The 41,612-nt window shown below is 67.9% G+C and carries 39 protein-coding genes, 4 tRNA genes and 1 pseudogene; 18 read left to right on the plus strand and 26 right to left on the minus strand.

All coding sequences use genetic code 11. From position 1 onward, the window contains the following. From ACK42S_RS01120 to trpE, 18 genes and pseudogenes are all read right to left on the minus strand, one after another. A pseudogene (locus ACK42S_RS01120) lies at positions 1 to 1,268 on the minus strand (DNA-directed RNA polymerase subunit beta'); the annotation flags it as partial. Positions 1,269 to 1,288: 20 nt separating this feature from the next. Further along, entirely contained in the window at positions 1,289 to 5,410 is a 4,122-nt protein-coding gene (rpoB, locus tag ACK42S_RS01125) for a DNA-directed RNA polymerase subunit beta (protein WP_409702392.1), read from the minus strand. Between the two features lie 300 nt (positions 5,411 to 5,710). Next, positions 5,711 to 6,088 carry a 50S ribosomal protein L7/L12 gene (gene rplL / locus ACK42S_RS01130; protein ID WP_409702393.1) on the minus strand — a complete coding sequence of 126 codons (378 nt, stop codon included), beginning with the start codon at positions 6,086 to 6,088 and terminating at the stop codon, positions 5,711 to 5,713. 41 nt (positions 6,089 to 6,129) lie between these two features. Continuing rightward, a complete protein-coding gene (gene rplJ / locus ACK42S_RS01135; RefSeq protein WP_409702395.1) occupies positions 6,130 to 6,630 on the minus strand; it encodes a 50S ribosomal protein L10 in 501 nt (166 codons plus the stop codon). Positions 6,631 to 6,912: 282 nt separating this feature from the next. Beyond that, positions 6,913 to 7,620 (minus strand): 50S ribosomal protein L1, encoded by a 708-nt coding sequence (rplA, locus tag ACK42S_RS01140; RefSeq protein ID WP_409702397.1) that lies wholly within the window; start codon positions 7,618 to 7,620, stop codon positions 6,913 to 6,915. Positions 7,621 to 7,622: 2 nt separating this feature from the next. After that, positions 7,623 to 8,054 (minus strand): 50S ribosomal protein L11, encoded by a 432-nt coding sequence (gene rplK / locus ACK42S_RS01145; RefSeq protein WP_409702399.1) that lies wholly within the window; start codon positions 8,052 to 8,054, stop codon positions 7,623 to 7,625. 162 nt (positions 8,055 to 8,216) lie between these two features. After that, positions 8,217 to 8,774 carry a transcription termination/antitermination protein NusG gene (nusG, locus tag ACK42S_RS01150; RefSeq protein ID WP_409702401.1) on the minus strand — a complete coding sequence of 186 codons (558 nt, stop codon included), beginning with the start codon at positions 8,772 to 8,774 and terminating at the stop codon, positions 8,217 to 8,219. A 10-nt stretch (positions 8,775 to 8,784) separates the two neighbouring features. Next, complete coding sequence (secE, locus tag ACK42S_RS01155; protein WP_409702403.1) at positions 8,785 to 9,168, minus strand: preprotein translocase subunit SecE; 384 nt, start codon at positions 9,166 to 9,168, stop codon at positions 8,785 to 8,787. A gap of 154 nt (positions 9,169 to 9,322) precedes the next feature. Beyond that, positions 9,323 to 9,398 (minus strand) — tRNA-Trp (locus tag ACK42S_RS01160). 13 nt (positions 9,399 to 9,411) lie between these two features. Continuing rightward, on the minus strand, positions 9,412 to 10,602 hold the full coding sequence (gene tuf / locus ACK42S_RS01165; protein WP_409702405.1) for an elongation factor Tu: 1,191 nt from the start codon (positions 10,600 to 10,602) through the stop codon (positions 9,412 to 9,414). A 48-nt stretch (positions 10,603 to 10,650) separates the two neighbouring features. After that, a tRNA-Thr gene (locus ACK42S_RS01170) sits at positions 10,651 to 10,725 on the minus strand. 57 nt (positions 10,726 to 10,782) lie between these two features. Then, positions 10,783 to 10,856: transfer RNA gene (locus tag ACK42S_RS01175), tRNA-Gly, on the minus strand. 78 nt (positions 10,857 to 10,934) lie between these two features. Further along, positions 10,935 to 11,020, minus strand: a tRNA-Tyr gene (locus ACK42S_RS01180). Positions 11,021 to 11,086: 66 nt separating this feature from the next. Continuing rightward, the gene (locus ACK42S_RS01185; RefSeq protein ID WP_409702466.1) at positions 11,087 to 11,776 is read right to left on the minus strand and encodes a uracil-DNA glycosylase; all 690 of its coding nucleotides are present in this window, start codon (positions 11,774 to 11,776) and stop codon (positions 11,087 to 11,089) included. 47 nt (positions 11,777 to 11,823) lie between these two features. Then, positions 11,824 to 12,612 carry an indole-3-glycerol phosphate synthase TrpC gene (trpC, locus tag ACK42S_RS01190; RefSeq protein WP_409702407.1) on the minus strand — a complete coding sequence of 263 codons (789 nt, stop codon included), beginning with the start codon at positions 12,610 to 12,612 and terminating at the stop codon, positions 11,824 to 11,826. Position 12,613: 1 nt separating this feature from the next. Next, positions 12,614 to 13,651 carry an anthranilate phosphoribosyltransferase gene (gene trpD / locus ACK42S_RS01195; RefSeq protein ID WP_409702409.1) on the minus strand — a complete coding sequence of 346 codons (1,038 nt, stop codon included), beginning with the start codon at positions 13,649 to 13,651 and terminating at the stop codon, positions 12,614 to 12,616. 10 nt (positions 13,652 to 13,661) lie between these two features. Then, positions 13,662 to 14,243: an anthranilate synthase component II gene (locus tag ACK42S_RS01200; RefSeq protein WP_409702411.1), complete on the minus strand. Its 582-nt coding sequence runs from the start codon at positions 14,241 to 14,243 to the stop codon at positions 13,662 to 13,664. A 17-nt stretch (positions 14,244 to 14,260) separates the two neighbouring features. Then, complete coding sequence (trpE, locus tag ACK42S_RS01205) at positions 14,261 to 15,745, minus strand: anthranilate synthase component I (protein WP_409702413.1); 1,485 nt, start codon at positions 15,743 to 15,745, stop codon at positions 14,261 to 14,263. Between the two features lie 393 nt (positions 15,746 to 16,138). Between trpE and ACK42S_RS01210 the strand changes: the two genes are divergently transcribed. Next, positions 16,139 to 16,843 (plus strand): chalcone isomerase family protein, encoded by a 705-nt coding sequence (locus ACK42S_RS01210; RefSeq protein WP_409702415.1) that lies wholly within the window; start codon positions 16,139 to 16,141, stop codon positions 16,841 to 16,843. Here the strand turns inward: ACK42S_RS01210 and gph are convergent. Next, positions 16,840 to 17,523, minus strand: a complete 684-nt coding sequence (gph, locus tag ACK42S_RS01215) for a phosphoglycolate phosphatase (protein WP_409702416.1) — start codon at positions 17,521 to 17,523, stop codon at positions 16,840 to 16,842. The two genes, ACK42S_RS01210 and gph, sit on opposite strands and share 4 nt — an antisense overlap. Positions 17,524 to 17,612: 89 nt before the next feature. Here gph and ACK42S_RS01220 point away from each other — a divergent pair, with 89 nt between their 5' ends. Then, positions 17,613 to 18,593 carry a hypothetical protein gene (locus tag ACK42S_RS01220; protein WP_409702418.1) on the plus strand — a complete coding sequence of 327 codons (981 nt, stop codon included), beginning with the start codon at positions 17,613 to 17,615 and terminating at the stop codon, positions 18,591 to 18,593. Here the strand turns inward: ACK42S_RS01220 and rpe are convergent. Then, complete coding sequence (gene rpe, locus ACK42S_RS01225) at positions 18,548 to 19,225, minus strand: ribulose-phosphate 3-epimerase (RefSeq protein WP_409702420.1); 678 nt, start codon at positions 19,223 to 19,225, stop codon at positions 18,548 to 18,550. The genes ACK42S_RS01220 and rpe overlap by 46 nt on opposite strands. Positions 19,226 to 19,301: 76 nt before the next feature. Between rpe and apaG the strand changes: the two genes are divergently transcribed. After that, positions 19,302 to 19,679 carry a Co2+/Mg2+ efflux protein ApaG gene (gene apaG / locus ACK42S_RS01230; protein WP_409702422.1) on the plus strand — a complete coding sequence of 126 codons (378 nt, stop codon included), beginning with the start codon at positions 19,302 to 19,304 and terminating at the stop codon, positions 19,677 to 19,679. An 8-nt stretch (positions 19,680 to 19,687) separates the two neighbouring features. Continuing rightward, a complete protein-coding gene (locus tag ACK42S_RS01235) occupies positions 19,688 to 21,772 on the plus strand; it encodes a site-specific recombinase (RefSeq protein ID WP_409702424.1) in 2,085 nt (694 codons plus the stop codon). A gap of 9 nt (positions 21,773 to 21,781) precedes the next feature. Here ACK42S_RS01235 and ACK42S_RS01240 read toward each other — a convergent pair whose 3' ends face one another. Beyond that, positions 21,782 to 21,907, minus strand: coding sequence for a hypothetical protein (locus tag ACK42S_RS01240; protein WP_409702426.1), 126 nt, complete (start codon positions 21,905 to 21,907; stop codon positions 21,782 to 21,784). Between the two features lie 124 nt (positions 21,908 to 22,031). Here ACK42S_RS01240 and ACK42S_RS01245 point away from each other — a divergent pair, with 124 nt between their 5' ends. The 3 genes from ACK42S_RS01245 to ACK42S_RS01255 all read left to right on the plus strand — a co-directional run bounded on the left by ACK42S_RS01245 (position 22,032) and on the right by ACK42S_RS01255 (position 24,880). Beyond that, complete coding sequence (locus tag ACK42S_RS01245) at positions 22,032 to 23,129, plus strand: murein transglycosylase A (protein WP_409702428.1); 1,098 nt, start codon at positions 22,032 to 22,034, stop codon at positions 23,127 to 23,129. A gap of 139 nt (positions 23,130 to 23,268) precedes the next feature. Further along, positions 23,269 to 23,847 (plus strand): hypothetical protein, encoded by a 579-nt coding sequence (locus ACK42S_RS01250; RefSeq protein ID WP_409702430.1) that lies wholly within the window; start codon positions 23,269 to 23,271, stop codon positions 23,845 to 23,847. A 22-nt stretch (positions 23,848 to 23,869) separates the two neighbouring features. Next, entirely contained in the window at positions 23,870 to 24,880 is a 1,011-nt protein-coding gene (locus ACK42S_RS01255; RefSeq protein WP_409702432.1) for a DUF6515 family protein, read from the plus strand. A 16-nt stretch (positions 24,881 to 24,896) separates the two neighbouring features. Here ACK42S_RS01255 and ACK42S_RS01260 read toward each other — a convergent pair whose 3' ends face one another. Next, complete coding sequence (locus ACK42S_RS01260) at positions 24,897 to 25,457, minus strand: Lrp/AsnC family transcriptional regulator (RefSeq protein ID WP_409702434.1); 561 nt, start codon at positions 25,455 to 25,457, stop codon at positions 24,897 to 24,899. 181 nt (positions 25,458 to 25,638) lie between these two features. On the opposite strand from ACK42S_RS01260, the gene ACK42S_RS01265 reads away from it, so the two are divergent. The 3 genes from ACK42S_RS01265 to ACK42S_RS01275 all read left to right on the plus strand — a co-directional run bounded on the left by ACK42S_RS01265 (position 25,639) and on the right by ACK42S_RS01275 (position 31,069). Then, positions 25,639 to 29,220: an indolepyruvate ferredoxin oxidoreductase family protein gene (locus tag ACK42S_RS01265; protein WP_409702436.1), complete on the plus strand. Its 3,582-nt coding sequence runs from the start codon at positions 25,639 to 25,641 to the stop codon at positions 29,218 to 29,220. Positions 29,221 to 29,385: 165 nt separating this feature from the next. Beyond that, positions 29,386 to 30,114, plus strand: coding sequence for a DUF4397 domain-containing protein (locus ACK42S_RS01270; protein ID WP_409702438.1), 729 nt, complete (start codon positions 29,386 to 29,388; stop codon positions 30,112 to 30,114). A 70-nt stretch (positions 30,115 to 30,184) separates the two neighbouring features. Then, positions 30,185 to 31,069 (plus strand): DUF4743 domain-containing protein, encoded by an 885-nt coding sequence (locus tag ACK42S_RS01275; protein ID WP_409702440.1) that lies wholly within the window; start codon positions 30,185 to 30,187, stop codon positions 31,067 to 31,069. A gap of 20 nt (positions 31,070 to 31,089) precedes the next feature. On the opposite strand, the gene ACK42S_RS01280 is transcribed toward ACK42S_RS01275, so the two are convergent. Then, positions 31,090 to 32,205 carry a phospholipase A gene (locus tag ACK42S_RS01280; RefSeq protein ID WP_409702442.1) on the minus strand — a complete coding sequence of 372 codons (1,116 nt, stop codon included), beginning with the start codon at positions 32,203 to 32,205 and terminating at the stop codon, positions 31,090 to 31,092. Between the two features lie 175 nt (positions 32,206 to 32,380). Between ACK42S_RS01280 and ACK42S_RS01285 the strand changes: the two genes are divergently transcribed. From ACK42S_RS01285 to ACK42S_RS01295, 3 genes are read left to right on the plus strand one after another with little or no spacing between them, the layout of a single operon-like run. After that, positions 32,381 to 32,932 (plus strand): cytochrome b, encoded by a 552-nt coding sequence (locus tag ACK42S_RS01285; protein WP_409702444.1) that lies wholly within the window; start codon positions 32,381 to 32,383, stop codon positions 32,930 to 32,932. A gap of 22 nt (positions 32,933 to 32,954) precedes the next feature. Next, on the plus strand, positions 32,955 to 33,521 hold the full coding sequence (locus ACK42S_RS01290) for a YceI family protein (protein WP_409702446.1): 567 nt from the start codon (positions 32,955 to 32,957) through the stop codon (positions 33,519 to 33,521). Between the two features lie 48 nt (positions 33,522 to 33,569). Then, on the plus strand, positions 33,570 to 34,145 hold the full coding sequence (locus ACK42S_RS01295; RefSeq protein WP_409702448.1) for a YceI family protein: 576 nt from the start codon (positions 33,570 to 33,572) through the stop codon (positions 34,143 to 34,145). Positions 34,146 to 34,214: 69 nt separating this feature from the next. Here the strand turns inward: ACK42S_RS01295 and ACK42S_RS01300 are convergent, their stop codons facing one another. Then, positions 34,215 to 34,424: a hypothetical protein gene (locus ACK42S_RS01300; RefSeq protein ID WP_409702450.1), complete on the minus strand. Its 210-nt coding sequence runs from the start codon at positions 34,422 to 34,424 to the stop codon at positions 34,215 to 34,217. A gap of 122 nt (positions 34,425 to 34,546) precedes the next feature. On the opposite strand from ACK42S_RS01300, the gene ACK42S_RS01305 reads away from it, so the two are divergent. Genes ACK42S_RS01305 through ACK42S_RS01320 form a run of 4 tightly spaced genes read left to right on the plus strand, consistent with a single transcriptional unit; the run spans position 34,547 to position 38,062 of the window. Further along, positions 34,547 to 35,455, plus strand: coding sequence for a LysR family transcriptional regulator (locus tag ACK42S_RS01305; RefSeq protein WP_409702452.1), 909 nt, complete (start codon positions 34,547 to 34,549; stop codon positions 35,453 to 35,455). Between the two features lie 38 nt (positions 35,456 to 35,493). Then, on the plus strand, positions 35,494 to 36,276 hold the full coding sequence (gene modA, locus ACK42S_RS01310; protein WP_409702454.1) for a molybdate ABC transporter substrate-binding protein: 783 nt from the start codon (positions 35,494 to 35,496) through the stop codon (positions 36,274 to 36,276). Continuing rightward, positions 36,276 to 36,941, plus strand: coding sequence for a molybdate ABC transporter permease subunit (gene modB, locus ACK42S_RS01315; protein WP_409702456.1), 666 nt, complete (start codon positions 36,276 to 36,278; stop codon positions 36,939 to 36,941). The genes modA and modB overlap by 1 nt, the downstream gene beginning before the upstream one ends. Further along, a complete protein-coding gene (locus ACK42S_RS01320; RefSeq protein WP_409702458.1) occupies positions 36,938 to 38,062 on the plus strand; it encodes an ABC transporter ATP-binding protein in 1,125 nt (374 codons plus the stop codon). Before modB ends, ACK42S_RS01320 begins: the two co-directional genes overlap by 4 nt. A gap of 4 nt (positions 38,063 to 38,066) precedes the next feature. Here ACK42S_RS01320 and ACK42S_RS01325 read toward each other — a convergent pair whose 3' ends face one another. After that, on the minus strand, positions 38,067 to 39,476 hold the full coding sequence (locus ACK42S_RS01325; RefSeq protein ID WP_409702460.1) for a DUF1275 family protein: 1,410 nt from the start codon (positions 39,474 to 39,476) through the stop codon (positions 38,067 to 38,069). 41 nt (positions 39,477 to 39,517) lie between these two features. Next, positions 39,518 to 41,116 (minus strand): phosphoethanolamine transferase, encoded by a 1,599-nt coding sequence (locus tag ACK42S_RS01330; protein WP_409702462.1) that lies wholly within the window; start codon positions 41,114 to 41,116, stop codon positions 39,518 to 39,520. 179 nt (positions 41,117 to 41,295) lie between these two features. Here ACK42S_RS01330 and ACK42S_RS01335 point away from each other — a divergent pair. After that, a partial coding sequence (locus ACK42S_RS01335; RefSeq protein WP_409702464.1) for a response regulator occupies positions 41,296 to 41,612 on the plus strand: 317 nt, incomplete at its 3' end.

Here is a 41,612-nt window from a genome sequence, read left to right on the forward strand (position 1 = left end):
CGGTTGAGCAGGACGTGGTGTTCCTTGATCACCTCTTCCAAGATGTCCCACACCACCGGCGTGCCGGCTTCGACTTCCTTCTTGGCGGCCTTGATCGTGGTGGCGATGCCCATCGCCTCCAGCTTGGAGAAGATGAAGGGCTTGAACAGTTCCAGAGCCATCAGCTTGGGCAGGCCGCACTGGTGCAGCTTGAGCGTCGGGCCCACGGTGATGACCGAACGGCCGGAGTAGTCGACGCGCTTGCCCAGCAGGTTCTGGCGGAAGCGCCCCCCCTTGCCCTTGATCATGTCGGCCAGCGACTTCAGTGCACGCTTGTTCGCGCCGGTCATCGCCTTGCCGCGGCGGCCGTTGTCCAGCAACGAATCCACGGCCTCTTGCAGCATGCGCTTTTCGTTGCGCACGATGATCTCGGGCGCCTTGAGCTCGAGCAGCCGCGCCAGGCGGTTGTTGCGGTTGATGACGCGACGGTACAGATCGTTGAGGTCGGAGGTCGCAAAGCGGCCGCCGTCCAGCGGGACCAGAGGGCGCAGATCCGGCGGCAGCACCGGCAGCACATCCATGATCATCCACTGCGGCTTGATGCCCGACTTCTTGAACGCCTCGAGCACCTTCAAGCGCTTGGAGTTCTTCTTGATCTTGAGCTCGGAGCCCGTCATGTCGTTGCGGATCTTCTCGATCTCGACATCCAGGTCCATGTCCTCGAGCAGCTTCTTGATGCCCTCGGCGCCCATCATCGCGACGAACTCGTCGCCGTACTCCTTGCGTTTGGCGTCATAGTCGTCCTCGGACATGATGCTGTACTTCTTCAGCGGAGTCATGCCGGGGTCGACGACCACGTAGGCCTCGAAGTACAGCACACGCTCGATGTCGCGCAGCGTCATGTCCAGCACCAGGCCCAGACGCGACGGCAGGCTCTTGAGGAACCAGATGTGCGCACAGGGCGCGGCCAGGTCGATGTGGCCCATGCGCTCGCGGCGCACCTTGGTCTGGGTCACCTCAACGCCGCACTTCTCGCAGATCACGCCGCGGTGCTTCAGGCGCTTGTACTTTCCGCACAGGCACTCGTAGTCCTTGATCGGGCCGAAGATCTTCGCGCAGAACAGGCCGTCACGCTCGGGCTTGAAGGTGCGGTAGTTGATGGTCTCGGGCTTCTTCACCTCGCCGAAGGACCACGAACGGATCTTCTCGGGCGAGGCCAGCCCGATGCGGATCGCGTCGAAGTGTTCGTCGGGCGTGAACTGCTTGAACAGGTCCAGCAAACCTTTCATGAGGTTCTCCTATTCCTTCTTTAGTTGCGCTCGAGCTCGATGTCGATACCCAGCGAACGAATTTCCTTGACGAGCACGTTGAAGGACTCGGGCATGCCGGCGTCGATCGCGTGTTCACCCTTGACGATGTTCTCGTAGACCTTGGTGCGGCCGTTCACGTCGTCGGACTTGACGGTCAGCATCTCCTGCAGCACGTAGGACGCGCCATAGGCCTCCAGCGCCCAGACTTCCATCTCGCCAAAGCGCTGGCCGCCGAACTGCGCCTTGCCGCCCAGCGGCTGCTGGGTGACCAGGCTGTACGGGCCGGTCGAGCGGGCGTGCATCTTGTCGTCCACCAGGTGGTGCAGCTTGAGCACGTGCATGTAGCCCACGGTGACCGGACGCTCGAAGGCATCGCCCGTGCGGCCGTCGTAGAGCGTGGCCTGGGTGCGCGTGGACGTCAGCCCCTTCTTGGCCGCGATGTCGTCCGGGTAGGCGAGCTGCAGCATCGCGCGGATCTCCTCCTCGGTCGCGCCGTCGAAAACCGGCGTCGCGAAGGGCACGCCCTGCGACAGGTTGTGCGCCATCTCGAGGATCTCGTCGTCGCTGAGTTGGCTGAGATCCTCGGTGCGGCCACCGGACTTGTTGTAGAGCTCGTCGAGGAACTTGCGCAGTTCGGCCACGCGGGCTTCGCGTTGCAACATGTCGCCGATACGCTGACCGATGCCTTTGGCGGCCCAGCCCAGGTGCACTTCCAGCACCTGCCCCACGTTCATGCGCGAAGGCACGCCCAGAGGGTTGAGCACGATGTCGGCGGGCGTGCCGTCGGCCATGTAGGGCATGTCCTCGACCGGCACGATCTTGGAGACCACCCCCTTGTTGCCGTGGCGGCCGGCCATCTTGTCGCCGGGCTGCAGGCGGCGCTTGACGGCCAGGTACACCTTCACCATCTTGAGCACACCCGCGGGCAACTCGTCGCCCTGCGTGAGTTTCTTGCGCTTCTCTTCGAAGGCCAGGTCGAAGCTGTGGCGGGTCTGTTCGAGCGAGTTCTTGATCGACTCGAGCTGGTTGGCCACGTCTTCGTCGGCCGGCCGGATGTCGAACCAGTGGTACTTCTCGACCTCGGCGAGATAGTCCTTGGTGATCGTCGTGCCCTTGGCCAGCTTCTTCGGACCGCCGTTGGCAGTTTTGCCCACCAGCAGCTTCTCGATCCGGTCGAAGGCGTCGGCCTCGACGATGCGCAACTGGTCGTTGAGGTCCAGGCGGAAGCGCTTGAGTTCGTCGTCGATGATCTGCTGGGCACGCTTGTCACGCTGGATGCCTTCGCGGGTGAAGACCTGCACGTCGATGACGGTGCCAGCCGTGCCCTGATCCACGCGCAGCGAGGTGTCCTTCACGTCGGAGGCCTTCTCGCCGAAGATGGCACGCAGCAGCTTTTCCTCCGGCGTCAGCGTGGTTTCGCCCTTGGGGGTGACCTTGCCGACCAGCACGTCGCCGGCCTGCACCTCGGCGCCGATGTAGACGATGCCAGATTCGTCCAGGCGCGAGAGCTGGTGCTCGGACAGGTTCGGGATGTCGCGGGTGATCTCCTCCGGGCCCAGCTTGGTGTCGCGGGCCATCACCACCAGTTCCTCGATGTGGATCGAGGTGTAGCGGTCGTCGGCGACGACACGCTCGCTGATGAGGATGGAGTCCTCGAAGTTGTAGCCGTTCCAGGGCATGAAGGCCACCAGCATGTTCTGGCCCAGGGCCAGTTCGCCGATGTCGGTGGAGGCGCCATCGGCAATGATGTCGCCAGCTTGCACCTGATCCCCGCGCCGCACGATGGGGCGCTGGTGGATGTTGGTGTTCTGGTTGGAGCGCTGGTACTTGATGAGGTTGTAGATGTCCACGCCGACTTCGCCGACCACCGTCTCCTCGTCGTTGACGCGGATCACGATGCGGTTGGTATCGACATAGTCCACCACGCCGCCACGGCGGGCGGCCACGACGGTGCCCGAGTCCTTGGCGGCCACACGCTCGACACCCGTGCCCACGAAGGCCTTCTCGGGACGCAGCACCGGCACGGCTTGGCGCTGCATGTTCGCACCCATCAGCGCCCGGTTCGCGTCATCGTGCTCCAGGAAGGGCACGAGCGAGGCCGCCACGGACACGATCTGGGTCGGCGCCACGTCCATGTACTGAATACGCTCAGGCGAGGTCAGCACCGACTCGCCGTGCTCGCGCGCGGACACCAGCTCGTCGATGAGGCGGCCGTCCTTGTCCAGCGTCGCGTTGGCCTGGGCGATGACGTACTTGCCTTCCTGGATGGCCGACAGGTACTCGATCTCGTTGGTGACCTTGCCATCGACCACCCGGCGATACGGCGTCTCGAGGAAGCCGTACTCGTTCAGGCGCGCGTACAGGGCCAGCGAGTTGATCAGGCCGATGTTCGGGCCTTCCGGTGTCTCGATCGGGCACACGCGGCCGTAGTGCGTCGGGTGCACGTCGCGCACCTCGAAGCCGGCACGCTCGCGGGTCAGACCGCCCGGGCCAAGGGCCGAGACGCGGCGCTTGTGCGTGATCTCCGACAGCGGATTGGTCTGGTCCATGAACTGCGAGAGCTGGCTCGCCCCGAAGAACTCCTTCAGTGCCGCGGAGATCGGCTTGGAGTTGATCAGGTCGTGCGGCATCAGGGACTCGGTCTCGGCCTGGCCCAGGCGCTCCTTGACGGCCTTCTCGATGCGGGCCAGGCCCGAACGGTACTGGTTCTCGGCCAGCTCGCCCACGCAGCGCACGCGGCGGTTGCCCAGGTGGTCGATGTCGTCGACTTCGCCGCGTCCGTTGCGCAGATCCACCAGGATCTTCACGACGTCGAGGATGTCCTCGTTGGACAGCGTCATCGCGCCTTCGGCCGTGTCGCGGCCCACCCGGGCGTTGAACTTCATGCGGCCCACGCGCGACAGGTCGTAGGTGTCGGGGTTGTAGAACAGCCGGTTGAACAGGGCCTGGACGGCATCCTCCGTCGGGGGCTCGCCGGGGCGCATCATGCGGTAGATCGCCACACGGGCGGCCAGCTCGTCGGCGGTCTCGTCGATGGCCAGGGTCTGGCTGATGTAGCCCCCCTGGTCGAGCTCATTGGTGTACAGGCACTGGATGTCCTTGATGCCCGCGGCACGCAGCTTCTTCAGCAGCGATTCGGTCAGCTCGTCATTGGCCTTGGCGATGATCTCGCCGGTCTCGGGGTCGATCTGGTTCTTCGCCAGCACACGGCCGACGAGGAAATCCTCGGGCACGGTGATGAACTGCGTGCCCGACTGCTCCAGCACACGGGTGTGGCGCGCGGTGATGCGCTTGTCCTTCTCGACGACGACATTGCCCGACTTGTCGGTGATGTCGAAACGGGCCACCTCGCCCTTCAGGCGCTCGGCCACGAACTCCATCTGGGCGCCCGAGTCCATCAGGCGGAAGTTGTCGAACACGAAGAAGTGGGCGAGGATCTGCTCGGGCGTCAGGCCGATGGCCTTGAGCAGGATCGTGACCGGCATCTTGCGGCGGCGGTCGACGCGGAAGTACAGAATGTCCTTCGGGTCGAATTCGAAATCGAGCCAGGAGCCGCGGTAGGGGATGATGCGCGCGGAAAACAGCAGCTTGCCGCTGGAGTGGGTCTTGCCCTTGTCGTGCTCGAAGAACACGCCGGGCGAGCGGTGGAGCTGGGAGACGATCACGCGCTCGGTGCCGTTGACGATGAAGGAGCCGTAGTCCGTCATGAGCGGCACTTCGCCCATGTAGACCTCCTGCTCCTTGATCTCCTTGACCGTCTTGGCCTGCGGGCTCTCGCGGTCATAGATGATCATCTGCAGCTTCGCGCGCACGGCCGCCGCGTAGGTCAGGCCCCGCTGTTGGCATTCGCGCACGTCGAACGGAGGCTTGGCGATGTTGTACTCGATGAACTTCATCTCCACGAACCCGTTGTGCGACACGATCGGGAACGCGGAGAGGAAGGCAGCCTGCAGCCCCTCGGGCTTGCGCTGGGCGGGCGGTACGTCCTTTTGCAGGAAGGCGACGTAGGAGTCCTTCTGCATCGTCAGGAGGTAGGGAACATCGAGCACGCTTTCGCGTTTGCCGAAGCTTTTGCGAATGCGCTTGCGCTCGGTGTAGCTGTAGGTTTTTGCTTGCGCCATAAACACTCCGTGTCGAAGACCACCGTCTGGCCGTTGACGGCGTTTCGTTCGGCGACTGGCTATCCAGACCTTGCGTCTGAAGCTTGGTGGCTGGCCACTACCAGCCGCTGGCGGACAACCCCGGCATTGCACCGCGGCCCGACCAAAGCCGTGCTCCTGCAGTCGGATCAGAGAACACTTGGAAAGAGGCTTGGCATCGTGCCTTCAAACCCCTTTCCAGGTGCTCTCCAGGGGCATCCCCCGGAAAGCGCAAAAGGCTGGGGGCCCCAACAGGCTCCCAGCCCCCGCGGTCGCGCCCGATTACTTGAGCTCGACCTTGGCGCCGGCTTCTTCCAGCTTCTTCTTGGCGGCCTCGGCGTCGGCCTTGGCGATGCCTTCCTTGACGGGCTTCGGAGCGCCGTCCACCAGGTCTTTGGCTTCCTTCAGGCCCAGGCCGGTGATCTCGCGCACGGCCTTGATGACCGACACCTTGTTGGCGCCGGCATCGGCCAGCACCACGGTGAACTCGGTCTTCTCTTCGGCCGCAGCCGCGGCGGCGCCGCCGCCGGCAGCCGCCGGAGCCGCCATCGCGGCGGCGGACACGCCGAACTTCTCCTCGATGGCCTTCACCAGGTCATTGAGTTCCATGACGGACATGGTGTCCAGGGCGGCCAGGAAAGCGTCTTTGTCGAATGCCATGATAGGTTTCCTAAATCTTGAAAAAGGTTGAAGAGGGGACGTCAGGCGGCTGCGGCCTCACCGCGCTTCTCGGCCAGCGCGGCCAGGACGCGCGCGGTACGGGCCACCGGCGACATGAGCAGGCCCGCCAGCTGCGACAGCAGGACTTCCTTGCTCGGGATGGACGCCAGGGCCTTGATGCCCTCGCTGTCCAGCGCCTTGCCGTTGTACGCACCGGCCTTCAGGACCAGCTTGTCGTTGCCCTTGGCAAAATCGGCCAGGATCTTGGCCGCCGCCACGGCGTCTTCCGAAAAACCGTAGATCAGCGGACCGACCATGTGGTCACCGACCACCTCGAAGGACGTGCCGGCCACGGCACGGCGCGCAAGGGTGTTCTTCAGCACGTGAAGGTACACCCCCTTTTCGCGCGCCTGCCTGCGCAGCGCGTCCATCTGGGCGACGGTGAGTCCACGGTACTCGGCCAGCGCCAGCGTCTGTGACTTGGCCGCCTGGGCCGCCACTTCCGCCACGACGGTTGCTTTCTCGTTGCGATTGAGACTCAAGGTCTGCTCCTCACATCACGCATCCGTGTCGCCACGGATGCACCCGGGTTCAGCGACCTGCGTTCAGGAAACCGGACGGTTCTTGCGAATCCGTCCCACATCCGTTCAGCGGGACCGCCATCTGCGTTGGCTTCGGCTGCGGCCTTCGCGGCCCTCGCCTCGATTAAGCAGCCCTTGCGGGCTGCGCCAACGGTCTTTGATAGCCCACCTGCGTCCGGGGACACAGGTGGCCCACCAATGCTTCGGTGCCGCGCTTCGACCGGGCGCGGCACCACGTTCACATCAGGCGTTCGGCGCCGTGGTGATCGAGGCGGCGTCCACACGCACGCCCACACCCATCGTCGACGACACGGCCACCTTGCGCAGGTAGACGCCCTTGCTGGAGGCCGGCTTGGCCTTGTTCAGGGCCTCGAGCAGCGCGGCCAGGTTGCCCTTGAGCTTGTCGGTATCGAACGAACGGCGACCGATCGTGCCGTGCACGATGCCGGCCTTGTCGACGCGGAACTGCACCTGACCGGCCTTGGCGTTCTTCACCGCGGTGGCCACATCGGGCGTCACGGTGCCGACCTTGGGGTTGGGCATCAGACCGCGCGGACCCAGGATCTGGCCGAGGGTACCGACCACACGCATCGTGTCCGGCGAGGCGATCACGACGTCGAAATTGATGTTGCCGGCTTTGATCTGTTCGGCCAGGTCTTCCATGCCGACCACATCGGCGCCGGCGGCCTTGGCCTCTTCAGCCTTGGCACCCTGCGCGAACACGGCCACGCGCTTGGTCTTGCCGGTGCCGTTGGGCAGCACGACGGCACCACGCACCACCTGGTCAGACTTCTTGGCATCCACGCCCAGTTGCACGGCCACGTCGATGGACTCATCGAACTTGGCGGTGGCGCACGCCTTGACGATCTGGAGGGCCTCGTCGATCGGGTACAGCTTGGTGCTGTCCACCTTGCCCTGCAGGGCCTTTTGACGCTTCGTGAGCTTGGCCATGTTCAGACTCCTTCCACCGACACGCCCATGGAGCGGGCCGAACCTGCAATCGTCTTGACCGCGGCGTCGAGGTCGGCGGCCGTCAGGTCCTTGAGCTTGGTCTTGGCGATCTCCTCGAGCTGGGCGCGGGTGATCTTGCCCACCTTCTCGACGTGCGGACGGCTGGAGCCCTTGTCGAGCTTGAGTGCCTTCTTGATCAGCACGGTCGCCGGCGGGGTCTTGATGACGAAGGTGAAGGACTTGTCTGCAAACGCGGTGATCACCACCGGCAGCATCAGACCGGGCTCCATGCCCTGGGTCTGGGCGTTGAACGCCTTGCAGAACTCCATGATGTTCAGGCCGCGCTGACCCAGCGCCGGACCCACCGGAGGCGAAGGATTGGCTTTGCCTGCCGGGATTTGCAGCTTGATGAAGCCGACAATCTTCTTGGCCATGATTTCTCCAGTCACACCTCCTGCGGCCACGCGGGAGGTGTTGAGTACAAACGCCAGGGACCGCGGCTTGCGCCTTCCCCTGGCTCCTCGTCACGGTGTCACGTCACCGTCAGCAACGGGCCGGGTTCGCTGCACGACAGTGCGGCGGGCCCCGGCCAGGCCTCAAACCTTTTCCACCTGATGGAAATCGAGCTCCACCGGCGTGGCGCGGCCGAAGATGGTGACCGACACGCGCACTTTGGACTTGTCGTAGTTGACTTCCTCGATGGCGCCATTGAAGTCGGTGAAGGGGCCTTCCTTGACGCGCACGATCTCACCCACCTCCCACTCAACCTTGGGTCGGGGCTTCTCGAAGCCTTCCTGCATCTGGTTGACGATCTTCATGACTTCGTCTTCCGAGATGGGCACCGGACGGTTCTTGGCGCCGCCGACGAAGCCAGTCACCTTCGAGGTGTGCTTCACCAGATGCCAGGTGTCGTCGTCCATCACCATTTCCACCAGCACGTAGCCGGGGAAGAAGCGGCGCTCGGTCACGGCCTTCTTGCCGTTCTTGACCTCGACCACCTCTTCGGTGGGCACCAGGATGCGGCCGAACTTGTCTTGCATGCCGGCGCGGTCGATGCGCTCGCGCAGATTGCGCTCCACGGCCTTCTCCATGCCCGAGTAGGCATGGACCACGTACCAGCGTTTGACCGGGCCTTCGTTTGCGGTTGTCGTCACGTCAGTCACCTCAACCCCTCCAGCCCAGGATCAGGTCGTACAGGACCCACTCCAGCGTCTTGTCGGTCAGCCACAGGAACAGCGCCATCACCACCACGAAGGCGAAGACGTAGCCGGTCATCTGCAGCGCCTCCTTGCGGCTGGGCCAGACGACCTTGCGCACCTCGCGGGCGGCCTCGCGGCCGAAGCCGATGAGCTGCCTGCCCGGCTCGGAGGTGAAGAACACCACGACGGCCACCAGCAGCAGCCCCAGCAGCGCGAGCACACGCACCCAGGCGTCCTGCTGGCCCAGCAGGTAGTAGGCCGCCACGGCACCCAGCACCAGCAGGGCAGCCACGGCCAGTTTGGCCTTGTCAGCCCCGGTGGAGACGGTTTCGACTTGAGCTTGGGTCATTTGTCTTGTCTACAACGCGGCAGGCACTCTCAGGAGGCCCACCACCTATCAGCAGCAAAGCCCGCCGGGCTCATCGGGCCCTTTCGGGCCCCGCCTGCGGGCTGCTGGGCGACCAGACCGGTCTTGGCAATCGCGTGGATTCACCTCGAGGATCTGGCAGGGGCAGAGGGAATCGAACCCCCAACCTTCGGTTTTGGAGACCGACGCTCTGCCAATTGAGCTATGCCCCTAGAACACCTTTCCTTACTCGATGATCTTGGCCACGACGCCGGCGCCGACGGTGCGGCCGCCTTCGCGGATGGCAAAGCGCAGACCCTCTTCCATGGCGATCGGTGCGATCAGCTTGACCGTGATCGACACGTTGTCGCCCGGCATCACCATCTCCTTGTCCTTGGGCAGCTCAATGGCGCCCGTCACATCGGTGGTGCGGAAGTAAAACTGCGGACGGTAGTTGTTGAAGAACGGCGTGTGGCGCCCGCCCTCTTCCTTGCTCAGCACGTACACCTCGGCCGTGAAGTGCGTGTGCGGCGTGATCGAGCCCGGCTTGGCCAGCACCTGGCCGCGCTCGACTTCCTCCCGCTTGGTGCCGCGCAGCAAAATCCCCACGTTGTCGCCCGCCTGGCCCTGGTCGAGCAGCTTGCGGAACATCTCCACGCCCGTGCAGGTCGTCTTGGCCGTCGGACGGATGCCCACGATCTCGATTTCGTCACCCACCTTGATGACGCCGCGCTCCACACGACCGGTCACCACCGTGCCCCGCCCAGAGATCGAGAACACGTCTTCCACCGGCATCAGGAACGTGCCGTCCACCGCACGCTCGGGCGTGGGAATGTAGGTGTCCAGCGCCTCGGCCAGCTTCATGATGGCCTGCTCGCCCAGCTCGCCCTTGTCGCCTTCGAGCGCCAGCTTGGCCGAACCCTTCACGATGGGCGTGTCGTCCCCAGGAAACTCGTACTTGGACAGCAGCTCGCGAACCTCCATCTCGACGAGCTCCAGCAGCTCGGCGTCGTCGACCATGTCGCACTTGTTCAGGAACACGATGATGTACGGCACCCCCACCTGACGGGCCAGCAAAATGTGCTCGCGCGTCTGCGGCATCGGGCCGTCAGCGGCCGACACCACCAAAATCGCACCGTCCATCTGCGCCGCACCCGTGATCATGTTCTTCACGTAGTCCGCATGCCCCGGGCAGTCCACGTGCGCATAGTGACGGTTGGCCGTCTCGTACTCCACGTGCGCCGTGTTGATCGTGATCCCGCGCGCCTTCTCCTCCGGCGCCGCATCAATCTGATCGTACGCCTTGGCCTCGCCGCCATACTTCGACGCCAGAATCGTCGTGATCGCCGCCGTCAGCGTCGTCTTGCCATGGTCCACGTGACCAATCGTCCCCACGTTCACGTGCGGCTTGGTCCGCTCAAACTTGCCTTTTGCCATTTTTCGGATCTCCTGACGGCGCAATGCCGGGTTGGACGATGAGAGGGGTGGTGCCCATGACGCGGATCGAACGCGTGACCTCTCCCTTACCAAGGGAGTGCTCTACCACTGAGCCACATGGGCATCGACACGGGTTTGGGCGCTCGGGCGCGTCACCCAAACCCGTGCCGACGGTCCTGCTGGAGCGGGAGACGGGAATCGAACCCGCGTCATTAGCTTGGAAGGCTAAGGTTCTACCATTGAACTACTCCCGCAAAGGAGTCGCTTCCCATCACCGACTCGTCACGCCCGCGCGCCAGCAAGCCCGCACGGACGCCTTCCATCGTTTCGCCTGGTGGAGGGGGCTGGATTCGAACCAGCGTAGGCGTAAGCCAACAGATTTACAGTCTGCCCCCTTTAGCCACTCGGGCACCCCTCCGCGGCGAACCACAGATTATATGTTGAGTTTTCGTCGCTGCCAATGCCCCCCGGGATCCCATGCCGCTCACCAGGCGATCTCGCCGTGCCCGCGCGCGGCCAGCCAGGCGTTGGCCCGGCTGAAGTGGCGGCAGCCCAGGAACGGCTCGGGCGGGCGACGCGCCGACAGCGGCGACGGGTGGTTGCAGGCCAAGACGGCATGACGGTGCGCATCGATCAGGACCCGCTTGGCCTGCGCGCTGCCCCCCCAGAGCAGGAACACGCAACCCGGCGAGCGCTCCGAGACGATGCGGATCAAGGCATCGGTGAGAACCTCCCAGCCGCGGCCAGCGTGGCTGCCCGGACGGCCCTCTTCGACGGTGAGGACGGTGTTGAGCAGCAGCACCCCCTGCGCCGCCCAGCGGCCCAGGTCACCGCTGGCAGGCGATGGTCGCCCCGTATCGTCGTTGACCTCCTGATAGATGTTGCGCAGGCTCGGGGGCAGGCGCTGCCCTTCGGGCACCGAGAAGGCCAGGCCCTGGGCCTGTCCGGGCCGGTGGTAGGGGTCCTGGCCGAGGATGAGCACGCGCACCGCCTGCGGCCCCCCATCCTCCAGGGCGCGGAAGACGCGGGCGGGATAGACCCGCGAGCCGGCGCGCACGCGCTCGTCGACGAAGTCGATGAGCGCGCGCCCGGTCTCACTGGCGCGGAAGGTCTCGGTCACGGCCCGCCAGCCTGCCCCGACGCGGTCGAAGCAGGCGTCCAGTGGCTCGCGCAGACGGTTGTCGGCCTCGCCCGCCGGGGCGAAGAGCTCGGCCTGGGCGCTCACGCGAACAGGGCCGCCAGGGCCTGGCCGGGATCGTCGGCACGCATGAAGGCTTCGCCAACGAGGAAGGCATGCACGCCCGCCTCGCGCATGCGCCGCACGTCGGCGCGCGTGAGGATGCCCGATTCGGTGACCAGCAGGCGGTCGGACGGCACCGCGGGCAGCAGGCCCAGCGTGGTGTCCAGGCGGACCTCGAAGCTGCGCAGGTCGCGGTTGTTGATGCCCACCAGCGGGGTCTTCAGGCGCAAGGCCCGCTCGAGTTCGGCACCGTCGTGCACCTCCACCAGCACCGCCATGCCCAGACCGAGCGCCACGGCCTCGAGGTCGGCCATCTGCGCATCGTCCAGGCAGGCGGCGATCAGCAGGATGCAATCGGCTCCCCAGGCACGGGCCTCGACGACCTGGTATTCGTCGATCATGAAGTCCTTGCGCAGCACCGGCAGCGTGCAGGCGGCCCGGGCCTCGTGCAGGTATTGCGGCGCCCCCTGGAAGAAGCGCTCATCGGTGAGCACCGACAGGCAGGCCGCGCCGTGGCGGGCGTAGCTGGCGGCGATCTCGGCGGGCACGAAGTGCTCGCGCAGCACGCCCTTGCTGGGGCTGGCCTTCTTGACCTCGGCAATCACGCCGGCGCCGCCGGCGGCAATGCGTTGACGCAGGGCGCCGACGAAGTCGCGCTGGCCGCCGAGTGCCTCGGCCTGTCGGCGCGGGCTGGGCGGGTCGCGCGCGCAACGGGCGGCAGCCACCTCCTCGCGCTTGACCTCGACGATGCGGTGCAGGATGTCGCTCATCTCAACCCTTCCCGCCCAGTTTCTGGGTGACGGCGACGAACTGGCTGAGCTTGGCCAGGGCCTTGCCCGAGGCCACGGCCTCGCGGGCCAGGCGCACGCCCTCGGTGATGGACGGGGCGACGTTGGCGCAGTACAGCGCCCCCGCAGCATTGAGCAGCACGATGTCACGCACCGGGCCGTCCTCGTTGGCCAGCGCACGCTGGATGCATTGCACCGACTCCTCCTTGCTGGCCACACGCAGCACGCGGGCGTCGTAGACCGGCAGGCCGAAGTCGGCCGGGTGGACGGTGTACTCGCGCACTTCGCCATCCTTGAGCTCACCGACCATCGTCTCGCCCGACAGCGAGATCTCGTCCATGCCGTTCATGCCGTAGACGATCATCACGTGCTCGGCGCCCAGGCGCTGCAGCACGCGCACCTGGATGCCCACCAGGTCGGGGTGGAAAACGCCCATGAGCTGGTGGGGGGCGCCGGCCGGGTTGGTGAGCGGCCCCAGGATGTTGAAGAGGGTGCGCACGCCCAGCTCCTTGCGCACCGGCGCGGCGTGCTTCATCGAGCCGTGGTGGTTGGGGGCGAACATGAAGCCGATGCCGGTCTCGGCCAGGCAGGTGGCCACCTGCTCGGGCGTCAGCATGATGTTGGCCCCCAGGGCCTCGAGCACGTCGGCACTGCCGGTGCTGGACGAGACCGCCCGCCCGCCGTGTTTGGCCACGCGCGCACCGGCGGCTGCGGCCACGATCATCGCGGCGGTGGAGATGTTGAAGGTGTGGGCCGCATCGCCGCCGGTGCCGCACAGGTCGACGAGATGGGTCTTGTCAGGCACCGGCACCGGCGTGGCGAACTCGCGCATGACCTGGGCGGCGGCGGCGATCTCGCCGATGGTTTCTTTCTTGACGCGCAGGCCGATGGCCAAGGCGGCAATCATCACCGGCGACATCTCGCCGCTCATGATGCGCCGCATCAGCGCGAGCATCTCGTCGTGGAAGATCTCGCGATGCTCGATGACACGGGTCAGGGCCTCGGTGTTGGTGATGGGCATCGGTGCCTCCTCAGTGCAAGTTCAGGAAGTTCTTCAGCATCGCGTGGCCGTGCTCGCTGAGGATGGACTCCGGGTGGAACTGCACCCCCTCCAGCGGCGTGCGGGTGCCGGCCAGGGCGGTGTGGCGCACGCCCATGATCTCGCCATCGTCGGTGGTGGCGGTGATCTCCAGCTCGGCCGGCAAGGTCTCGCGCTCGATGGCCAGCGAGTGGTAGCGCACCACGCTGAACTGGCGGGGCAGGCCGGTGTAGACGCCCCGTCCGTCGGTGGTGATGGTGCTGAGCTTGCCATGCATCTGCACCTGGGCGCGCACGATGCGCCCGCCCAGGGCCGCGCCGATGCTCTGGTGACCCAGGCACACGCCCAGGATGGGCAGCTGCCCCATGAAATGGCGGATGGCCTCGATGCAGATGCCGGCCTCGGCCGGCGAGCACGGGCCGGGCGAGAGCACGAGGTGGTCGGGCTTGAGGCCTGCGATGCCTTCGAGCGTGATCTCGTCGTTGCGGAAGACGCGCACCTCCTCGCCCAGTTCGCCGAAGTACTGCACAAGGTTGTAGGTGAAGGAGTCGTAGTTGTCGATCATCAGCAGCATGGTCGTCTCCTTCGCGCTCAGAAGCCTTCTTCCACCAGCTCGGCCGCGCGGATCAGGGCACGGGCCTTCACCTCGGTCTCGCGCCATTCCATCTCGGGCACCGAATCGGCCACCACGCCGGCCGCGGCCTGCACGTACAGGGTGTTGTCTTTGACAATGCCGGTGCGGATGGCGATGGCCACGTCCATGTCCCCCGCGAAGCTGAGGTAGCCGCAGGCGCCACCGTAGATGCCGCGCTGGACCGGCTCGAGTTCGTCGATGATCTCCATCGCGCGGATCTTGGGCGCCCCGGTGAGGGTGCCGGCGGGGAAGCTGGCGCGCAGGACGTCGAGGTTGGTCATGCCCGGCTTGAGCAGGCCTTCGACGTTGCTGACGATGTGCATCACATGGGAGTAGCGCTCGACGACGAAGGCCTCGGTCACCTTGACGCTGCCGGTCTGGGCGATGCGGCCGATGTCGTTGCGCGCCAGGTCGATGAGCATGAGATGCTCGGCGCGCTCCTTGGGGTCGGCCAGCAGCTCCTCTTCCAGCGCCTTGTCCTGCTCGGGCGTGGCGCCGCGCGGGCGGGTGCCGGCGATCGGCCGGATGGTGATCTTCTCGCCCTCGGGCGCATGCTCGTGGCGCACGAGGATCTCGGGCGAGGCGCCCACGATCTGGAAGTCGCCCATGTCGTAGAAATACATGTAGGGCGAGGGGTTGAGCGAGCGCAGCGCGCGGTACAGCGACAGTGGCGACTCGGTGTAGCGCTTCTTCAGCCGCTGGCCGATCTGCACCTGCATCATGTCGCCGGCGGCGATGTATTCCTTGGCCTTGAGCACCGCGGCCAGGTAGTCGTCCTTGGCGAATTCGCGTTCCACCGGGTGCGAGACGCCGCGGCGCACCGGCGGCGCGGTGACGCTGTACTTGAGCTTGTCGGTGAGTTCGGCCAGGCGGCGCTTGGCCCGGAAATAGGCCTCGGGCTCACGCGGGTCGGCATAGACGATGAGGTAGAGCCGGCCCGAGAGGTTGTCGATGACGGCCAGTTCCTCGGTCTGCAGCAGAAAGATGTCGGGCGTGCCGATCCCGCCGTCCTTGCGCCCCCTGGCGAGCCGAGGCTCGATGTAGCGCACGGTGTCATAGCCGAAGTAGCCCGCCAGCCCGCCGCAAAAGCGCGGCAGCCCGGGGCGCAGCGCCACCTTGAAGCGCGACTGGTACTGCGCAATGAAATCCAGCGGGTTGCCCTCGTGGCGCTCGACGATCTGGCCGTCGGTGTAGACCTCGGTGACCGGGCCGGTGCTGCGCAGCCAGGTGCGCGCGGGCAGGCCGATGAAGGAGTAGCGCCCGAAGCGCTCGCCGCCGACGACGGACTCCAGCAGGAAACTGTGGCGGCCCTGGCCGCTGCCGTAGGCGAGCTTCAGGTACAACGAGAGTGGGGTTTCGAGGTCGGCAAACGCCTCGGCGATGAGCGGAATGCGGTTGTAGCCTTGCTGGGACAGGCTCTTGAATTCGAGTTCGGTGATCACGGGGCCCTCCTGGGCACGGGGGCACCTTGAAAAGGCACCACGGGCCGTGCGGGTGGTCTCTGGGCGGAATCCCCGATCAGAGGATTCCTCGGGCGCCGGGCCCGCACGGGCGGTGACACGGGCGCCAGGCCCGGCCGCGGTGCGGGGATGCGGCAAACTAAACCGGCAAACGCGGGCGACGCCAGGGCCAGGCTCCCCGGTCGTTCTGACCCCTGGTTAGTTTGCGAGAAAGAAACATGCGTTGCAGTGTAGCAGGCCGCTCCCGCCGGGCCAACCGACCCCACCAATAACGAACGTTCGTGCGTTTTTCCCGATGCATTCGTCTCGGGGATCGTGCACCATCGCAGGCCACGGCCAGTGGTGTGGCCGGTTCGTCGAGGAGAGCAGTTCACCATGCGCTTGCACACCCGTCCGGCCGGCGCCCGCCGCCCGGCCCTTCCCCCCGTGTCCCGTCGGCTTGCGTGGGCCCTGGCCTTGGTGGCGTGCCCGGCCTGGGTCCAGGCCCAGGGCGCCCCCGGCGTGCCCCCAGCGGCCGCCACCGCAGCCGCCCCTCGGTCGACGGTGGACGTGCTGGGCACGAAGTTCGACAGCGAGATCACGCTGGCCGGCCAGCGCCTGCAACTCAACGGCGCGGGCGTGCGGTTCCGGGCGGTGTTTCGCGTCTACGCGGCGGGGCTGTACCTCACCCAGAAGGCACAAACGCCCCAGGCCGTGCTGACGGCGCCCGGCCCGAAGCGGCTGAACATCGTGATGCTGCGTGACATCGACGCCAACGAACTGGGCAAGCTCTTCACGCGAGGGATGGAAAAGAACGCCTCGCGCGAGGATTTCGTCAAATCCATCCCGGGCACGATCAAGATGGGCGAGATCTTCGCCATGAAGAAACGACTGGCCAGCGGTGAATCCTTCCAGGTGGACTGGATTCCGGGCCAGGGCACGACCATCCTGATCAATGGCAAGCCCGCAGCCGAGCCGATCAAGGAGCCGGAGTTCTACAGCTCGTTGATGAAGATCTGGCTGGGGCAGGAGCCGGCCGACGCCAACCTGAAGGACGCCCTGCTCGGCAAGATGCCGCCCGGCAACGAGACCGGCACCTAGGGCCAGCGGGCCAGCCAGCTCTCGAGCTGGTCGAGCCGGTCGAGGTGCGCCAGTGCCGGCACGGCGCGGACGTCCTCGCCGTGGTTGTAGCCATAGGTGACCAGCACCACCGGGCAACCTGCAGCGTGAGCCGCCTGGGCGTCGTTGCTCGAGTCCCCGATCATCAGCGTGCGCGACGGTTCGCTGCGCAGGGCCTCGCAGGTGCGCAGCAGGGGCAGCGGATCGGGCTTCTTGCGCTCGAAGGCGTCGCCGCCGAAAACCTGCTCGAAGTATCCGGCCAGGCCCTTGCGCACCAGCAGGGGCTGGGCGAAGGCCGTGGGCTTGTTCGTGAGACAGGCCAGCCGTAGGCCGCGCGCGCGCAACCAGGCCAGCCCCTGCATCACCCCCGGGAAGACCTGCGCCTGTTCGCCGTTGACGGCCAGGTAGTGCGCCTGGTAGCGGGCCCAGGCCGCCTCGTAGAGGGCGGGATCGGCTCCGACATGCGCCAGCGTGCTGCGCAGCAGATGCTCCGAGCCCTTGCCGACCGTGCGTTCGACGAAGCCACGGCCGACGCGGGGCAGGCCCAGGTCGTCCAGGCAACGGTTGAGGGCGACGACGAAGTCGCCCAGGGTGTCGACCATCGTGCCGTCGAGGTCGACGATGGCGGCGTGCAGTGGCAGCGAGGGAAACATCGGATCCATGGACTGCGGCAGTGGGTGCGCAGTATCGCCCGCAACGCTCAGGCTCTCTCCCATTAAGCTTGCGCCATTTTTGCTGAGAGTCGGAAAACATGGCCAACGCATCCACAGGCTGGCAGCGTCACGTCGCCCGTTGGCGGCGATCCCTGAGCAAGCCCTGGCGCCACAAGCTGGCGTCGGTGGCCCATGGCTTACGACGGCTGGCGGCCCCCGCCCTGATGCACTGGCGCTGGCAGAGCGGGCGCCGCCACCCGCCCCGCCCGCATGGCCTGAAGGGAGAGCTGGTTCTCAGCCTGACCTCGTTTCCCGGGCGCTTTGCGTTGCTGCACCTCACCCTGATGAGCCTGCTGCGTCAGACGGTGAGACCGGACCGCGTGGTGCTGTGGGTGGATGAGAAGTACGCCGACCTCGTGCCGGCCAAGGTGCGCTCACTCGAGGCGCACGGCCTGAGCATCCGGACCTGGCCGGACGACATCAAGAGCTACATGAAGATCGTCCCCACCCTGGCCTGCTGGCCCGAGGCCACCGTGGTGACGGCCGATGACGACATCCACTACTGGCCAACCTGGCTGGAGGAGCTGCTTGCCGCATCCGCGCATGCTCCGGACAGCGTGGTGTGCCACCGCGCTCACCGGGTCACGCACGATGAGACGGGGCGCATGCGTCCGTACCGGGAGTGGCGCTGGGGCGTGGACGGGCCGGCCCGGGGCAACGACCTGTTCTTCACGGGGGTGGGCGGCGTGCTCTATCCTGCCGGAGCGTTGACACGCTGCGCGGTGGAGGGCGACCGCTACAAGCAGCTCGCACCCCACGGCGACGACATCTGGCTGAACTGGATGACCCGCCTGCAGGGTTGGGGCGTGGCCACGACCGGACGGGGCCGCCGTCTGGTGGCCTGGTTGGGCGGCCAGCGCTCGGGGCTGTACCGCCACAACGTGCGTGGCCAAGGCAATGACGAGGCGCTGCAGCGCATGGCCGACGTCTATGGCGACGCGCTGTTCCGGCCATCGGCCGCATCGGCGCCCGATCAGGCCGACAGCCGCGCGCGCATCGCGTCGATGACCGCCTTGTAGTCGGGCTGGCCGAAGATCGCACTGCCGGCCACGAAGGTGTCGGCCCCGGCATCGGCCACCTGGCGGATGTTGTCGACCTTGATGCCGCCATCCACTTCCAAGCGGATGTCGCGCCCGCTGGCATCGATCAGCTTGCGCACCTGCTCGATCTTGCGCAGCGCCGACGGGATGAAGCTCTGCCCGCCAAAGCCGGGGTTGACGCTCATGATGAGCACGAGATCGACCTTGTCGAGCACCCATTCCAGCACGTCGATCGGTGAGGCCGGGTTGAACACCAGGCCGGCCCGGCAGCCTTCAGCCTTGATGAGCTGCAAGGTGCGGTCGACGTGGGCGCTGGCTTCGGGGTGGAAGCTGATCAGGTCGGCGCCGGCCCGGGCGAAGGCCTGGGCCAGCGCATCGACCGGCTGGACCATCAGGTGCACGTCGATCGGCACGGGCCGGCCGTCGGGTGTCTTCGCATGCGGCTTGAGCGCCTGGCAGACCATGGGGCCGACGGTCAGGTTGGGGACATAGTGGTTGTCCATCACGTCGAAGTGGATCCAGTCGGCGCCAGCGGCGATGACATGGCGCACTTCCTCGCCCAAGCGGGCAAAGTCGGCGGACAGGATGGATGGGGCGATGCGGTAGGTCATGGGGCACTCCAAGGCAGCCGGATTGTAGAAGTCCGGTCCGTGTCGGGGTGGGCGCGGGGTTGCTACCATCGGGCGCATGAGCGCCTATGAATTCAGCGTGGAGGTCCAGCCGCGCTACCTGCCGGATCAGTCCGACCCCGAGCAGGGGGTGTATGCCTTCGCGTACACGGTCACCATCCGCAACACGGGCCGCGTGGCGGCGCAACTGATCTCACGGCACTGGATCATCACCGACGCCAACGGCCGCGTCGAGGAGGTCAAGGGGCTGGGCGTGGTGGGCCACCAGCCCCTGCTCAAGCCGGGCGAGGGTTTCGAGTACACGAGCTGGACCCGCCTGGCCACGCCCCGCGGCACCATGGGCGGCAGCTATTTCTGCGTGGCCGAGGACGGCGAACGCTTCGAGGCGCCGATCCCGGCCTTCTCACTGGCCGCCCAGCGCCACAACCTGCACTGACCGCGCGCATGCCCGGCCTGTTCGATGCCCGGCCCGTCGCCGCGTGGGACCTGAATTCCCTGCTCGCCGCCCTGGACCCGCGCTCGCAGCGGGCCGAGCGCAACCTCTGGCTGGTGCGCCTGGCCGAGTGGTTGCGCCATGCCCGCGTGGCACCGAAGCCGTCCGACGACGGCGCCCAGCCGGGCCCGGTGGATGCTCCCCGGGCCACGCCCCGTCCGGTGCTCAAGCTGCGCCATCTGCTCAACCTGCTGGACCGCGAACCCGAATACCGGGCCAGGTTGGTGGAGCTGCTGGCTCGCACGCTCATGGACATGGACGCCACCTTGCTGCTGGCCGACTTCGGTTTTGCCTCACAGATGGCCTTCTTCAGCGAGCTGCTGGAGCGCATCCAGCGCAAGCTGCTGCCGGGCACGCCGGACACGGACGATCTGTCAGAGCTGTTCCAGTTGATGTTCTGCGACGCCGACGACGCCCGGTGGCTGCAGGCCATCGACGATGACACGCTGGAGCGGCTGGCCGCGCTGCTGCGCGAGGCCGTGGCCGCCAGCCGTCATCCCAGGGCCGCCGAGAGCTGGCGCACGGCGCTGCTGGATGCGACGGTCTTCTGCCTGACGCAGGCGCGCGCGCTGGCCTTCTCGGCCGACATCCGCAGCCGCCTGGGCGGGCCGGCCCGTGCTCTGGCGCCCTTCCATCAACTGCTGCGCGCCTTCCAGGCCGTGCGCCACGAACTGGAGGCTGCGCAGCGGCGCGAGGAGGCCTTGGGGCCGGCGCTGCGCTACTTCCACACCTTGCTCGACGCCTGCCGGCACGACGCCGCCACGGTGTACGACGCGCTGGAGGACACCGGCATCTCGGTGAACATCGTCTTTGCCGTGCAGCAGCTTCAAGCCCGGCTGGACCGCGCCGGTCAGTTGCTGGACTGCCTGCTCAGCGACACCCCGGCGCGCGCCGTGCGTGACCTCGTGGTGCAACTGGCCGAGACCGCCCGACGCCGGCGCAGCGTGCGTGCGCTGATGGCACGCAACTACTCGCTGCTGGCGCGCAAGATGGCCGAGCGCAACGCGGAAACGGGCGAGCACTACATCACCCGCGACCGCCGCGAGTACCTGCGGATGTTCTGGCGCGCGGCCGGCGGCGGCGCGGTCACAACGATCACCGTCTTCCTGAAGTTCCTGATCGGCCTGCTGGGCTTCTCGGGCTTCTTTGCGGGCTTTGCCGCCGGCCTGAACTACGCGGCCAGCTTCGTGGTCATCCAGCTCGCGCATTTCACGCTGGCCACCAAACAGCCGGCGATGACGGCGCCGGCGATGGCCCACAAGCTGGGCGACCTGGGCAACGATGCGGCGGTGGAGGACTTCGTCGACGAGGTGAGCCACCTCATCCGCACCCAGGTGGCCGGCATCCTTGGCAATGTGAGCGTGGTGCTGCCCTGCGCGCTGGTGGTGCAGTGGCTGTGGGGCCTGGTTTTCGGCGCGCCGCTGATCGGTGCGGACAAGGCGCAGTACGCGGTCGATTCGCTCAGCGCCCTGGGTTGGACCCCGGTCTATGCGGCCGGCACGGGGGTGCTGCTGTTCGCCTCCAGCCTGATCGCCGGCTGGGCCGAGAACTGGTTCGTACTGCACCGGCTGGGCAGTGCGCTGCGCTGGAACCCGGGCATCGTGGCCCGGCTGGGGGCGAACCGCGCGGCGCGCTGGTCGACCTGGCTGCAGGCCAACATCTCGGGCCTGGCGGGCAATGTCTCGCTGGGCATGATGCTGGGACTGGTGCCGGCAGTGGCCGGCTTCTTCGGCATCGGCTTCGATGTGCGCCACGTGACCCTGGCCAGCGGCCAGCTCGGCGTGGCGCTGGGCGCGATCGGCTGGGACCTGCTGTCCACCCCGGGGTTCTGGCTGGCGGTGGTGGGCATCGTGTTGACCGGCCTGCTCAACGTCACGGTCAGCTTCGTGCTGGCCTTCCGCCTGGCGCTGCGCGCGCGCAACATCCGCCTGAAGGACCGGGGCCGCATCCATGCCGCGGTGCGAGCGCGGCTGCGCCGGCGCCCCCTGAGCTTCCTGTGGCCTCCCCGTGAACCGGCCGCCGCCGCCACGGTCTGACCGCTAAGGTCAGCGGGGCGGGACCTCAGTGTCATCGGTGCGCTCGCCCTTGCGGCGGCCCGAGAACATCGTCCACCACACGATGAGGATCAACAACACCAGGGCGCCCAGCGCCTCCAGCACAATCAACCACATGTCCTTGTCCTGTCCTGTCAGGCCCGACGCTCGGGCGCACGGAGCCCGGCCGCTGCCCCCTCGGGGGGCGGGGCTTGCCCCCACGGCGTCGTGGCGCCTGGCCGCGGCCGCTGCCATTCTAGGGATGCTGGCGGCGTGCGGCACCGCGCCGCCCCGAAGCGTTCCCTCCGAGCCGCCGGCACCGGCCGCCCCCATCATCGAGCAGCCCAAGTCCCGCTGGGTTCCCGTGGGCTGGGACGCCCTGCCCGGCTGGGCCGATGACCAGATCGTGCTGGCCTGGCCCGCCCTGCTGCGCAGTTGCACCCGCCCCGCCACGGGCTGGGAGGCAGCCTGTGCCCGCGCCCAGGCCCTGAGTGACCCCAACGAGGCGGCCGTGCGGGCCTGGCTGCAGCGGCATCTGCAGCCCTACCGCGTGGAGCCGCTGGACGGCTCTTCCGCCGACGGGCTGCTGACGGCCTACTACGAACCCCTGATCGAGGCCCGCCGCCTGCCCGATGCCCGTTTCCGGGTGCCGCTGTACCGTGCACCGGCCGACCTGGCCCAGCGCCGCCCCTACTGGACGCGCGCGCAGCTCGAAACCCTGCCGGCGGCGAAGTCCGCGCTCAAGGGCCTGGAGATCGCCTACGTGGCCGACCCGCTGGATGCCCTGATCCTGCACATCCAGGGCTCGGGGCGGCTGCAGCTCACCGAGGCCGACGGCCGGCAGCGCCTGGTGCGCGTGGCCTTTGCCGGCCACAACGATCACCCGTACCGCTCGGTGGGGCGCTGGCTGGTGGAACAGGGCGTGTTCACGCTGGAGCAGGCGTCGTGGCCGGCCATCAAGGAGTGGGCGCGCACCAACCCGCGACGCGTGATGGAGATGCTGCACGCCAATCCGCGCTACGTCTTCTTCCGCGAAGAGCCCCTGCCCGATCCCAGCATCGGCCCGGTGGGCGCCCAGGGGGTACCGCTCACGCCGGGCCGCTCGATCGCGGTGGACCGCGGCTCCATTCCCTACGGCACGCCGGTGTGGATTGCCAGCACCGAGCCGCCGCCGCAGCCCGGCGGCGAGCCGCGCCCGCTGCAGCGGCTCATGGTGGCGCAGGACACGGGCGGCGCCATCGTGGGCGCTGTGCGGGGTGATTTCTTCTGGGGCTGGGGCGACGGCGCCGAGGGGCTGGCCGGACGGATGAAGCAGCCGCTCAAGATGTGGGTGCTGTGGCCACGCCGGGCGGCACCCTAGCCCCCGGGGCCGGCCCTGTCGGCGCGAGCGACCGCCCGGGCGTTGAAGGGGCAGGTGGGCCCGCGCCAGCAGCGGGGGCTTTACAAACGTTCACTCACACGATGCACGGCAGACGCACGACACTTGCACGATGCTGTCCATGATGGCCACTCCTGACTCCTGCCCGCGGACCTTGCTGCGGCGCGCCGGCCCGGTGTGGGCGGCCGTGCTGGCGGCGGCCCTGGCCGCCTGCGCCACGCCTCAGGCCGTGCCCGTGCATCGCCCGGCGCCGGTGGCAGTGAACCAGCCGCTTTACTTCTATCCCACCCGAGGTCAGGACGAACGCAGCCAGCACCGCGACCGCTACGAGTGTTACCGCTGGGCGTCCGAACAGACCCGCAGCGACCCGGGCATGACCCCGCTGCGCCACGTCGGCGCGCCGCCGCCCGCCGTGTACTACGACCCCCAGCCCGGACGTGACACCGCGCTGGGCGCGGCCGCGGGCGCCCTCGTCGGCGGGATGACGGCCTCGTCCCCGCGCCATGCCGGCGAGGCGGCCGCCGTGGGCCTGGTGCTGGGGGCGATCATCGGCGCCGTGTCCGACCAGGCGCGTGCCGAGGAAGCCCAGCGGCTCAACGCGCAGGCCGCCGCCATGCTTGCGCCGCCGGCCCCGGCCCCCCATGACGTCCGCCGCGCGATGGCCGCCTGCATGAGCGGCCGGGGCTATGCGGTGCGCTGACCCCTTCCACCCGGAGGCCACCATGCCGACCCTGCCCGCCCCCCTGCGCCGCCCCCTGCCCTGGCTGCTGGCCGCCTTGATGGCATCAGCCCCCGACGCCTGGGCCCAGGACGGCTGGCGGCCCAAGGACGGCCGCAGCCCCGAGCGCGAGCGGCAGCACCCCCTGGCCCGGGCGGTCGAGCAGCACCAGCCCCCCCACGCTCAGCGCGGCCGTGACGAACCGCCTCCGGGCCACTGGCGCCAGGCCGGCGGCGGCTGGCAGGGCGGCCCCCGGGTGGGCGAGCGTTACGGCGAAGGGCAACGCCCGCCCCGCGTGGGCGAGTCGCGCTTGTCGGGCGACGGGCCCGCGCAGGACCGCGGCGGCGAACGCCCGGCCCGTTTGCGCGACGGTGGGCGCGACGACGGCTGGCAGCCCCGGCCCGACCGGCACCGCGACGGGGATCGGGACCGGGACGACGGGCGCCGCTGGCACAGCGAGCACTCCTATCACTCGGGTGGCGCCGGCTGGCAGCCGCTGCCGCAAGGACGCCCGCCGCGCCCGGGCCACGTCGTCCACCACCTGCCCGCGGCGAGCCACCACACCGTCTACCTCGGCACGCCCTACTGGTTCTACCAGGGCGCCTGGTACAGCCGCAGCGGCAGCGCCTACGTGGTGGTGCGCCCGCCGGTGGGCCTGTACCTGAGCACCCTGCCGTACTACCACCGCGTGGTCTATTGGGGCCCCACGGTGTATTACGTGCTCGATGGCGTGTACTACGCCCCGGTGGCCTCGGGGGGGTACCAGGTGGTGGAGCCGCCGCAGGCCGCCGGCGAGCGCTTCGACCATCCCATCGCCTATCCTGCCCGCAACCAAAGCGCCCAGCAGCAGGCCGACGACCAGTTCCAGTGTCATGAGTGGGCGGTGTCGCTGAGCCACTTCGACCCCAGTCTGCTGGGCACCGGTCAGCCGATGAACGACAGCCCGACGCTGCGCGACAACTACCGACGCGCCTGGTCGGCCTGCATGGAAGGTCGCGGCTACACGGTGCGCTGAAGGCCCAGGCCCCGGCTCAGCGTCGGCCGCGCACCAGGTGGTTCAGCGGCAGCGCCCGGCTGGACTTCACCTCGCCCAGCGAGAAGCTGGTGTGCAGGTCCTTCACGTTGGGCAGGCGAAACAGCGTGTCCATCGCCCAGCGCGAGTAGGCCTCCAGGTCGGTGGCCATGACCTGCAGCTCGAAGGTGCCCGTGCCCGAGATGTAGTGGCACGAGATCACCTCGGGCAGGGCGCGGATCGCATCCTCCAGCGCCTGCGTGGCGCCTGCGTTGTTGCGCTCGGCATCCACACGCACGAAGGCCAGCACGCCCAGGCCGATCTTGTGCCGGTCGATTTCGGCCCGGTAGCCCTTGATGTAGCCCTGCTCCTCCAGCCACTTCACGCGCCGCCAGCACGGCGTGGGCGACAGGCCGATGCGCGCGGCCAGCTCGGCATTGCTCAGGCGCGCGTCTTGCTGCAGCTCGGCCAGGATGGCCACGTCGTAACGGTCCAGACCCTCGTGGGTCTCGGCCCGGCTTGGCGGCTCGGCAGCCGGAGACCCTCGGGTTTTCCCTGATTCTGGGTGTTTTGAGGGCACTTGTTTCTCGAAATTGACATCGAAGAGTCAATTATTCCTTGAAAGCCGGCTGAGCGGGCAAAGAAAGGAAAGACTTGTCGGCCGAGGCTTTCTACACTGTGAGGCATTCCCTGGGCCTGCGGGCGGGCCACAAGCGCGCTGGCGGGCCGGCCACCCCAGGACCACCACGAGGAGTCCCGCGATGAACGCCCCCCTGCCCGACGCCATCCGCAAGGCGCTCGAATCCGTCACCCTGGACGACAAATACACGCTCGAGCACGGCCGCGCCTTCATGAGCGGCATCCAGGCCCTGGTGCGCCTGCCGATGCTGCAACGCGAACGCGATGCCCGAGCCGGCCTGAACACCGCCGGCTTCATCAGCGGCTACCGCGGCTCGCCGCTGGGCGGCTACGACCAGGCCCTGTGGGCCGCCAAGAAGCACCTGGCCGCTCACCACATCGTCTTCCAGCCCGGCGTGAACGAGGAACTGGCGGCCACCGCGGTGTGGGGCACCCAGCAGCTCGACCTCTACCCCGAGCACAAGAGGTACGACGGCGTCTTCGGCATCTGGTACGGCAAGGGCCCGGGCGTGGACCGCTGCCTGGACGTGTTCAAGCACGCCAACATGGCCGGCACGGCCCGCCACGGCGGCGTGATCGCGATCGCCGGCGACGACCACATTGCCAAGAGCTCGACCGCCGCCCACCAGAGCGACCATGTGTTCAAGGCCGTGGGCTTCCCGGTGTTCTTCCCCACCAGCGTGCAGGAGATCCTCGATCTGGGGCTGCATGCCTTTGCGATGAGCCGCTTCGCCGGCGTGTGGTCCGGCATGAAGACGATCCAGGAGATCGTGGAGTCGGCCGCCAGCGTGGACATCGACCCCGATCGCGTGCGCATTGCACTGCCCGAGGACTTCGTCATGCCCGAGGGCGGTGTGCACATCCGCTGGCCCGATGCGCCGCTGGAGCAGGAGGCCCGGCTGATGAACTACAAGTGGTATGCCGCGCTGGCCTATGTCCGTGCCAACCGGCTCAACCACACCGTGATCGACTCCCCCCATGCCCGGCTGGGCCTGATCGCCTCGGGCAAGGCCTATAACGACACCCGTCAGGCGTTGCATGACCTGGGCCTGAGCGACGAGCTGTGCCGTGCCATCGGCATCCGGCTGCACAAGGTCACCGTGGTGTGGCCGCTGGAAGCCACCATCACGCGCGAGTTCGCCACGGGCCTGGACGAAATCCTCGTCATCGAGGAAAAGCGCCAGGTCATCGAGTACCAGCTCAAGGAAGAGCTCTACAACTGGCGCGAGGACGTGCGCCCCAACGTGCTGGGCAAGTTCAACGAGCCCGAGGGCGATCACTCCGGCGGCGAATGGTCGATGCCCAACCCGGCTTCGAACTGGCTGCTGCGCGCCCAGGCCGACCTGAACCCCGCACTGATCGCCAAGGCCATCGCGCAGCGCCTGGACAAGACTGGCCTGATGCAGCGTCTGAGTGCCGACCAGCAGGCCCATGTGCGCGCGCGCATCGCGCTCATCGAAGCCAAGGAACGCAGCGAGCAGACCCTGGTGGCCGCCACCGACCGGCTGCCGTGGTTCTGCAGCGGCTGCCCGCACAACACCAGCACGCGCGTGCCCGAGGGCTCGCGCGCGGTGGCCGGCATCGGCTGCCACTACATGACGGTGTGGATGGACCGCAGCACCTCCACCTTCACGCAAATGGGCGGTGAGGGCGTGCCCTGGGTGGGGCAGGCCCCCTTCACGAAGGAGCGGCACATCTTCGCCAACCTGGGCGACGGGACCTACTTCCACAGCGGCCTGCTGGCGATCCGCCAGAGCATCGCCGCCGGCGTGAACATCACCTACAAGATCCTCTACAACGACGCGGTGGCCATGACCGGCGGCCAGCGCGTGGGTGAACGCCCCGAGGGTCACTCGGTGATGCAGATCATGCAAAGCCTCGTGGCCGAAGGCGTGGCCAAGCTCGTGATCGTCACCGACGAGCCCGAGAAGTACCGCGGCGCACCACTGCTGCCGGGCGTGACGGTGCACCACCGCGATGAGCTCGACCGCCTCCAGCGCGAGTTCCGCGAGATCCCGGGCTGCACGGCCATCATCTACGACCAGACCTGCGCCACCGAAAAGCGCCGCCGCCGCAAGCGCGGCACGATGGCCGAGCCGGCCCGGCGCGTGGTGATCAACGAGCTGGTGTGCGAAGGCTGCGGTGACTGCTCCGAGCAGAGCAACTGCCTGAGCGTGGAGCCGGTGGACACCGAGTTCGGCCGCAAGCGCCGCATCAACCAGAGCACCTGCAACAAGGACTTCTCCTGCGTGAAAGGCTTTTGCCCGAGCTTCGTGACCGTCGAGGGCGGTCAGCTGCGATCGGCCCGCAAGGACTCGATGCGGCCCGATCCGTCGCGCCTGAGCGCCCTGCCCGAGCCGACGCTGCCGCCGGCCGAGACGGCCTACGGGATCATCGTGGCCGGCGTGGGCGGCACCGGCGTCATCACGATCGGCCAGTTGCTGGGCATGGCCGCCCATCTGGAGGGCAAGGGCGTGGTCACGCAAGACGCCGCGGGCCTGGCCCAGAAGGGTGGCAGCACCTGGAGCCACATCCAGATCGCCAACCGGCCCGAGGCCATCCTGACCACCAAGGTGGGCACGGCCGAGGCCGACCTCGTCATCGGCTGCGACCCCATCGTGACGGCCACCAAGACCACGCTGGCGGCCATGCGCGAGGGCCGCACCCGCGTGGCGCTGAACGTGCACGGCACACCCACTGCGGCCTTCGTGCACGACCCGAACTGGCAATTCCCCGCCGGCACCTGCGACACCGCCATCGCCCAGGCCGTGGGCGAGGCCCACGTGGGCCGGCTGGACGCCGAACAGCTCGCCGTGCGGCTGCTGGGCGACTCGATCTACACCAACCCGATGATGCTGGGCTATGCCTGGCAGAAGGGCTGGATCCCGCTGACGCATGCCGCGCTGATGCGCGCCATCGAGCTCAACGGCGTGCAGATCGAGAACAACAAGGCCGCCTTCGAATGGGGCCGCCATGCCGCGCACGACCTGGCTGCGGTGATGGCCCTGGCCCAGCCCGCCGGCCAGGTGGTGCAGTTCATCCGCAAAAGCGCCACCAGCCTGGATGAGATCGTGCAGCGGCGGGTGGACTTCCTCACCGGCTACCAGAACACAGCCTATGCCAAGCAGTACCAGGCCTTCGTCGAGCGGGTGCGCACGGCCGAAGCCCGGCTGGGCAGCACCAAGCTGACCGAGGCCGTGGCCCGCTACCTCTTCAAGCTGATGGCCTACAAGGACGAGTACGAGGTCGCCCGCCTGCACAGCGACAAGACCTTCCTCGCGCGGATCGCCCAGCAGTTCGAGGGCGAGTACCGCCTGCGCTACCACCTCGCCCCGCCCTTGCTGGCCAAGCGCAACGAGCGCGGCGAACTGGTCAAGCAGCCGTTTGGCCCCTGGATGCTCAAGGCCTTCGGCCTGCTGGCGCGCCTCAAGGGCCTGCGCGGCACGCCCTTCGACCCCTTCGGCCGCACCGAAGAGCGCAAGATGGAGCGCGCGCTGATCGGCCGCTACAAGGACACGGTCGAAGAGCTGCTGGCCGGACTGAACGCGGGCAACCTGGCGCTGGCCGTCGAGATCGCGCGCCTGCCCGAGCAGATCCGCGGCTACGGCCATGTGAAAGAACGCCACCTGCAGACGGTGCTGCCCCGGTGGGATGCGCTGATGACCCAGTGGCGTGGCGGCGGCGCCGTCTCCAAGGCCGCCTGAAGCCTCGGCCCGGCGGGGCGGACAGCCCCCGCCGGCCGCTCGCCAGCCTCGTCACGATTCGTTGCAGTTGTCCGACGAGCGGCCTCCCGGACGCCTGCCCCAGCGATGTCGGAGGCAGGCCCTTGCGGCATCATTCACATCTTCAATTTCAAGGACGATGTGACGATGAACGCAGGACGGATCTCGCGGCGTCAGGCCTTGCGGCTGGGCACGGCGGCGTTGGTGGTGGGTGCAGGCAGCGGCTTGGCGGGCTGCGGCGGTGGTCAGGAGGGCCAGGACGCTCCTCAACTGCGCTTCGTGAACGCCACGGTGGACTACTCGCCCGCCGACTTCTGGGTCGATGGCTTGCGGGGCCCGACGAATGTCTCGTCCGGCGGTGGCTTCACGGGCTATGGCTTCGTTCGGGAAGGGTCCCGCCCGGTCGGGGTGGGGCCGTCCGGGGGCGCGGCGACGGTCACCGTCCAACGCAGCTTTGCGACAGGCAGCTTCACCACGGCTTTGGCCTTGATGGGCTCGGGCGGCAACGAGGAGCTGCGCTTCCTGGACGAAAATCACAGCGCCGCCCCTGCCGGCAGCGTGCGGCTGCGCGTGCTCAATGCCACCAGCGCCAGCGGCTATGACGTGTATGTACAGTCCGGCGCGCCTTCTTCCAGCGACACGCCCCTCGTGGCGCAAGGCTACAACAGCCTGAGCGACTTCACCGATCTGCCTTCCGGGTGGCGGCGCGTATACATCACCAATCGCAACAGCCTGTCGGTGATCTTCCGCTCCCAGGAGTTCAATTTCCCCGGCCGCACCGTGGGCAGTCTGGTGATCGTCCCTGTCGGCGCAAGCTTGGCCGTGGTGGCGCTGCAAGAGCAAGGGGTGGCTGCCCGACTCATCCACCACGCCTGAGCGCGCGCTGTGGCGCCCCCCCGGCCCCAGGGGTCGTCTGTGCCGCCGGCCCGCCCTACACTGGCCGGGCATGTCCACCGACACCCTGGGTTGTCCCTCCATTGCGGCGGCGCGGGCTCTGGCGCCACAGCAGCGTGTGCCGTTTTTCATCTACCGTGAGCCGGTGGGCTCGGTGGCTCGCTCGCTGCTGCCGGTGCTGGCCACTTGCGCGCCCTGGCTGAAGGTGGGGGAAGGGGCCGTGCAGATGGACGAGCGGCTCTACAGCGTGGAGCAACGCTCACTGGCCCTGGCGCGCACCAATGCCGTGTTGCGCGCGCATGGCTTGGTGCCGGGCTGGCGCGACGAGTCCTACGGTGTGAGCGTGTCGGCCGACGAGCCGCCGCTGGCGCGCATCGAGCGCGCCGCGGCGCGCGTGTGGGGCACCCTCACCTTTGCAGCCCATCTCAACGGTTACGTGCGCGCTCCCGGGGGCGCGATCACCCATTTGTGGATCGCCCGTCGAGCCTGGAACAAGCCCACCGATCCGGGTAAGCTCGACAATCTCGTCGCCGGCGGCGTGTCCTATGGACAGACTCCCTTCCGGGCGCTGCTGCGCGAGTGCTGGGAGGAATCGGGCCTGCCCGAAGCCACCGCGCGGCGCGCCACGCCCGGGCGCATCGTGCACCTGCTGCGCGATGTGCCCGAGGGGGTGCAAAACGAACAGATCTACGTCTACGACCTGGAACTGCCCCGGGGCCTGAGGCCGCACAACATGGACGGCGAGGTGGCCGAGCACCGCCTGCTGCCGGTGGACGAGGTGGTGGACCTGCTCGGCACCGAGGCAATGAGCACGGACGCGGCCCTGGTCACGCTCGAATTCCTTTTGCGTCGCCGCCTGCTGCCCCGCGCCTTGCATGAGGCGTGGAATGCCGCGGCCCGCCCCTTGTGGCAGACCCCACCCTACGCGTGGGCGTGAGACCCGCAGGCACGCGCGGATCAGAATTCGAACAGCGTCAGCCCCACACCGAGGCTGGTCTGACGCACGTTGTAGTCCAGCAGCGTCTCGCCATAGCCGTGGAACAGCTGCACATACCAGCGCAGGCCCCGTGGGTTCGAGGGGTCCACCGGATAGGTCCAGTCCAGTTGCAGCGCGCCGCGGTCGATCTCGCGCAGGTTGCTGCGGTACAGCAGCGAGGCCGTGGCCCGGCCGGGCACCCAGGCCAGGACCAGGTCGGCGCGGCCACGGTAGCGCGTGAGATCGGGGTTGTCGTCGTCGTCCGACGATTCGGGCAGGCGGCGCAGCACGCGCGCCAGTACGCTGACCTCGCCCCGCTCGAACCCGGCACCGAGATAGACGCGGTTCCACGAGCGCGACAGCGGTTCGGCCTGCCCGTTGGACTGGTGCGACAAGCCGAGCTGCGCCATGCGCCACTGCCAGCCCACGGGCAGGCGGCGCAGCGGCCCGGGCACCGGCGCCACGTAGATCAGCTCGGGCTCGTAATCGGTGCTGCGGAAGGGGGCCGACTCGCGCGGGTTCCACACCTGCCACAGCGACTGCTGCGTGTAGCCGAACCACAGATCGCCCTCGGGCAGCAGCAGGCCTTCGAACAGCTTGGTGCGGATCGACAGTTGCAGCTTTGCGCCCAGGTGCTTGTAGTCCGGCAGGTTGCCGGGGCTGTCGCGCGTGGGGCTGGAGGGGTTCTGGTTGACGCGGCTGGTGTGGTGCACCGGCAGCAGGAAGTTGGGACGATAGGTCTGGAAGCGGAAGGTGCCGCGTTTGTCGGCGCGCTCGAGCTCCCAGTAGCGCGACCACAGGCCGGCGCCCGTCGCGGCGGACCGGGGCTCACCGTCCGCCGCCGCCCCGGGGGCAGGCAAGCCTGGGGATGACGCAGCCACCGGCGCCACCGCAGGCCCGGCCGGCCCCGGGGGCGCCAGGCGTCCGGCCAGGCGGTCATAGCAGGCCAGGCGCTCCCGGTCATCGGCCAGCGCGGCACAGGCCGCCAACCCTGAGGGTGAGGTCTCGGGCGAGACCAATGGGGTGTCGGCGGCCGCGCCCGCAGCTCCCAGCAGGGCTGCCGCAGCCAGGCCGCCGCGCCACGTCGCAGACTTCATGCGTTCCATGGGCGGTGATTGTCGCGCTGCGCGAGGGCCGTGCCCGCCCAGCGGACACGATTCGTTTCAAAGCCTTCGAACGTTGCCGTGAAGCGAGGTGAACCTCCGGCCCGCGGCGCTCTCTATGCTTCACGGCTGTTGCCCGCCGCCTTGCACCACCCCCACCCGATCACTCATGCCTGCCGCCCCGGACCGCTATACCGCCACCGCCATCACCTTGCACTGGCTGCTGGCCCTGGGCCTGCTGGGCATGCTGGCCCTGGGCCTGTACATGACCGGCCTGCCGATGTCGCCGTCGCGGCTCAAGCTGTACAACTGGCACAAGTGGGCCGGCATCGTCATCCTGACCCTGTCGGCGCTGCGCCTGCTGTGGCGCCTGACGCACCGGCCGCCGGCCCTGCCGCAGCAGGTGCTGCGCCACATGCCGGCCTGGCAGCGCGTGGCGCACCACGGCACACACCTGGCGCTGTACCTGCTGTTCTTCGCGGTGCCGCTGATGGGCTGGGCTTACAGCTCGGCAGCGGGCTTCCCCGTCGTGCTCTTCGGCGTGCTGCCCCTGCCCGATTTCGTGCCGGCCGACCGCGCCCTGGCCGAGACGCTCAAGCCCTGGCACGGCGCCCTGGCCTACACACTGGCCGCCCTGATCGTGCTGCACGTGCTGGGTGCGCTGAAGCACCAGCTCATCGATCGCGACGGCTTGCTGTCGCGCATGTGGTTCGGCCGTTGACCCCCTCTCCCCAAGGACCTCCATGCTCAAGACCCTGATCTGGCCGCTGATGGCCGCCACGCTGCTGATGGCCTCCCCCGCCTGGGCCCAGCAGAAGCTCGTGCCGGCGCAAAGCGAGATCGTCTTCACCAGCCGCCAGCTCGGCGTGCCGGTCGAAGGCCGCTTCAAGCGCTTCGAGGCCCAGGTGGCCTTCGACCCGAAAAAGCCCGAGGCCGGGCGCATCGACTTCACCGTCGATCTCGCCAGCGCCAGCCTGGGGGTGGCCGAGGTCGAGGCCGAACTGGTCAAACCGGACTGGTTCCACACCGCCCGCTTCCCGCAGGCCCGCTTCGTCTCGCGCAGCATCAAGGCACTGGGCGGCGGGCGCTTCGAGGTGACCGGCCAGCTCAACCTCAAGGGGACAGCCCGCGACCTCGTGGTGCCCGTCGCCCTGAACCAGGCCGGCGGCACGACCACGGCCACCGGCCAGTTCACGCTGCAGCGCCTGGCCTTCAAGATCGGTGACGGCGAATGGGCCGACACCTCGATGGTGGCCAACGACGTGCAGGTGCGCTTCAAGCTCGCTCTGACCGGCGTGCCACCGCTGTGACCCACCGCGCCCCCGGCCTTTTCACCACATCAACCCCAAGGAGAACCCATGCACAAGACCCTGCTGGCCAGCACCCTCGCCTCGGCCCTCCTGGCTTCGGCCTTCGCCGCCCAGGCCGCCACCTACGCCATCGACCCGAACCACACCTTCGTGACTTTCGAGATCGACCACCTGGGCGTGAGCACGAACCGCGGCCGCTTCGACAAGAAGGAAGGCACCGTGCAGTTTGACCGCGCCGCCAAGACCGGCAAGGTAGAGCTGACCATCGACATGAGCTCGATCAACACCGGCACGGCGCAGTTCAACCGCCACCTGCAGAGCAAGGATTTCTTCAACACCGCCGAGTTCCCCACCGCGAAGTTCGTCGCCGACAAGTTCAGCTTCGACGGTGACAAGGTCTCCGAGGTGGCAGGCACGCTCACGATGCTGGGCAAGACCCAGCCGGTGGTGCTCAAGGCCAAGCGCTTCAACTGCACGCAGCACCCGATGCTCAAGCGCGAAGTGTGCGGCGGCGACTTCGAGACCACCGTCCAGCGCAGCCAGTGGGGCATGGACTGGGGCCTGAACATGGGCTTTCAGGACCAAGTCCGCCTGGTGATCCAGGTCGAAGCCATCCAGCAGTGACCCGGCGCCTGCGTCAGCCGCAGGCCCCGCACGCCCCGCCCGTGTGCGGGCAAGGGGTGGTGGTCGTCGTCAGGGCTGCCCGCGCCATTGCTGATGGCGCATCAGGCGATGACGCAGCCGCTCGGCCGCGCGCTGCGCCTGGCGGCCCGGCTCGGCCAGCAAGGCGTCGGTCGTGCGCCAGAAGTCGGCCAGCGCCTCCAGGCGCAGCCGTTGCGCCTCGGCATGGGCTCGATCGTGGGCGAACGCCAGGCGCTCGGGGGTCCAGAGGGGGTCGTTCATCACAGGCTCCAGGAACGGAAGGCTCACCGTGAAACAACTCTAGGTGGGTAAGCGGCGGCGCGAAACGCCACATCCGGCGATTCGGTATTGCGAAACCTGCAAAACCAGCGCAGCATCCGGCCATGGACCTGCATCTGGACGACGTGGCCCTGTTCGTGCGCATCGCCGCGCTGGGCACGCTGTCGGCCGCTGCGCGCGAGCGCAACGTGTCGGTCAGCCAAGTCACGCGCGCACTGGCGCGGCTGGAAGCCGCCTGCGCCGCGCGGCTGATGCACCGCAACACGCACGGCCTGAGCCTCACCGACGAAGGCGACGCCTTCCTCGCCCAGGCGCGGCGCCTGCTCGACATCCAGGCCGAACTGCAGGCCGAGCTCGGCGGCAAGCTCGGCCGCCCCAGCGGCTGGGTGCGTGTGAGCGTGAGCGCCGTGCTGGCCCAGGACGTCATCGCTCCCTCCTTGCCCAGCCTGTACGACCGCCACCCCGAGCTGCGCGTGGACATCGCCGCCGACGACCGCATCATCGACATGGCCCGCGAAGGCATCGACGTGGCCATCCGCACCGGCACGCCGCACAGCGAGGCCGTGGTGGCGCGGCAGATCGGCCAGCTCACCCGCAGCCTGTATGCCGCGCCGGCCTACCTGGCCCGCTTCGGCATGCCCAGCCACCCTGACGAGCTAAGACAACACCGTCTGGTCACCTACAGCACGCCGGCGGCCCTGAACGAATGGGTCTGGCGCGAGGGCCGCAGCGAACGCCATTTCATGGCGCGAGGCCACACCCGCGTGGACAACACCGCAGCCATGGTGGCCCTGGTGGAAGCCGGGGCCGGCATTTCCCGTCTCACCGACTTGGTGGCCGCGGCCCGGGTGGCGCAGGGACGGCTGGTGCCGGTGCTGCCCGGCGTGTTCTCCAGCGAACCCGTGCCGATGTACGCGGTGATGCTGCGCGAACGCCACCGCCTGCCCAAGGTGCGCGCCTGCATCGACCACTGGGCCGACTGGATGACCCGGCAGGCCGCCACCGCCCCCTGAGGTAGGCTTACGGGTCCGCCAGACCCTGACGCATTGCCATGCACCCTGTCTGCCTTCCGCGCCGCCGCCTGCTGGGCCTGGTCGGCCTGGGCCTGCTGCCGTCCGTGCAGGCCCAGACGCCGCCCACCCTGGCCGCCGCCTCGGACCTGAAGTTCGCCCTCGAGGCGGTGGCCGCCCGCTTCGAGCGCGACACCGGCCACAAGTTGCGCCTGGTGTTCGGCTCCTCGGGCAACCTCCATGCCCAGATCCTGCAGGGGGCGCCTTTCCAGATGTTCATGTCGGCCGACGAGGACTTCGTCTTCAAGCTGGCCGAGGCCGGCAAAACACGTGATCGCGGGCGGCTGTATGCCCTGGGCCGCATCGGCATCCTGGTGCCGCACGGCTCGCCGCTGAAGGCCGACGGCCAGTTGCAGGACCTGGCCGCCGCGCTGAGGGACGGGCGTCTGAAGCGCTTGGCCATCGCCAACCCCGAGCATGCCCCCTACGGCGCCCGCGCGAAGGAGGCGCTGGAGCACGCCGGGCTGTGGACGGCCCTGCAGCCGCATCTGGTCTACGGCGAGAACGTCTCGCAGGCCGCGCAGTTCGCCACCTCGGGCTCGGCCCAGGGGGGCATCGTCGCGCAGTCGCTCGCGCTGGCCCCGCCGGTGGCCCGGCTCGGACGGTTCGACCTCATTGCGCAGGACTGGCACCTGCCACTGCGCCAGCGCATGGTGCTGATGAAGGACGCCCCACCGGCCCTGCAGGCCTTCTACGACGCCCTGGCCGAACCGGCGGCGCAGGCGATCATGACGCGCTACGGCTTCCAGATGCCTCGCGAATGATGGACTGGCAGGCCCTCGTCCTCTCGCTGGAGCTGGCGGCCGCCACGCTGGCCGTGCTGCTGCCGCTGGGGCTGTGGCTGGGCCGCTGGCTGGCCCGCACCCGGGTGGCCGGCAAGGCCTGGATCGAAGCGGCGGTGGTGCTGCCCCTGGTGCTGCCGCCCACGGTGCTGGGCTACTACCTGCTGGTGTCACTGGGCGGCGCCTCGCCGCTGGGGCGCCTCCTGTCCGAACACTTCGACATCCGCCTGACCTTCAACTTCGCCGGCCTGCTGGTCGCCTCGGTGGTCTTCAACATCCCCTTCATGGTCCAGCCGGTGCAGCGCGCCTTCGAGGCCATCCCGCGCAACCTGGCCGAAGCCGCTGCGGTGAGCGGGCTGTCGGGCTGGCAGACCTTCTGGCGCGTCGAGCTGCCGCTGGCCTGGCCGGGCGTGCTCTCGGCGATGGTGCTGACCTTCGTGCACACCCTGGGCGAGTTCGGCGTGGTGCTGATGGTCGGCGGCAGCATCCCCGGCGAGACCAAGACCATCGCGATCTCCATCTACGACCGCGTGCAGGCCTTCGACCTGCAGGGCGCCGACCAGATGGCCCTGGTGCTGCTGCTCTTCTCGCTGGGGGCGGTGGCCGCCTCCTTCTTCGCGTCGGCGCGGCTGGTGGTGAAGCGGTGAGCCAGGACCTCTTCGTCGATGTCGCGCAGGTGCATCCCATGCCGCTGCAGGGCCGCTTCGGCTGCGCCGCCGGCGAACTCACCGCGCTGGTGGGTCCCTCGGGCGCCGGCAAGACCTCGATGCTGCGAGTACTGGCGGGCCTGATGCGCCCGACCCATGGGCGCGTGCAGGTGGGCGAGGAAGTCTGGTGCGACACCACGGCTGGCGTGTTCCGCCCCGCCCAGGCCCGCCACGTGGGCCTGGTGTTCCAGCACTACGCACTCATGCCGCACCTGGATGCCGTGGACAACGTGGCCCTGTCGCTGCTGCACCTGCCGCGCGCGCAGCGGCGTGCATCGGCGCAGCAATGGCTGGCTCACGTACGGCTCGAAGCCGAGCACCATCACCGCCGCCCGGCCGCCCTGTCAGGCGGCCAGCAACAGCGCGTGGCCATCGCCCGCGCCCTGGCGCGCGAGCCGAAACTGCTGTTGCTGGACGAACCCTTCTCAGCGGTGGACCAGATGAACCGCCAGGGCCTGTACACCCTGCTGGCCGACCTGCGGCGTGAGCTGTCCATCCCCATCGTGCTGGTCACCCACGACCTGCAGGAAGCCCGGCTGCTGGCCGACCAGCTGGTGGTGCTGGACGCCGGCCGGGTGCTGCAGCAAGGCAGCCCGGCGGCCATCCATCGCGCCCCGCGCAACGCGCGCGTGGCCGACCTGGTGGGCCTGCAGAACCGTTTCGAAGGCGAGTGGCTGGGCCCGGCCGATGCCTCCGGGTGGGGCTGGCTGCGCTGGCGCGCGCCCGGCGCGCCCGCCGGCCAGGGCCCCCGCCTGCGCGTGCGAGACAAGGGCAAGATCACCGCCGGCCAGGCCGTGCACTGGGTGATCAGCAGCGAAGGCCTGCACCTGCTCGACCCTCACGCCGCCGGCCCCGACGCCTGGCGAGCCTGCGTGCGCGAGGCGCGCCACCTCGGCGAGATCAGCCTCGTGGTGTGCGAGCTGGCCGACCTGCCCGGCGTGGAACTGAAGCTCAGCGTGGCCGGCCCACGGCGTGTGGGGCTGGCGCCCGGCGCCGTGCTGGGCATCCGGCTCGACCCGGAGCTGGTGCATGTGATGCCCGTCCGCTCCGCCTCCAGCTAGAAGCCTAGGAGGTGCTACCAGCGGCCCCCAGGCCTCGCAGGTCGTCCAGCACCGGCATCATCGCCATCGCCACCAACACAGCTGCAAACGGCAGTGCGGCGCCGAAGCCCATCGATTGGAACGCAACGGCGCCAGCCACCCCACCGCCCAGAAAGGCCGACAGCACGCTCGCATGGGTCTTCAATCGGTCTCGATCGGCCCGCACGAAGTATTGGGCGTTTGCATGAGTCGAACGGTTCCAATACATCATGCGTCCAAGTTCGATACCTATGTCCGTGATGATGCCGGTGACATGTGTCGTTCGAATTTCGGCCTTCGAAATCTTGGTGATGACTGCGTTTTGCAAACCCATCACGAAGCACAACAGCAAGACCGTGGCCGGCACAGCCCAGCCAGACATAACCGCAAGTCTGGCCCCGATCATTCCAAACACCATCAAGAGCGCGGCCTCTAACAGCAGCGGCAAGGCATACTCGCTATGCATTCTGCGACGCCGGGCCCAGTGAATCAGCACGGCGCTCGCCGCCGCTCCCGAGATGAAAACGAGCACAGACACCACACCGCTGATGGCCAACGCGAACTGCCCCAGCACGATGTCGTCCGCAATGGCAGACACGATACCGGTCATGTGCGAGGTATACCGGTTGACCGCCAAAAACCCGCCAGCGTTAATGCCTCCGGCTACGAAGGCCAAAATCAATCCCAGTTGACGGTTGGCGCGCTGCGTACGCTCACGGCCAATCAATCGTCTGAGAATCTGGGGCGGCATATCGACATTCTCCGAAAACACCTTTGCCTGCGTCGGTTCCTTCAATCTCCTCACCCCTGTAGCGGCGCATACGGTCACACACAGCCATGCGCTCCACGGGATGTGGCTCACGAAATGCGCTCCTCGCAGCGTTTGCGTCACCCCGGCCATGGCCCCGGCGATCACTACGGCCGCGACCCAGGCCATAGCCTTGCGACGATCATAAGGCCACCACATCCAGGCACCCGGCAAAAAAGCGAAAGCAGAGGTGGCGTGCCCGAAGGGAAAACAATGTCCGGGCCCACCATCGCCGGCACCAGGCCACCACAAGGTCCAGTGCGACAAGTAGTTCGCACGCCCCCCGAACAGTGCCAAATCCCATGGACAGCTTGCCAAGCTCAAACGCTTGATCGCCGGCACCGCCAGCATCAGCATCACCGCCAAGGCCCAAGCCCGCCAACGCTCGCGGCGAGGCAGAGTGCGCTCATCGAGCGCAGAACGAAACGCCCACACCGCCCACAGCACGAGGCCCAAGGCCGCCAACCAACGCCCTGCATCGTGCAGCCCGCGCAGCAGGGGATGCTCGCGCCAGACGAGACCTTGCGCGCTGGCAAGCTGTCGGGCCACCCAAAGATCGCCGCCGAGCCCCTCCCAGACCAGAATCAAGCTGGCCGTTGCGGCGCACACGGCCCCGTCCCTGCGCATCCTCATGAGGCTTGGAGCAGCCCTGGCGGACCACTGGGTCGACGGCAAGTCGAGGTCAGATCCCAAGCCGGGTCATACAACGCCGTGTGCACTTGGGTCAGTGCCAACACGGTGTGGAAGACATGGTCATGCTGGGCCGGTTGATGCGCCCGCTTGGACATGCAGTCCTTGTCCAAGCCGAGCGAGCGGCCATACCCTTCGGACCACCACAGCACCATGGGCACCTGGGTTTGCTGCGTGGGGGCAATCGCATACGGCAGGCCGTGCAGGTACAGGCCCGCCTCGCCCAAGGACTCGCCGTGATCGGAGACGTACAGCATCGCAGTATCGACGCGCGCGGCCCCAGCGGCCAAGGTATCGATCAAACGGCTGAGCACATGGTCGGTGTACAGCACGGCATTGTCGTAGGCGTTGACGATGGCTTGCTTCGAACAACGGTGCAACTCATCGTCCAGGCATTCAGGCTGGAACTGCGCAAATGCGCGGGGATAGCGCCGAAAGTACGAGGGCCCGTGATTGCCCAGCATGTGCAACACCAGCACCTGCTGCCCTTGTACCCGCTGCAAACGTTCGGTCAGATCGGCAATCAAACCCTCGTCCCAGCAACGCGGGCCCTCGCACGTGCCTGGCGCGTTCAGCTCGGCCACTGTCACGCTTGGCAGCCCCTCGCACACCCCTTTGCAGCCGCTTTGGTTATCGATCCACTGCACCGCCACGCCGGCACGGGCCAGCACGTGCAGCAGCGACTCGCTGCGCCGGATGCGATCCTCGTCATAATCGCGCCGGCCCACCGGCGCGAACAGGCATGGCACCGAGACCTCGGTGTTGGTGCCGCAACTGGTGACTTGCGCGAAGTTGACCACCGCCCGCTGCGACAAGCCGGGGGTGGTGTCTCGGCCATAGCCGCTCAAGCCCCAATTGGCCGATCGCACGGTTTCGCCCACCACGATCACGAGCAGTCGGGGTCGTTCGAAGGGCAAGGCCACGGCGTCCAACCCCAGAGGCTGCCGCCGACCGGCCACTTGGCGCGTATCACCGGACCACACGCGGGCGCTCGACCACAGCGCTGCGGCCGGCGTCACGAGGTAGCGCAGCTCCTTGTGATTGCGCATCAAGGACGCCAGGGGCTGAAAGCTCAGCATCACGGCCAACGCCAACGCCAGCGCCGCCGCCAGCATGCTGAGCAAATGCCCGCGCAAGGTCCGCCCCCAGCTTTGCGCAGGCAGCGGCCACGACACCACCGCCAGCAGGGGCACACCCGCATGGCTCAACACATGCCAAACCAAATCCGGGCCGATCAACTCCACCGCTTCGGCCGTGTCCGTGTGCAGCACATTGCGCATCATCGAGGGGTCCAGATACACCCCGTAGCGATCGCTGAAATAGCTCGACAGTGCGGCCACCACCGTCAATACGGCCGCCGCCGGCTTGAGCCAAGGTCCCACGGCCAGAGCACCGAGCAACAGCACATGCACACAAACGATGCCCACGGCAAGCGACACCTGCCACCCCCAGGCAGAGGCATCGCTCCATTGCTGCGCCAACACAAACAAGCGGCGATGGTCCATGACCAACCACCACGCGCTCAAACACCAGATCAAGGCCTCGGGTCCATGACAGGCTCGTGGCCAACGGGCCTGCAGCCATGTTTGCCAACGTTTCCAGACCAGCATGCCCTGAGTGCAACACCCCTATCTGAAGCCAAACTGAAGACCCTGGATCCACCCGTGCGCTGGTGTGTTAGCGTGTGCACCGCAGTCATCATTCGATGGTGCCGTCCATGCGCGTACTCTTGATCGAAGACGACCCCCTCGTGGGTGGCGGCTTGCACGACTTTCTATGTGCCCTGGGCCATGACGTCAGCTGGGTGACCCGTATCGACCAGGCCGAGTTGAACGCCTCGGAACCGTACGACGCCTGGCTGATCGACTGGAACCTGCCCGATGGTTCCGGGCTGGACTGGCTGCGGCGCCGTCGCCGACAAGGCCACACCACCCCGGCCCTGGTGCTCACCGCGCGTGACCGACTGCACGAACGCATCGAGGGCTTGGACAGCGGCGCCGACGACTACCTGGTCAAGCCCTTCGACCCCGAAGA

The organism is Caldimonas sp., assembly GCF_046289365.1.
Taxonomy (GTDB): domain Bacteria; phylum Pseudomonadota; class Gammaproteobacteria; order Burkholderiales; family Burkholderiaceae_C; genus Caldimonas.

Coding starts and splice junctions, on each gene's coding strand:
- apaG (WP_409702422.1), top strand. CDS start 19,302: ATGAGCGCCTATGAATTCAGCGTGGAGGTCCAGCCGCGCTACCTGCCG.
- ACK42S_RS01255 (WP_409702432.1), top strand. CDS start 23,870: ATGCCGACCCTGCCCGCCCCCCTGCGCCGCCCCCTGCCCTGGCTGCTG.
- rplA (WP_409702397.1), bottom strand. CDS start 7,620: ATGGCCAAGCTCACGAAGCGTCAAAAGGCCCTGCAGGGCAAGGTGGAC.
- gph (WP_409702416.1), bottom strand. CDS start 17,523: ATGGATCCGATGTTTCCCTCGCTGCCACTGCACGCCGCCATCGTCGAC.
- ACK42S_RS01265 (WP_409702436.1), top strand. CDS start 25,639: ATGAACGCCCCCCTGCCCGACGCCATCCGCAAGGCGCTCGAATCCGTC.
- ACK42S_RS01295 (WP_409702448.1), top strand. CDS start 33,570: ATGCACAAGACCCTGCTGGCCAGCACCCTCGCCTCGGCCCTCCTGGCT.
- ACK42S_RS01270 (WP_409702438.1), top strand. CDS start 29,386: ATGAACGCAGGACGGATCTCGCGGCGTCAGGCCTTGCGGCTGGGCACG.
- rplL (WP_409702393.1), bottom strand. CDS start 6,088: ATGGCATTCGACAAAGACGCTTTCCTGGCCGCCCTGGACACCATGTCC.
- ACK42S_RS01220 (WP_409702418.1), top strand. CDS start 17,613: ATGGCCAACGCATCCACAGGCTGGCAGCGTCACGTCGCCCGTTGGCGG.
- modB (WP_409702456.1), top strand. CDS start 36,276: ATGGACTGGCAGGCCCTCGTCCTCTCGCTGGAGCTGGCGGCCGCCACG.
- ACK42S_RS01290 (WP_409702446.1), top strand. CDS start 32,955: ATGCTCAAGACCCTGATCTGGCCGCTGATGGCCGCCACGCTGCTGATG.
- ACK42S_RS01240 (WP_409702426.1), bottom strand. CDS start 21,907: ATGTGGTTGATTGTGCTGGAGGCGCTGGGCGCCCTGGTGTTGTTGATC.
- tuf (WP_409702405.1), bottom strand. CDS start 10,602: ATGGCAAAAGGCAAGTTTGAGCGGACCAAGCCGCACGTGAACGTGGGG.
- ACK42S_RS01275 (WP_409702440.1), top strand. CDS start 30,185: ATGTCCACCGACACCCTGGGTTGTCCCTCCATTGCGGCGGCGCGGGCT.
- ACK42S_RS01305 (WP_409702452.1), top strand. CDS start 34,547: ATGGACCTGCATCTGGACGACGTGGCCCTGTTCGTGCGCATCGCCGCG.
- ACK42S_RS01300 (WP_409702450.1), bottom strand. CDS start 34,424: ATGAACGACCCCCTCTGGACCCCCGAGCGCCTGGCGTTCGCCCACGAT.
- rpe (WP_409702420.1), bottom strand. CDS start 19,225: ATGACCTACCGCATCGCCCCATCCATCCTGTCCGCCGACTTTGCCCGC.
- ACK42S_RS01245 (WP_409702428.1), top strand. CDS start 22,032: ATGCTGGCGGCGTGCGGCACCGCGCCGCCCCGAAGCGTTCCCTCCGAG.
- secE (WP_409702403.1), bottom strand. CDS start 9,168: ATGACCCAAGCTCAAGTCGAAACCGTCTCCACCGGGGCTGACAAGGCC.
- ACK42S_RS01285 (WP_409702444.1), top strand. CDS start 32,381: ATGCCTGCCGCCCCGGACCGCTATACCGCCACCGCCATCACCTTGCAC.
- ACK42S_RS01280 (WP_409702442.1), bottom strand. CDS start 32,205: ATGAAGTCTGCGACGTGGCGCGGCGGCCTGGCTGCGGCAGCCCTGCTG.
- ACK42S_RS01200 (WP_409702411.1), bottom strand. CDS start 14,243: ATGCTGCTGATGATCGACAACTACGACTCCTTCACCTACAACCTTGTG.
- ACK42S_RS01250 (WP_409702430.1), top strand. CDS start 23,269: ATGATGGCCACTCCTGACTCCTGCCCGCGGACCTTGCTGCGGCGCGCC.
- modA (WP_409702454.1), top strand. CDS start 35,494: ATGCACCCTGTCTGCCTTCCGCGCCGCCGCCTGCTGGGCCTGGTCGGC.
- rplK (WP_409702399.1), bottom strand. CDS start 8,054: ATGGCCAAGAAGATTGTCGGCTTCATCAAGCTGCAAATCCCGGCAGGC.
- trpD (WP_409702409.1), bottom strand. CDS start 13,651: ATGCCCATCACCAACACCGAGGCCCTGACCCGTGTCATCGAGCATCGC.
- ACK42S_RS01235 (WP_409702424.1), top strand. CDS start 19,688: ATGCCCGGCCTGTTCGATGCCCGGCCCGTCGCCGCGTGGGACCTGAAT.
- ACK42S_RS01210 (WP_409702415.1), top strand. CDS start 16,139: ATGCGCTTGCACACCCGTCCGGCCGGCGCCCGCCGCCCGGCCCTTCCC.
- rpoB (WP_409702392.1), bottom strand. CDS start 5,410: ATGGCGCAAGCAAAAACCTACAGCTACACCGAGCGCAAGCGCATTCGC.
- trpC (WP_409702407.1), bottom strand. CDS start 12,612: ATGAGCGACATCCTGCACCGCATCGTCGAGGTCAAGCGCGAGGAGGTG.